General features: G+C 69.1%; 59 protein-coding genes, 1 tRNA gene and 1 pseudogene (1 of these 61 cut by a window edge). 36 read left to right on the top strand and 25 right to left on the bottom strand.

Going from position 1 to position 53,247, the window contains the following annotated elements:
• From A4W93_RS18475 to A4W93_RS18515, 9 genes and pseudogenes are all read left to right on the top strand, one after another.
• Window positions 1-1,029, top strand: partial view of an ABC transporter permease gene (locus A4W93_RS18475; protein WP_085752004.1) — the 3' portion only. It extends 132 nt beyond the left edge of the window; 1,029 of the gene's 1,161 nt are visible here — the last part of the coding sequence; its start codon lies off the left edge, out of view; it ends in the stop codon at window positions 1,027-1,029.
• The gene (locus A4W93_RS18480; RefSeq protein WP_085752005.1) at window positions 1,026-1,292 is read left to right on the top strand and encodes an acyl carrier protein; all 267 of its coding nucleotides are present in this window, start codon (window positions 1,026-1,028) and stop codon (window positions 1,290-1,292) included. Before A4W93_RS18475 ends, A4W93_RS18480 begins: the two co-directional genes overlap by 4 nt.
• Window positions 1,289-2,878 (top strand): beta-ketoacyl synthase N-terminal-like domain-containing protein, encoded by a 1,590-nt coding sequence (locus tag A4W93_RS18485; protein WP_237357572.1) that lies wholly within the window; start codon window positions 1,289-1,291, stop codon window positions 2,876-2,878. The genes A4W93_RS18480 and A4W93_RS18485 overlap by 4 nt, the downstream gene beginning before the upstream one ends.
• 23 nt (window positions 2,879-2,901) lie before the next feature.
• Window positions 2,902-2,977 (top strand) — tRNA-Ala (locus A4W93_RS18495).
• A 132-nt stretch (window positions 2,978-3,109) separates the two neighbouring features.
• Window positions 3,110-4,084, top strand: a complete 975-nt coding sequence (locus A4W93_RS29720) for a DUF6538 domain-containing protein (protein WP_157131688.1) — start codon at window positions 3,110-3,112, stop codon at window positions 4,082-4,084.
• Window positions 4,081-4,275: a hypothetical protein gene (locus tag A4W93_RS18500; protein WP_407081690.1), complete on the top strand. Its 195-nt coding sequence runs from the start codon at window positions 4,081-4,083 to the stop codon at window positions 4,273-4,275. Before A4W93_RS29720 ends, A4W93_RS18500 begins: the two co-directional genes overlap by 4 nt.
• An 85-nt stretch (window positions 4,276-4,360) precedes the next feature.
• Window positions 4,361-4,909, top strand: a complete 549-nt coding sequence (locus A4W93_RS18505) for a hypothetical protein (RefSeq protein WP_085752006.1) — start codon at window positions 4,361-4,363, stop codon at window positions 4,907-4,909.
• A complete protein-coding gene (locus A4W93_RS18510; protein WP_085752007.1) occupies window positions 4,896-5,579 on the top strand; it encodes a hypothetical protein in 684 nt (227 codons plus the stop codon). The genes A4W93_RS18505 and A4W93_RS18510 overlap by 14 nt, the downstream gene beginning before the upstream one ends.
• Window positions 5,576-6,217, top strand: a pseudogene (locus A4W93_RS18515) (type I restriction endonuclease); the annotation flags it as partial. The gene A4W93_RS18510 and the pseudogene A4W93_RS18515, both read left to right, overlap by 4 nt.
• 768 nt (window positions 6,218-6,985) lie before the next feature.
• Here the strand turns inward: A4W93_RS18515 and A4W93_RS18520 are convergent.
• Window positions 6,986-8,386, bottom strand: coding sequence for a GGDEF domain-containing protein (locus tag A4W93_RS18520; protein ID WP_237357574.1), 1,401 nt, complete (start codon window positions 8,384-8,386; stop codon window positions 6,986-6,988).
• Window positions 8,387-8,548: 162 nt separating this feature from the next.
• Window positions 8,549-8,881, bottom strand: coding sequence for a DMT family transporter (locus A4W93_RS18525; RefSeq protein ID WP_085752009.1), 333 nt, complete (start codon window positions 8,879-8,881; stop codon window positions 8,549-8,551).
• Window positions 8,882-9,094: 213 nt separating this feature from the next.
• Between A4W93_RS18525 and A4W93_RS18530 the strand changes: the two genes are divergently transcribed.
• The 4 genes from A4W93_RS18530 to A4W93_RS18545 all read left to right on the top strand — a co-directional run bounded on the left by A4W93_RS18530 (window position 9,095) and on the right by A4W93_RS18545 (window position 11,290).
• Window positions 9,095-9,709: a CHAP domain-containing protein gene (locus A4W93_RS18530; protein WP_085752010.1), complete on the top strand. Its 615-nt coding sequence runs from the start codon at window positions 9,095-9,097 to the stop codon at window positions 9,707-9,709.
• Window positions 9,710-9,826: 117 nt separating this feature from the next.
• Entirely contained in the window at window positions 9,827-10,426 is a 600-nt protein-coding gene (locus A4W93_RS18535) for a hypothetical protein (RefSeq protein ID WP_085752011.1), read from the top strand.
• Window positions 10,427-10,568: 142 nt separating this feature from the next.
• On the top strand, window positions 10,569-10,976 hold the full coding sequence (locus A4W93_RS18540; RefSeq protein ID WP_085752012.1) for an ester cyclase: 408 nt from the start codon (window positions 10,569-10,571) through the stop codon (window positions 10,974-10,976).
• On the top strand, window positions 10,973-11,290 hold the full coding sequence (locus tag A4W93_RS18545) for a hypothetical protein (RefSeq protein ID WP_218919152.1): 318 nt from the start codon (window positions 10,973-10,975) through the stop codon (window positions 11,288-11,290). Before A4W93_RS18540 ends, A4W93_RS18545 begins: the two co-directional genes overlap by 4 nt.
• Before the next feature lie 39 nt (window positions 11,291-11,329).
• On the opposite strand, the gene A4W93_RS18550 is transcribed toward A4W93_RS18545, so the two are convergent.
• Window positions 11,330-12,082: a glucose 1-dehydrogenase gene (locus A4W93_RS18550; protein ID WP_085752014.1), complete on the bottom strand. Its 753-nt coding sequence runs from the start codon at window positions 12,080-12,082 to the stop codon at window positions 11,330-11,332.
• Between the two features lie 110 nt (window positions 12,083-12,192).
• On the opposite strand from A4W93_RS18550, the gene A4W93_RS18555 reads away from it, so the two are divergent.
• Both A4W93_RS18555 and A4W93_RS18560 read left to right on the top strand, forming a co-directional pair.
• Complete coding sequence (locus A4W93_RS18555; RefSeq protein WP_085752015.1) at window positions 12,193-13,104, top strand: LysR family transcriptional regulator; 912 nt, start codon at window positions 12,193-12,195, stop codon at window positions 13,102-13,104.
• Between the two features lie 41 nt (window positions 13,105-13,145).
• Entirely contained in the window at window positions 13,146-14,231 is a 1,086-nt protein-coding gene (locus A4W93_RS18560) for a DUF3616 domain-containing protein (RefSeq protein ID WP_085752016.1), read from the top strand.
• A gap of 48 nt (window positions 14,232-14,279) precedes the next feature.
• Here the strand turns inward: A4W93_RS18560 and A4W93_RS18565 are convergent, their stop codons facing one another.
• Window positions 14,280-15,440 (bottom strand): DUF3466 family protein, encoded by a 1,161-nt coding sequence (locus A4W93_RS18565; RefSeq protein WP_157131690.1) that lies wholly within the window; start codon window positions 15,438-15,440, stop codon window positions 14,280-14,282.
• 391 nt (window positions 15,441-15,831) lie between these two features.
• Between A4W93_RS18565 and wrbA the strand changes: the two genes are divergently transcribed.
• Window positions 15,832-16,434: an NAD(P)H:quinone oxidoreductase gene (wrbA, locus tag A4W93_RS18570; protein WP_085752018.1), complete on the top strand. Its 603-nt coding sequence runs from the start codon at window positions 15,832-15,834 to the stop codon at window positions 16,432-16,434.
• Between the two features lie 33 nt (window positions 16,435-16,467).
• Here wrbA and A4W93_RS18575 read toward each other — a convergent pair whose 3' ends face one another.
• Together A4W93_RS18575 and A4W93_RS18580 are read right to left on the bottom strand one after the other, a co-directional pair.
• Window positions 16,468-16,923 carry a hypothetical protein gene (locus A4W93_RS18575; protein ID WP_085752019.1) on the bottom strand — a complete coding sequence of 152 codons (456 nt, stop codon included), beginning with the start codon at window positions 16,921-16,923 and terminating at the stop codon, window positions 16,468-16,470.
• Between the two features lies 1 nt (window position 16,924).
• The gene (locus A4W93_RS18580) at window positions 16,925-17,443 is read right to left on the bottom strand and encodes an O-acetyl-ADP-ribose deacetylase (protein WP_085752020.1); all 519 of its coding nucleotides are present in this window, start codon (window positions 17,441-17,443) and stop codon (window positions 16,925-16,927) included.
• Between the two features lie 119 nt (window positions 17,444-17,562).
• Between A4W93_RS18580 and A4W93_RS18585 the strand changes: the two genes are divergently transcribed.
• On the top strand, window positions 17,563-18,447 hold the full coding sequence (locus A4W93_RS18585; RefSeq protein ID WP_085752021.1) for a class I SAM-dependent methyltransferase: 885 nt from the start codon (window positions 17,563-17,565) through the stop codon (window positions 18,445-18,447).
• A gap of 39 nt (window positions 18,448-18,486) precedes the next feature.
• Here A4W93_RS18585 and A4W93_RS18590 read toward each other — a convergent pair whose 3' ends face one another.
• The 3 genes from A4W93_RS18590 to A4W93_RS18600 form a co-directional block, all read right to left on the bottom strand.
• On the bottom strand, window positions 18,487-18,984 hold the full coding sequence (locus A4W93_RS18590; RefSeq protein WP_085752022.1) for a hypothetical protein: 498 nt from the start codon (window positions 18,982-18,984) through the stop codon (window positions 18,487-18,489).
• A 99-nt stretch (window positions 18,985-19,083) separates the two neighbouring features.
• Entirely contained in the window at window positions 19,084-19,671 is a 588-nt protein-coding gene (locus tag A4W93_RS18595) for a TetR/AcrR family transcriptional regulator (protein WP_085752023.1), read from the bottom strand.
• Window positions 19,672-19,722: 51 nt separating this feature from the next.
• Complete coding sequence (locus A4W93_RS18600) at window positions 19,723-20,628, bottom strand: LysR family transcriptional regulator (protein WP_085752024.1); 906 nt, start codon at window positions 20,626-20,628, stop codon at window positions 19,723-19,725.
• A 100-nt stretch (window positions 20,629-20,728) separates the two neighbouring features.
• Here A4W93_RS18600 and A4W93_RS18605 point away from each other — a divergent pair, with 100 nt between their 5' ends.
• Window positions 20,729-22,147 (top strand): aldehyde dehydrogenase family protein, encoded by a 1,419-nt coding sequence (locus A4W93_RS18605; protein ID WP_085752025.1) that lies wholly within the window; start codon window positions 20,729-20,731, stop codon window positions 22,145-22,147.
• On the opposite strand, the gene A4W93_RS18610 is transcribed toward A4W93_RS18605, so the two are convergent.
• From A4W93_RS18610 to A4W93_RS18640, 7 genes are read right to left on the bottom strand one after another with little or no spacing between them, the layout of a single operon-like run.
• On the bottom strand, window positions 22,144-22,746 hold the full coding sequence (locus A4W93_RS18610; protein WP_407081725.1) for a DNA-3-methyladenine glycosylase I: 603 nt from the start codon (window positions 22,744-22,746) through the stop codon (window positions 22,144-22,146). The two genes, A4W93_RS18605 and A4W93_RS18610, sit on opposite strands and share 4 nt — an antisense overlap.
• An 8-nt stretch (window positions 22,747-22,754) precedes the next feature.
• Window positions 22,755-23,054, bottom strand: coding sequence for a YciI family protein (locus A4W93_RS18615; protein WP_237357575.1), 300 nt, complete (start codon window positions 23,052-23,054; stop codon window positions 22,755-22,757).
• A 13-nt stretch (window positions 23,055-23,067) separates the two neighbouring features.
• Window positions 23,068-23,679 carry a TetR/AcrR family transcriptional regulator gene (locus A4W93_RS18620; RefSeq protein ID WP_085752027.1) on the bottom strand — a complete coding sequence of 204 codons (612 nt, stop codon included), beginning with the start codon at window positions 23,677-23,679 and terminating at the stop codon, window positions 23,068-23,070.
• Between the two features lie 45 nt (window positions 23,680-23,724).
• On the bottom strand, window positions 23,725-24,213 hold the full coding sequence (locus tag A4W93_RS18625) for a hypothetical protein (RefSeq protein WP_157131691.1): 489 nt from the start codon (window positions 24,211-24,213) through the stop codon (window positions 23,725-23,727).
• A gap of 1 nt (window position 24,214) precedes the next feature.
• Window positions 24,215-25,528 (bottom strand): type II toxin-antitoxin system HipA family toxin, encoded by a 1,314-nt coding sequence (locus tag A4W93_RS18630; protein ID WP_085752029.1) that lies wholly within the window; start codon window positions 25,526-25,528, stop codon window positions 24,215-24,217.
• Window position 25,529: 1 nt separating this feature from the next.
• Window positions 25,530-25,898 carry a DNA-binding protein gene (locus A4W93_RS18635; RefSeq protein WP_085754232.1) on the bottom strand — a complete coding sequence of 123 codons (369 nt, stop codon included), beginning with the start codon at window positions 25,896-25,898 and terminating at the stop codon, window positions 25,530-25,532.
• 50 nt (window positions 25,899-25,948) lie between these two features.
• Entirely contained in the window at window positions 25,949-27,193 is a 1,245-nt protein-coding gene (locus A4W93_RS18640; RefSeq protein ID WP_169726559.1) for a leucine-rich repeat-containing protein kinase family protein, read from the bottom strand.
• Window positions 27,194-27,257: 64 nt separating this feature from the next.
• On the opposite strand from A4W93_RS18640, the gene A4W93_RS29725 reads away from it, so the two are divergent.
• The 4 genes from A4W93_RS29725 (at window position 27,258) to A4W93_RS18660 (ending at window position 30,704) form a co-directional block, all read left to right on the top strand.
• Window positions 27,258-28,196, top strand: a complete 939-nt coding sequence (locus tag A4W93_RS29725; RefSeq protein WP_099959933.1) for a DUF481 domain-containing protein — start codon at window positions 27,258-27,260, stop codon at window positions 28,194-28,196.
• Window positions 28,197-28,291: 95 nt separating this feature from the next.
• A complete protein-coding gene (locus A4W93_RS18650; protein ID WP_085752031.1) occupies window positions 28,292-28,705 on the top strand; it encodes a hypothetical protein in 414 nt (137 codons plus the stop codon).
• 200 nt (window positions 28,706-28,905) lie between these two features.
• The gene (locus tag A4W93_RS18655; protein ID WP_085752032.1) at window positions 28,906-29,811 is read left to right on the top strand and encodes a hypothetical protein; all 906 of its coding nucleotides are present in this window, start codon (window positions 28,906-28,908) and stop codon (window positions 29,809-29,811) included.
• Window positions 29,812-29,819: 8 nt separating this feature from the next.
• The gene (locus A4W93_RS18660) at window positions 29,820-30,704 is read left to right on the top strand and encodes a helix-turn-helix domain-containing protein (RefSeq protein WP_157131692.1); all 885 of its coding nucleotides are present in this window, start codon (window positions 29,820-29,822) and stop codon (window positions 30,702-30,704) included.
• Window positions 30,705-30,710: 6 nt separating this feature from the next.
• Here the strand turns inward: A4W93_RS18660 and A4W93_RS18665 are convergent, their stop codons facing one another.
• From A4W93_RS18665 to A4W93_RS18690, 6 genes are read right to left on the bottom strand one after another with little or no spacing between them, the layout of a single operon-like run.
• A complete protein-coding gene (locus A4W93_RS18665; protein WP_085752034.1) occupies window positions 30,711-31,694 on the bottom strand; it encodes a hypothetical protein in 984 nt (327 codons plus the stop codon).
• Between the two features lie 52 nt (window positions 31,695-31,746).
• Window positions 31,747-33,075, bottom strand: a complete 1,329-nt coding sequence (locus A4W93_RS18670) for a four-carbon acid sugar kinase family protein (protein ID WP_237357576.1) — start codon at window positions 33,073-33,075, stop codon at window positions 31,747-31,749.
• Window positions 33,072-34,355: a ribulose-bisphosphate carboxylase large subunit family protein gene (locus tag A4W93_RS18675; RefSeq protein WP_085752035.1), complete on the bottom strand. Its 1,284-nt coding sequence runs from the start codon at window positions 34,353-34,355 to the stop codon at window positions 33,072-33,074. Before A4W93_RS18675 ends, A4W93_RS18670 begins: the two co-directional genes overlap by 4 nt.
• Window positions 34,356-34,357: 2 nt before the next feature.
• A complete protein-coding gene (locus A4W93_RS18680; protein WP_085752036.1) occupies window positions 34,358-34,909 on the bottom strand; it encodes a VOC family protein in 552 nt (183 codons plus the stop codon).
• Between the two features lie 58 nt (window positions 34,910-34,967).
• Window positions 34,968-36,851, bottom strand: a complete 1,884-nt coding sequence (locus tag A4W93_RS18685; RefSeq protein WP_085752037.1) for a TRAP transporter large permease — start codon at window positions 36,849-36,851, stop codon at window positions 34,968-34,970.
• An 18-nt stretch (window positions 36,852-36,869) separates the two neighbouring features.
• Window positions 36,870-37,898 carry a TRAP transporter substrate-binding protein gene (locus A4W93_RS18690; protein WP_085752038.1) on the bottom strand — a complete coding sequence of 343 codons (1,029 nt, stop codon included), beginning with the start codon at window positions 37,896-37,898 and terminating at the stop codon, window positions 36,870-36,872.
• 112 nt (window positions 37,899-38,010) lie between these two features.
• Here A4W93_RS18690 and A4W93_RS18695 point away from each other — a divergent pair, with 112 nt between their 5' ends.
• The 7 genes from A4W93_RS18695 (at window position 38,011) to A4W93_RS18720 (ending at window position 43,826) form a co-directional block, all read left to right on the top strand.
• Window positions 38,011-39,057, top strand: a complete 1,047-nt coding sequence (locus A4W93_RS18695) for a LacI family DNA-binding transcriptional regulator (RefSeq protein ID WP_085752039.1) — start codon at window positions 38,011-38,013, stop codon at window positions 39,055-39,057.
• A 341-nt stretch (window positions 39,058-39,398) separates the two neighbouring features.
• Entirely contained in the window at window positions 39,399-41,423 is a 2,025-nt protein-coding gene (locus tag A4W93_RS30285; RefSeq protein WP_218919153.1) for a peptidase inhibitor family I36 protein, read from the top strand.
• A 122-nt stretch (window positions 41,424-41,545) separates the two neighbouring features.
• Window positions 41,546-41,875: a hypothetical protein gene (locus tag A4W93_RS18705; protein ID WP_085752040.1), complete on the top strand. Its 330-nt coding sequence runs from the start codon at window positions 41,546-41,548 to the stop codon at window positions 41,873-41,875.
• Window positions 41,876-41,955: 80 nt separating this feature from the next.
• Window positions 41,956-42,081 carry a hypothetical protein gene (locus A4W93_RS30625; RefSeq protein ID WP_257790059.1) on the top strand — a complete coding sequence of 42 codons (126 nt, stop codon included), beginning with the start codon at window positions 41,956-41,958 and terminating at the stop codon, window positions 42,079-42,081.
• A gap of 62 nt (window positions 42,082-42,143) precedes the next feature.
• Window positions 42,144-43,001, top strand: a complete 858-nt coding sequence (locus A4W93_RS29735; protein ID WP_157131693.1) for a hypothetical protein — start codon at window positions 42,144-42,146, stop codon at window positions 42,999-43,001.
• Window positions 43,002-43,406, top strand: a complete 405-nt coding sequence (locus tag A4W93_RS18715; RefSeq protein ID WP_085752042.1) for a hypothetical protein — start codon at window positions 43,002-43,004, stop codon at window positions 43,404-43,406.
• 24 nt (window positions 43,407-43,430) lie between these two features.
• Window positions 43,431-43,826 (top strand): VOC family protein, encoded by a 396-nt coding sequence (locus A4W93_RS18720; RefSeq protein WP_085752043.1) that lies wholly within the window; start codon window positions 43,431-43,433, stop codon window positions 43,824-43,826.
• Between the two features lie 10 nt (window positions 43,827-43,836).
• On the opposite strand, the gene A4W93_RS18725 is transcribed toward A4W93_RS18720, so the two are convergent.
• Window positions 43,837-44,643 carry a GntR family transcriptional regulator gene (locus tag A4W93_RS18725; protein ID WP_169726560.1) on the bottom strand — a complete coding sequence of 269 codons (807 nt, stop codon included), beginning with the start codon at window positions 44,641-44,643 and terminating at the stop codon, window positions 43,837-43,839.
• 189 nt (window positions 44,644-44,832) lie between these two features.
• Between A4W93_RS18725 and A4W93_RS18730 the strand changes: the two genes are divergently transcribed.
• From A4W93_RS18730 to A4W93_RS18755, 6 genes are all read left to right on the top strand, one after another.
• Window positions 44,833-45,648: an enoyl-CoA hydratase gene (locus tag A4W93_RS18730; protein ID WP_085752045.1), complete on the top strand. Its 816-nt coding sequence runs from the start codon at window positions 44,833-44,835 to the stop codon at window positions 45,646-45,648.
• Window positions 45,649-45,670: 22 nt separating this feature from the next.
• Window positions 45,671-46,654 carry a potassium channel beta subunit family protein gene (locus tag A4W93_RS18735; RefSeq protein WP_085752046.1) on the top strand — a complete coding sequence of 328 codons (984 nt, stop codon included), beginning with the start codon at window positions 45,671-45,673 and terminating at the stop codon, window positions 46,652-46,654.
• Between the two features lie 16 nt (window positions 46,655-46,670).
• Window positions 46,671-47,906 carry a CaiB/BaiF CoA transferase family protein gene (locus A4W93_RS18740; RefSeq protein ID WP_085752047.1) on the top strand — a complete coding sequence of 412 codons (1,236 nt, stop codon included), beginning with the start codon at window positions 46,671-46,673 and terminating at the stop codon, window positions 47,904-47,906.
• Window positions 47,907-47,940: 34 nt separating this feature from the next.
• Window positions 47,941-49,071: a porin gene (locus tag A4W93_RS18745; RefSeq protein WP_085752048.1), complete on the top strand. Its 1,131-nt coding sequence runs from the start codon at window positions 47,941-47,943 to the stop codon at window positions 49,069-49,071.
• A gap of 46 nt (window positions 49,072-49,117) precedes the next feature.
• Window positions 49,118-49,771 (top strand): glutathione S-transferase family protein, encoded by a 654-nt coding sequence (locus A4W93_RS18750; protein ID WP_085752049.1) that lies wholly within the window; start codon window positions 49,118-49,120, stop codon window positions 49,769-49,771.
• Between the two features lie 98 nt (window positions 49,772-49,869).
• Window positions 49,870-50,820 carry an IS481 family transposase gene (locus A4W93_RS18755; protein ID WP_085752050.1) on the top strand — a complete coding sequence of 317 codons (951 nt, stop codon included), beginning with the start codon at window positions 49,870-49,872 and terminating at the stop codon, window positions 50,818-50,820.
• Here A4W93_RS18755 and A4W93_RS18760 read toward each other — a convergent pair.
• Together A4W93_RS18760 and A4W93_RS18765 are read right to left on the bottom strand one after the other, a co-directional pair.
• Window positions 50,817-51,092 carry a DUF2277 domain-containing protein gene (locus A4W93_RS18760; RefSeq protein ID WP_085752051.1) on the bottom strand — a complete coding sequence of 92 codons (276 nt, stop codon included), beginning with the start codon at window positions 51,090-51,092 and terminating at the stop codon, window positions 50,817-50,819. The two genes, A4W93_RS18755 and A4W93_RS18760, sit on opposite strands and share 4 nt — an antisense overlap.
• Window positions 51,093-51,113: 21 nt before the next feature.
• Entirely contained in the window at window positions 51,114-51,668 is a 555-nt protein-coding gene (locus tag A4W93_RS18765; RefSeq protein ID WP_085754235.1) for a DUF1697 domain-containing protein, read from the bottom strand.
• Window positions 51,669-51,968: 300 nt separating this feature from the next.
• On the opposite strand from A4W93_RS18765, the gene A4W93_RS18770 reads away from it, so the two are divergent.
• Complete coding sequence (locus A4W93_RS18770) at window positions 51,969-53,075, top strand: acyltransferase family protein (RefSeq protein WP_085752052.1); 1,107 nt, start codon at window positions 51,969-51,971, stop codon at window positions 53,073-53,075.
• Window positions 53,076-53,247 lie beyond the last annotated feature (172 nt).

The following is a 53,247-nucleotide window of genomic DNA, read 5'->3' on the forward strand; positions in this document are numbered from 1 at the left end:
CCACGTCCCGCGTCCCTCACCTACGCCGTCGATGCCCGCGACACCGGCGAGCAGGCCAAGGCCTACGCCACCACATGGGCGCGCTCGCACGGCGAACCCGTGCCGCTGCCAGCCGATTGGCCAGAGCGCCTGCGTGCCGGCTCGCTCAAGTACGTGCTGGTGCTCGACGCGGGACTGTCCGACGAACTGGCGCTGCCGTCGTTCCCCACCTCGGCGCGCGTTCGGCTGCTGACCGAACCGGGGCTCGACGGCAACCTCTTCAACACGCTGAAGGCCGAACTCGCCGGTGCGGCAGGTGAGCTGAAAGCGCGTGCGGCGCTGTCGGAGACCGATGCCACGCCGCCCAAGCCGGGCGCGTCGATGGCCGACCTCGTGATCGCCGAGCGCCACGCGGGCCGCGGCCCGCGGCCCACCGCGGTCCAGCACAACGTGCCGGCCTGGCTCGTGTTCGGCATGTTCTTCGTGATCGCCTCGCTCGCCGGCCTCTTCGTGCAGGAACGCCAGGGCGGCACGCTCGCGCGGCTGCAGAGCCTGGGCGTGCCGCGGTCCACGCTGCTCGCGTCGAAGGCGCTGCCGTACATCGGCGTCAACCTCGTGCAGGCCGCACTGATGCTCGCGGTGGGCGTGTGGGCCATGCCGCTGCTGGGCGGCGACGCGCTGTCGCTGCGCGGCATCCACTGGGGCGCGCTGCTCGTCGCCGTGGGCGCCGTGAGCCTGGCCGCGGTCGGCCTCGCCCTCGTGCTCGCGTGTGCCGTGCGCAGCCACGCGCAGGCCTTCGCCGTGGGCCCCATCCTCAACGTGCTGATGGCCGCCGTGGGCGGCATCATGGTGCCCACCTTCGTGATGCCGGCCGTCATGCAGCAGCTCGCCGCCTGGTCACCCATGAACTGGGCGCTCGAAGCCCTGCTCACCGTGCTGCTGCGCGGCGGCGACGTGGCCGCCACCCTGCCCCACGTGGGCCGGCTCGTCGCGTTCGCGGCGCTGATGTGGCTGCTGGCCGTCGTCCTCTTCCGAAAGACTTCCCGATGACCTCCGACACCCTCGTCGCCGACCTGAAGGCGCTGATCCTCGACGCCGCCGAGAAGGACAACCCGCCCGGCGGCCTCACCGACGACGAAGTGCTGTTCGGCCCCGAAGCCCGCCTCGGCCTCGACTCGCTCGACGCGCTGCAGGTCTCGATGGCCATCCAGGAGCGCTACGGCGTGCGGATGCCCGACAGCAAGGACACGCGCCGGGCGCTGACCAGCATCGCGCACCTCGCCGAGTTCCTTCGGCCGCACCTGGTCAAATGAACGCGGTGTACCTCGCGGGGCGGGGTCTGGTGTCGACACTCGGGCCGGACCTCGCGAGCGCCGTTTCCGCGGTGCGTGCCGGCGGGGTCGCGCCGGTTCGGCGCGAGGTGGCGCCCGGTGTGGCGTGGCCCTTCCAGGCGATCGATGATCCCGACACGGGCTGGTGGGCGCGCACGCAGCGGCTCGTGATGCAGGCCGTCTCCGAAAGCGGCGCACTCGCCACCGACCGGAGCGGCCCACTGTTCGTGGCCTCCTCGTCTGTGGACATCGGTGCACGCGAGCGCGACGGCAACTTCGTGCCGGGCTTCCACCACCTCGCGCAGCGCGTGGCGGCGTGGCTCGCCTGGTCCGGGCACGTCTTCACCGTCTCGACTGCGTGCACGTCGTCGTCGAACGCCGTGCTGTCCGCGTCGGCGGAGATCGCCGCCGGCCGTTGCACCGATGCGCTGGTGATCGGCATCGAACTCGAGAATCGCCTCACCGTCGCTGGATTCGGCGCGATGCAGCTCCTGTCGCCGCACGGCGCGAAGCCGCTGGGCCGGGATCGCGACGGCCTCGTGCTCGGCGAAGCGGTCGCGGTGCTGCACCTGTCGTCGATGCCCTCTCGCTGGCGCGTGGCCGGCGGCGCGAACGTGGTCGACGGCAGCGATCCGGCCGGGGCGGTGCCCTCGTCGGTCGTGGCCATGTGCCACCAGGCCTCGGCCCGCAGCGGCGTGCCGCTGGCCGCGATCGACCTCGTGAAGCTGCAGGCCGCGGGCAGCGTCGGCAACGACGCCACCGAAGCCGCCGCGCTGCGCGATGTGTTTTCCGACGTGCCCGCGCTCGTGTCGCTGAAGGCGATGCTGGGGCACACGCTGGGGGCTTCGGGTGCGGCCGAGATCGCGTTGCTGACGGCGTGCCTGGAGGATGGGGCGTGGCCCGCGCCGACGAGTCAGGTCGACCCCACGCTGGGCGTCGCGCTGGCCGATGCACGGCCCTCCGGCGTGCGCCACGTGCTGGCCACGATCTTGGGGTTCGGTGGCGGACATGCAGCGGTGGTGCTGGAAGACAGGTTTGTGATGCCTGTCATCCCGGCGAAGGCCGGGACCCCGGACCTCCCCGGCTGGCGCTGCACCGCCCACATCCAGCTCACCCCACCCCCACCCGACTGGCGCGACACCCTCGCCCGACGCCTCGGCCAACGCCCCCGCCGCCTCGGCCCCTGGGCCGAACTCGCATTGCACGGCGCCCGCCAATGCCTCGACGCCGCGGGCGAAGACACACTGCCCGCCGACGCGATCCTCCGCGTGGCCAGCTGGCGCGGTGCCGACAGCGCCACCGCCGCGGCCCTCGACCAGTGCCGCACCGGCCAGCCCATGCCCTTCACCTTCCTGCAGAGCCAGCCCAGCCAGATGCTCGCCGCGCTGAGCCAATACCTCCAGTGGCAGGGCGACGCGCGCTTCCTCATCGCGAACGACCCGCAACACCTCCTCGACCTCGCCCGCCACGACACCGGCCCCGCCGGCCTGCTGATCGGATGGGTCGAAGAAGGCGCCGTCGAAGGCACGACGGCACGGTCGGAATGGTGGCGTCTGATCCCGTCCTGAAAATCGGTTAAACTGCTCGGCGCGGGGGGGTAGCTCAGCTGGGAGAGCGTCGCGTTCGCAATGCGAAGGTCGGGAGTTCGATCCTCCTCCTCTCCACCACCGATCCGGGCCTCAGAGGGAAACCTCTGGGGCCTTTGTCTTTTCAGGGCAAATTCCCGTTCGTCTTCCCAGAATCCTTCCCAGAAGGGCTCCTCTCCATGGACCCGATGGGACAATTGGACGGTGACAAAATTGCCCAAGAAGACGCCCTACCTGGTCACCAAAGGTGGCCGCCACTACTTCCGCATCGCGGTCCCGAAGGAGCTGGTCTCCGTCATCGGGAAGAAGGAACACAGCGAGGCCCTCGGCGACCTGACGCAGGCTCAGGCCGCAGTCCAAGCGGCTCGCTTCGGGGCGGAATGGCAGGCCAGGTTCCTGCAGGAGCGGCATGCCCTTGGGTTGGTGAAACAGCCTCCAGTGCCGCAGCCGCGTGCAGCCTCATACGTGTCCCGTGTGGCGACCTTGGAAGAGGTTCAGGCCCTCGCCGCAATGGCCGGCAGGTCCCTCCTGGAGGTTGATGAGGAACTGCGCATCGAGGGCATGCCTCGCGAGGACTACGCTCCGGGCCTCAGCCCAGCTCAGGACTTGGCCGTGGCGCTGCCTGCGGCGGTGTCCGGACGAGACATGGAAGGGCTGTCCATGCAAGCGGCTGATTGGCTCGGCATCCACGGCCTCGATCTGCCGCAGGAACCGGTCGCACGCCGTCGCATGCTTTATGTGTTCGCCAACGCCATGGCGAGGGCTCGGCAAGGAACCAAGCTGCGCGATGAAGGGGAGCCTGTAGACACCCCGCCAGAGGTTGCACTGCCCTCCTCCTTGAAGGCCCCAGCCGCTTCAGACCTGTCCGCTGCCGACAAACCTGCCACGGCCCTGCGCATGCGCGACCTGTTCGAGTTGTGGCGCAACAAAAAGCCGAAGGTGCCTGCAGCCAAGTCGGTTGAGGTCGCCGAACGCGTGGTGCTCCTGTTCGAGGAGACCCTGGGGAATCCACCGTTGGCGGGCCTGACACGCGCGGACGGGATCAAGATGCGGAGCGCGATCCTTGCCACAGGGGTTTCAGCACGCACGGCTGGCAACCTGTTCGGGTGGCCCTGGGCGACGACGTGCAGCAGAAGCCCCTCAAGCTCTGGACGGCCTTCAGGCGCCTCAAGAACTTTGCCTGCGTGATCGTCTTCCCGAACCGCCTGCTGCTGACGCTCAAGCTCGACCCGTACACGATGACGTTCGAGGAAGGTTTCAGTCGTGACGTCAGCCAGGTGGGCCACTGGGGAACGGGCGATGTCGAACTGTGCATCCGCACCCCGGCCGACCTGGAACGCGCCGGACCGTTGCTGGAGCGCTGCTACGCCGAGAACTGATGCACGGTCAGGACCGGGCCTGCCTTGCCACCCAACCGGAATTCGGTGATATTCGCAATTCGCGAATAGCGAATATGGCCGAGCGATGGAACTCAAACCCCAGGATCTGCTGGTACTGCTGAAGGTGGCGGCACACCCGCCACAGCGATGGACCTATGCCGCGCTGGGCACGGCGTTGGCCATGAGCGCGTCCGAAGTGCATGCGAGCGTGAAGCGCGCCGTGGCGTCCGGCCTGGCGGTGGCTCCCGGGCGTGGCGAGTGGTCGCCCGTGCGCCCCAGCCTGCTGGAGTTCGTATTGCACGGCGCCCGCTACATCTGGCCGGCCACGCCCGGACCGGTCAAGCGAGGGGTTCCCACGGCCTTCGGTGCCGAACCGCTGGCGAGCAAGCTGACGGCAGCACCCGGAGAAGCCCCCGTGTGGGCGCACACCGCCGGCAGCGCCAAGGGCCCCACGCTTTCCCCGATCTATCGCACTGCGCCGCAGGCTGCCCTCACGGACCCCGCGCTCCACCGCCTGCTGGCACTGCTGGATGCCCTGCGCACGGGACGTGCACGCGAACGCGCACTGGCCGTCCAGTTGATGGAAGCCGAGTTGATGAAGTTCGATTCGGGAGTCGCCAGTGCGCACCAATGACCCCAACCTGCCCTACCTGCGCCACATCGCAGAAGCGCTGGGTGAACTGCGCGAACAGGTGGTGTTCGTGGGCGGCGCCGTGGCCGGCCTGCTGGTGACGGACCCCCTCGCTGACAGCGTGCGTGCCACCCGCGACGTGGATGCGGTGGTCAATGCCACGCGGGCCACGTTCCACCACATCGAGGAAGCGGTGGCCCAGCGTGGCTTCGCGCGAGACATCAACAGCGACGTGATCTGCCGCTGGGTGCACAAGGCCTCGGGCGTGATCTTCGACCTGATGCCGGTCCAGCCCGAGGTGCTGGGATTTTCCAATCGCTGGTACCCCTATGCGGTCGAGACGGCCGAGCCCATGGATCTGGGCGACGGCGTGACGATCCGGCTGGTCAGCGCGGTTGCGTTCGTGGCGACCAAGCTGGAAGCGTTCGCCAGTCGAGGCGGCGGAGACTTCCTGAGCAGCCATGACCTCGAGGATGTGTTGAACATCGTCGACGGGCGCGAAGAACTGGCCGCGGAGATGTCGAAAGCCCCTGCCGACCTGCGACAGGCCGTTGCCACAGCCTTCGGCCAACTGCTCCAGAACCAGGACTTCGCGAATGTCTTGCCGGGCTTGATCGCGGAGCCCGAACGCGCGGGGCTCATCACGGAACGCCTGAGGAAACTGAGTCAATGAACCTGCACCAGGAACACCACTTCGAACGCGAGATCTGCGCCCACCTGGCCGCCAACGGCTGGCTGCACGCCGAGGGTGATGCGACCCAGTTCGACCGCACCAGCGGCCTGTTCCTGCCCGACCTGCTGGCCTGGGTCGAAACCACGCAGCCCGACGGTTGGCATCGCCTGAACAAGACCCATGGCCCCGCCCTGCCCCAGGTGCTGGCCGAGCGCCTGTGCAAGAACCTGAACGAACGCGGAACGCTGGACGTGCTGCGCCGAGGTGTCGAGATGCTCGGCCTCAAGGAGTCGCTGGAGCTGGCCCAGTTCAAGCCCGCCCTGGCGATCAACCCGGCCATTCAGGCGAAGTACGCAGCCAACCGCCTGCGTGTGGTGCGCCAGGTCTGCCACTCGCCCAACAACCCCAAGGCCGAGCTGGACCTGGTGCTGTTCCTGAACGGTATTCCCGTGGCCACGGCGGAGCTGAAAAGCAACTTCACCCAGAGCGTCCACGATGCCGTGGACCAGTACCGAGAAGACCGGAATCCGAACCCCAAGGGCGGCGTGCAGGAACCACTACTGGGCTTCCCCGGCGGCGCTTTGGTGCATTTCGCAGTGAGCCAGAGCGAGGTGATGATGAGCACCCGGTTGGCGGGCAAGCTCCTCGAGAACGACACCCTGGCCCAGCAAGCAGCGAGCAACAGCAAGGAACAGTTCGCCAACTCTCCAGACCTCAAGGACGCGCTGCTGCACGCCATCATGGATGCACTGGAAGCTCACCAAAGCATGAGCACGCAGGCCCTGGGCTCGCAGCGCATCCGCGATGGGTTGAAAGACGCCCTGCTGGGGCCCGCGCAGTTGTACGAAGCGTTGCGGGCGAGGTCAGGTCCGGGGGCCGCGGCCCGTCCGACCTGAGTGCGGGGTGCAACCGAGACGGAGCGGACGAAACAGGTGCGGGCAGGTCGGCTCTTCGAGCGCACTAGCCGCGCATTCTTGTCGCTCTTCGTAAACAAGTTGAACTGCGAATTCGAGTAGATGCGATGTTCTCTCGGGCAGTTCTGTTCGGAAATGGAATCGCACAGCAATACCGTCAAAGTCATAGGTAAGACTTGTCATCGTCGCCTCAGAGAAGTTGGTGGAAGAGACAGCCTCTCATGGGACTTCGAAAAATCAACCGATCTGCTGATTTTCTCGAAGATGGGCTCGCGCACTCAGGTTCTGTGAGCGCATCGGGATCAGGCCGCGACGCCATGGAGGCGGCAATCGGCAATCCGCCGATGTTCACGTCTTTCCCGCTGGCCTCGACGAACTACGCGATCTCGGCTTCGGCTTCTTCAGGGTCACCCATTGGCCAGCCGCGCCAAGTTGCTCTCTGAAAAACGGACCTGACCCCGCCGGCCTGCCTGAAGGGCCTGCCGCCGGGAATCACCCGCGCCGGTCGTACCCCATCTGCCGGTAGTGCGACCGCTTGGCGGCGTACATGGCAGCATCAGCCTGGTGCTGCGCACGCGAGAGCGCTACCGCATCAAGGGCAGTGCTGGTCCCGATGGCAAACGAGAGTCGGGGCCCCGTGTGGAACTGGTTGTTGAGCCCGGCCATGCGCTCGATGCGATCGATCGCCGCTTGGGCTTCCACCTCGTTGACCCCCCTCAGCAGGACGGCGAACTCGTCGCCGCCGATGCGTGCGATGCAGCGGTCCTCGCCCAGAGCCTTCCTCAGCGTCTCTCCCGCACGGCGCAGCAGGTCGTCGCCGGCCGCATGCCCCAGGCTGTCGTTGACCGCCTTCAGGCCGTTCATGTCCGCGATGATGATGCTGACGGGGAACGGGCCTTCCTGCGCCTGCTTCAGCGCCTCGTCGAAATGGGCGCGGTTGGCCAGCTTGGTCAGCTGGTCGTGGCGTCCGACGTATTGCAGGTAGGCCTCGGCCTGCTTGCGCGCCGTGATGTCGGTGAGCGAGACCAGGACCCGTGCCCAGGTCTCCTCGTGCCCCGGCAGGACCGAGCCCTGGAGGTGCAGGCTCAGTTCCTGCCCCGAGAGGGTGTAGTTGACCGTCTCGCACTGCATGGAGGTGCGCCCCTCCCACAGCTCGACCAGCTGTTCCGCGAAATGGGACAGCATCTTGTCGCGGAAGATGAGCCCGAGGTTGTCGAGCACTTCGCGCTTGTCCCGCGCGCCATGCATCCGCAGCGTGGCCTGGTTGATGTCCACGACCTGGATCGCGCGGGTGCACTCCACCACGAAGGCCGGGTTGGCGACGACGAAGGCGCGGAGGTCGGTCACGCCGGCCGCGCGCTGCGCTTCGAACAGGCGGCGGATGCCGCTGAAGTCCTCGATCCACAGCGACATCGGGGAATGTTCGAAGAGGCTGCGCGCGTAGTGTTCGCTGTGCTTCAGGCGATCTTCGGTGCGCACGCGCGAGCTGATGTCCTCCAGTGCCACGATCACGCGGCGCCAGTCGGACTCATGGCCCGGCACGATGCGGGCATTCACCAGCACGTCGATGCGCTCGCCTTCCAGCGTGTAGTTGGGGCCCTCGCCCGAGAAGGCGGTGTGGCCGGCCCACAGCGCGGCCATGTTGCGCGCGTGGACTTCGCGGATGTCGGGGCGGATCACCTGGTCGAGGTTGGCCGTCAGATGGGAGAGGTCGCGGGCCTTGAACAACTGCAGGGTGCGCCGATTGACCGCGAGGACGCGGATCGCCGCCACGCAGGCCTCCAACGCGTCGGGATGATCGCGAAAGTGCGCTTCGACATCCGACACGCCCGCGGCTCGCCACGCATCGAACAGCGCCTTGATCGCGCTGAGGTCCTCGAGCCACAGCGACACGGGGGCGTGTTCGAAGAACTGGCTGTCGTCGAGGTCGGAAGACACGTGGAACCCGGTGGTGAGAGCGGCTCCAGTCTAGGAGGTGCGTCCCGGGCGTGGCGTGTGGAAAAGCAGGTGTTTTCGGAGCCAGTCCGGCGCATGAGGCTCCGTCGCCCAGCCTGCTCATCGCCCACTCAGATTCAACGCCACCACCCCACCCACGATCATCGCCAGGCCAGCGAGGCGCAACATCCCCGCCGACTCCCCGAACCACACGATGCCGACCAGCGCCGTCAACGCCGTCCCGCAACCCGCCCAGATCGCATAGGTCAACCCGACCTCCAGGTGCCGCACGGCGACGGCCATCCACCAGATGGCGCCGGCATAGCAGGCGGCCGTGAGCAGCGAAGGGAGTGGTCGGGTGAAGCCGTCGGTGTACCGCAGCGCCACGGTGCCGATCACCTCGGCAAGAACGCTCGCGACGAGCAGAAGCCAGGCGAATGCCTGATGGCCCATGGGATGCCCCTCGGACCCGGCGCTTGTACCGAGCGCGGTCCTGAGGTCGGGGGAGCGGTACCCCGGGTGTGAATCGACAGCTTACCTCAATGGCTCGGAGCCGGATCGGTACGGCGCTTTCTCGAAAGTCCAACGCGTCGAAGACAATCCCCGGTGACTCGCCCGACCCGAACCATCACCGGACGCCCACGCTTTCCGCTCACCGTTGCCCCGATGACCCGCACCACCAAGGCCCTGCTCCTGCTCGCCGCATTCGTCGCGGCCGGCTACTTCATCGCCACCCGCTTCAACATCAACCCGGCCCACACGATCGGCGAGCCGCTCGATGAACTGAACGGCGTCGCGGTCTACTACAACGGCGCCATCAACAACACGTCTGGCCGTCGGACCACCGAGGACGGCTACAACCTCGGCCTGAAGTTCCAGTGCGTGGAGTTCGTCAAGCGCTACTACTACGAGCGCTTCAACCACAAGATGCCGAACGCGATGGGCCATGCGAAGGAGTTCTTCTCGCCGGCCGTGGCCGATGGCGAGCTGAACAAGGACCGCATGCTGCTCCAGTACCGCAACGGCGCGGGCTCCCGGCCGCTGGCGGACGACCTGATCGTGTTCGCACCGTGGGCGCTGAACCGCTTCGGGCACGTCGCCATCGTGAGCCAGGTCGGGGACGACTTCATCGAGGTCATCCAGCAGAACCCCGGTCCGTTCGGATCGACGCGCGAGCGCTTCCCGCTCGAACGGCACGAAGGGCAATGGCGCGTGGGACATGATCGGGTGCAGGGCTGGTTGCGGCGCGAGCCGCCGACCTCGCCGTCGGTTTCAACATGACCCATCCCGGGCATCGCTCGGGGGATCTTCGGATGCGTTTCGGCATTGGCGCCGGGCATGATGTGCCACCACAACGACAACCAACAGGGAGAGAGCATCTTGGAACGACGCACACTGATGCTGGGCGCGCTCGGAGCCGTGTTCAACGCGGGCTGTGCGAGCGATCCCCCTGCGCCACCACCATACGGACTCATCTACACCGAGACCATCGAGTCGTTGGCAACCACGGCGAATTGGCGAACGCTGGTCGTCGAAGGGGCCGGGTTCAATTACCTGCTCGATCTCGACCCGCAACTGGCAGCGCTGCTGCGCAGCGACCTCCGAACGCGGCTGGCAGCCGACTTCGGGACGGCGCACCTGACTCCGGAGAACCGCCTCGAATTGCCGGTTCGCCTCAGCGTCCTCGCGACCGACTTGACGGAGGAGGAAAAAGCACGCTTTCCCAATACGACGCCGACCTTGCCGGGACGGCGAGTGTTGTTCGATGAAAAGCTCACCTTGAAGAAGTTCGGCAAGTCCGAACTCGAGATCCGCCCGATTGGCCGCAGCCCCCCCAACACGAAGTACCAGATCGACGTCATGGGCTCCTATGATCAATCACCGAGGTTCATCCGTCGGGCACGCGATCCTTCCCCGGAGATCACCGCGACAGGTGTGATCCAAGCCATTCCTTTCACGATCGTCCTGCTGTTCAACGGAGGCATGCCCTTGAAGTGAGTCACTTCCGCTTCACTTTGCAGCAGCAGCTCAGGAGACACCGAGGGTCGGGATTGCATTCCGTACGATCAGGTCCTGCCCCGGCCCGGGAATGGCCGGCCACGTAACATCGACGGCACGGCCATCCAGCACCGTTCGATCCGTGCCCAGCCACGACCTCGCCGACATCTACCGCGCCTACATCGCCTGCCTGAACCGCCGCGACTGGACCACGCTCGGCGACTGGGTGCACGACGACGCCAGCCACAACGGTCGCGACCTGGGCCTCGCCGGCTACCGCGCGATGCTGGAACGCGACGTGGCGGAGATCCCCGACCTGCGGCTCGACATCCAGTTGCTGGTCATCGACCCACCCCACGTCGCGGCCCGCCTGCAGTTCGACTGCACCCCGGCCGGCACGTTCCTCGGCCTGCCCGTGAACGGGCAGCGCATTCGATTCACCGAGAACGTGTTTTACGATTTCCGCGACGGCAAGGTGTGGCGGGTGTGGTCGGTGGTGGACAAGGCCGCCATCGAAGCGCAGTTGACGAGCGACCGAGCCCCGCCATGAAAACGCCTCCCCGCAGTTCACGATGCAGCGCCCTCCTCGCTGCGCTGGTGATGTTCTCGGCGCCCGCATGGTCCCTGGCCCGGTGCCCGCCGGAGTTCGGTCCGAAGAGCCCCCTGGTCAACGCGGCGGGTTGGGTCGTTGTCGCGCTGGGTGTCGTCCTCGGGTCCCTGCTTTTCGCCGTCGTCGTCCAACGCTCGCGCGGCGTGCGCTGGTTCTTCCGCGCCGCCGCGATCGTCCTGGGCTTTGCCGGGATGGTCGTGGTGTCGGCCGGCGGCCTGGTGCTGGCGGTCGCCTTCTTCTTCATGCGGTGCTGAGGGACCTCGCCCCGCGAGGTCCCTCAGCCACGGTGGCACTCAGACCTGCGTCATCCCCCCATCCGCGAACAGCTCCACGCCATTGACGAAGCTGCTGTCGTCCGACGCCAGGAACACCGCCGCCTTCGCGATCTCGTCGGTCGTGCCCACGCGCCCCAGTGGAATGGTCTGCGCCTGCATCTGGATGAATCCGTCGAGCTGCTCGCCCTTGAGCCCCAGCAGATCGTAGGCCGGCGTGGGCACCACGCCCGGGCTGAGGACGTTGATGCGGATGCCCGCGGGCTTCAGGTCCAGCATCCAGCTGCGCGCCAGGTTGCGCACGGCGGCCTTGCTCGCGCTGTAGATGCTGAAGCCCGGGGTGCCCTTGATCGACGTGGTCGAGGCGTTGAGCACGATGGTGCCGCCCTTGGGCATCAGCGGGAGTGCCTTCTGCACGGTGAACACGAGGCCACGCACGTTGGTGGCGAAGATGCTGTCGAAGTGGGCCTCGGTGATCTCGCCCAGCGGGGCGACCTGGCCGCCGCCCGCGTTGGCGAACAGCACGTCGAGGCGGCCCTTCTCCTCCTGGATCCGGGCGTACAGGCGGTCGAGGTCGTTCAGGTCGGAGACGTCGCTGCGCACGCCGATCACGTGGTGGCCGATCTCCTTCACGGCGGCGTCGAGCTGCTCCTGCCGGCGGCCGGTGATGAAGACGTGGGCGCCTTCGGCGACGAAGCGCTTCGCGGTCGCGAGGCCGATGCCGCTGGTGCCGCCGGTCACGAGGGCGATCTTGTCGGTGAGTTTCGAAGTCATGGGGTCTGCCTGGTTCGGTGTGGAAAGACAGGTCAGTCTGGGATCACGGCGGCGCCGGGCCAAGACGGTGGCGGGCAGATGTCTGTTTCCAGAACGCTAATAATGGGTCGATGGACAAGATCACTGCCATGCGGGTGTTCGCGCGGGTCGTCGAGGCCGGCACGTTCACGCGGGCGGCCGACCAGCTGGAGATGCCCAAGCCCAGCGTGACCAAGCTGGTGCAGCAGCTGGAAGCGCACCTGAAGGTCAAGCTCCTGCAACGCACCACGCGGCGCGTGACGGTCACGCCCGAGGGGGCGGCGTACTACCAGCGCACGGCACGCGTGCTGGCGGAGCTCGACGAGATCGAGTCCGACCTGACGCAGGACCGCACCAACCCCACCGGCTGCGTGCGCGTCAACGTCGGCGCGGTGGTGGCCAACGTGCTGCTGATGCCGCACCTGCCCGCGTTCCACAAGCGCTACCCGAACCTCCAGATCGCACTGGGGGTCACCGACCGCCCGGTGGACCTGATCGGCGAAGCGGTCGATTGCGTGATCCGCGGTGGCACGATGGCGGACCAGTCGCTGGTGGCGCGGCGCATCGGCCGGATGGACTTCGTCACCGTGGCCTCGCCCGACTACCTGAAGCGGCACGGCACGCCGACCCATCCGCAGGAGCTGATGAATGGCCGCCATGCCATGGTCAGCTACTTCTCGGCCGGTACCGGCCGGGTCGCGCCGGCGCCGTACGTGCGGGGCGACGAGCGCTTCGACATCACGGGACAAGGGTTCATCTCCGTGAACGAAAGCACCGCGCACGTGAACGCCGCGCTGACCGGGCTGGGTCTCGTGCAGACGTTCGGCCCGGTGGTGACGCCGCACCTCGAGCGCGGCGCCCTGGTCGAGGTGCTGGGCGACTGGGCTCCGCCGCCCATGCCCTTCTACGTGGCCTATCCCGCCAACCGCAACCCGAGCCTCAAGCTGCGGGTTTTCGTCGATTGGGTGGTCGAGGTGTTCGAGCCGTACAACCACGGGCGTTGACCGGTCGCTATAGTCGCAGCACACCTGCGAGGCCCACCGCCATGCCCGACACGCTGCTCCCCACCTCCGTGCGCCTCGACTTCGCCGCCGAGAGCCTCGCGTCCACCAACCTCTCCGGCGCGGCCTTCACCGGCAACTGGCTCTGGGTGGTCGGCGACGAAGCGGCCGCGGTGGAGTTGCTGCAGCGGCGCAAGCCCGTCGCAGGCGAGACACTGCACTTCGTGCGCACCGACTCCTTCCCGCTGCACACCCTGCTCGACCTCCCCGGCGGCCCCGAGGACGAAGCGGACCTGGAAGGCCTCGCGGTGCACGACGGCTGGCTGTGGCTGGTCGGCTCGCATGGCCTCAAGCGCAAGAACATCAAGTCGACCCGGGACGACGCGACGAATGCCAGGCGCCTGACCCGGGTCGAACTCGACGGCAACCGGCGCCTGCTGGCCCGCATCCCGATCGAGACCGCCGCCGACGGCACGCCGAAGCTTGTGCGTGAGGCACGCGACGGCCGCCGTGCGATGCGCCTGAAGGGCGACATCGTGCGCAACGGGCTCATCGACCTGCTGGAGGACGATCCGCACGTGGCGCCCTTCCTCGCCATCCCCGGCAAGGACAACGGCTTCGACATCGAAGGCCTCGCGACCGACGGTTCGCGCCTGCTGCTCGGACTGCGCGGGCCCGTGCTGCGCGGCTGGACGCTGCTGCTGGAGGTGGCCGTGCAGCCTCAGGGTGCCTGGCTGCGGCTGGTCCCCCTCGACGACCGCGGCACGATGCTGCGAAAGCACTTCCTTCAGCTGGGCGGCCTCGGGGTGCGCGACCTGCACTTCGACGGGGACGACCTGTTCGTGCTGGCCGGCCCGACGATGGTGCTGGACGGCGACATCCGCCTGTTCCGCTGGCCCGGCGCGCGCCAGGCGCTGCGCACGAACGACGAGCCCGTGCGCTTCCAGAGCGACTTCGACGAACCGGTCGACCTGCCCCATGCCCCGGGCCGGGACCGGGCCGAGGCCTTCTGTGAACTGCCGGACGGCCTGCTGCCGGGAAGCAACTGGCTCGTGCTCTACGACGCGCCCGGTCCCGCGCGCCACCCGTCCGCGCACACGGTGTTCGGGGACCTGCTGCGCCGGGGCTGATCCCGGGTGTCGGCTTGCACTGATGTCGGAACCAGGTCATCCGGTGGCTCAACGTCCACGCGGCGAGTGGCCGTGGCCGCGGTCGCGGCCGTCGTGGTGGTCGTGGTGGTCGTGGTCAGGGTCGTGCCCCGCCTTCTTCACTGGCGTCAGCAGGACCACCGTGGTCTGGTTGCTTCCGTCGCGCAACCCATAGGCCAGGATCTGTCCCCGGTCGTTGATCGCGAAGGCGTCCCAGAGACGCCAGCCCACCATGTCGGCCGGTTCCACGAGCTTGGACAATCGGACGATGCCGGTCTCCTCATCGAAGTAGAAGCCCGCCGTGTCACTGCCGGTCCATCCCGAACCCACCACCTGCCCCCGGTTGTTCAGGGCCAAGCCACCGGTGTTGATGAAGCCGTCGTTCGCACCTCCCGCCATCAGGTCAACGATGCCGGTGCCAGGCTTGTACAGAAAGGCCTGGCCCCTCACCCTGTCACGGGACATTCCGCCCGTGACCCACCCGCGGTCGTTGATGTCGTGCGCGTAGACGTACACGGCGCCGGCGCCCTGGATCTCAGTGACCGTGCCGCGGTGGTAGATGTAGCTTGCCTGCTGGGCGTTCGTCAGGAGGGTGCCGAGGATCTGCCCGCGATCGTTGATGCCTTCAGGTTGAACGTCCAGGGCAGTGGGGAGGACTTCCAGCCCGCGGCCCAGTGAGAACGTGATGGTCTCCCACCGACTTCCTCCGACCGACATGCCGAGGACCACGCCGTGGTCGTTGAGACCCACCCCATACGTGGTCGGCAGGTACTGCGTCGGCAGCAACCCGATGTCCGTCATGCCGACACCCGGCGTGTAGAGAAAGCCGCGGACGATGACCGGCGGATCGTTCTCGGTGGTGTTGTAGTAAACCGTTCCGCTCACCTGCCCGTAGTTGTTGATGGCGGCGGGCACCGGCCGCGTCTCGAAACCGGGGGACTGCGACGGCAGCGTGCCGATGTCGATGGGCTCGCCCTGGCCAGGCGTGACGATCACGGCGTGCCCATCACCCCGCGTGCCGACGAGGGCGCCGCGATCGTTGAGGGCCACCGCCTGGAAGGTGTGCCCGGGAATCAGCGTCGCGGTGTCGGTAAGGGCGTAGCGCGGCGCAGCGGTCGCGGGCAGCGCGGCGGTGCACATGGACCACAGCAAAGCCCACCACGAAGTCCTCAGGATTCTTCCGTCAATCATGGTCTTTCCTTGAAGCGCCGCGGCTTGCGACCCATCAAGTTAAGTGGGCCATTGGGCCTAGTCAAAGCGCATGACGAGCGGCACCCGCAAGTCGGGGGGGGTGAGGCGCGAAGCGTCTTTCCTGACCGGGGGTTTTCGGACTCTGCACCATCTCGCGCGTGAGCTGCGACATCGATCGCAGTCGCACGGTGACCCCACGGAGGGCAGGGCGAGTTCAGGGTTCAGTGAAAACCGACACCGGGGAACGGCACACCGGGCGGAGAGGATTGCTCTCTCTCTTCCGGGACATGCGGCCGACACCGGAAGTCCCTAGAGTGCGGCAAGGTCGCGGAGGTCCGCGGCCCTTGCCCGGGGCCAGCATGCCCCCTGTCCCTTCCTCCAGGAGATCCCCATGGCCAAAGTGCTCGTCCTCTACTACTCGTCCTACGGCCACGTCGAGCAGCTGGCCCAGGCCGTCGCCGAAGGCGCGCGTGCCGGCGGCGCGTCGGTCGTCGACCTCAAGCGCGTGCCCGAGACCGCGCCGGCCGAGGTCGCGAAGAACGCCCACTTCAAGCTGGACCAGGCCGCGCCGGTCGCCACGGTGGCCGACCTCGAGCAGTACGACGCCATCGTCGTGGGCGTGCCCACGCGCTACGGCCGCATGGCCTCGCAGATGGCCGCCTTCCTCGACCAGACCGGCGGCCTGTGGGCCCGCGGCGCGCTGAACGGCAAGGTGGGTGCGGCCTTCACGTCGACGGCCACGCAGCACGGCGGCCAGGAACAGACCCTGTTCTCGGTGATCACCAACCTGCTGCACTTCGGCATGGTGATCGTGGGCCTGCCGTACAGCCACGCGGGCCAGATGAACGTCACCGAGATCGTCGGCGGCTCGCCCTACGGCGCCACCACGGTCGCGGCCACCGACGGCTCGCGCCAGCCCACCGCCATCGACCTCGAGGGCGCGCGGCACCAGGGCGAGCTGGTGGCGCGCACGGCGGCCAAGCTGTTCGGCTGATCGCGCCGGCGGGGGCGCAGGCCCCTGCCCCGCTCAGGCCATCGCCCGGATGGTCCGGTACGAGGCCGACAGCGGCCACAGCGCATCGTTCAGCTCGCGCATGTTCCGGCTCGTGCCGATGTGCACGTCCTCGTCCCCGAGCCGGACGACCACGCCGATGGCGCCCTCCTCCAGGCCCCAGTCGCCGCCGAACCAGACGTCGTCGATCTCGCGCGCGCGGTACGTCTTGTACGGGACGATGAAGCACTTCTTCACGATGACCACGTCATCCGCGGTCACCGTGATGGACGCCTTCAGGCCCGCGACCAGCACGGCGCCCACCAGCATCCCGAGGCCCATGCCCGCCCAGGCACCGGCCACGGACAGGAGGCGGCCCGCGAGAAAACCGCCGATGCCGCCGGCCACCAACGCGGGGATCCAGCCGCTGAACCGGGCCAGCGCGTCGCGGCTCTCGAAGGCATACAGCGGCACCCGCTGTGCGCCGGCCATGTCAGGACACCGCCTCGTCGAGCAGGCGCTCGTAGAGCCGCTGGTCCTCCTGCGAGAAGCAGCAGAAGATCACCTCGTCCAGCGAGGACTGCGGTGCCAGGCTCTCCCGGACGGTTCGCACCGCGACCCGCGCCGCCAGGTCGGCCGGGTAGCCGTAGATGCCCGTGCTGACGCACGGGAACGCGAGCGAGGCCACGCCCTTCTCCTCCGCCAGCGCGACGGACCGCCGGTAGCAGTTGGCGAGCAGTTCGGGCTCGCCCTGGTCACCGCCTCGCCACACCGGTCCGACGGTGTGGATCACCCAGGCCGCCGGAAGGCGGTAGCCCCGCGTGACCTTCGCCTCGCCCGTCCTGCAGCCGCCGAGCAGCCGGCACTCGTGGACGAGGTCGGGGCCGGCCGCGCGATGGATCGCCCCGTCCACGCCGCCGCCGCCGAGCAGCGACGAATTCGCCGCGTTGACGATGGCGCCCACATGGAGCGTCGTGATGTCGGCCCGGAGGGTGCGAAGACGGGTTGGCATGCGGAAGGCCTCGAGACGGACATGCTACGCCAGACGCCGCGCCCGGGGGGTCCGCTATAGTCCGCAGCGGCCGCAAGGAAGCGGCCGGTGCCGGGGAATCGCCCCGCTGAAGGACAGACATGCGAATCCGGTTCGTGCAGGACATCTTCGATCGACTCAGGGGCAAGAACACGGTGGGCCGCGGCCTGGCCGTGACGGTGACCGACACGCAGGACACCGGCATCGACCGCCTGTTCGAGACCTTCCCGTCCGCGGGGTTCGAGATCAACGGCCGCACGCGGAAGCACCTGACGAACGTGAACGCCGACCGCGGTGTCACCGAGCAGACGCTGTCGCTGCTGTGCAAGCAGTTCCCGTCGAACCGCACCGGCATCAAGGTGCTGAACGTGGGCTGCGGCAAGAAGAACCAGATGGACTTCCTGGCCGCACTCGGGTTCGAAGCCTACGGCGTCGACTTCGACATCGACGAGGACTCGGAACACATCCGCTTCCACGACCTGAACACGCAGGACGACCTGCCCTTCGGCGACCTGCGCTTCGACGCCGTGATCTGCCAGGAGATCATCGAGCACATCGAGAACCCGTGGCTGCTGTTCCGCAAGGTCAAGAAGGTGCTGAAGACCGGCGGCACGCTGATCGTCACCACGCCCAACATCTCGTCGAACCACAGCAAGCGCGTGTTCAACGGCAACAACGTGGGCTTCTTCGCCTACTTCGACCCGGTGAACCTCTGGCAGCACATCAACCCGATCCCGTACTGGGAGATGATCCACATCGCCACGTTCAACGGGTTCGAGACGCTCGGGCTGTCCGGCAACAACGAGTTCTACGTCACCTACACGCCGAAGAAGGCGGGCGCGCAGCGCGACGCCACGATCCAGAACAACGACGTGCTGCACTACCTGCTGCGGAACACGAACGAGGACATCCGGCTCTACAGCCCGGTGCCCACGCACAACTACGACTGGTCGGCCGGGGCGCGCACCGCGCGGACGGAACCCTGACCCGAACCCTGGTGCAGCCCGTCGCTGCTCACCGGATCCTCAGGCCGCGCGCCTCGACGCGCGGCGCTCCAGCACCTGCAGCGTGTACCCCACGACGAAGAGGGCCAGCCAGACCAGCAGCGACAGCCGCACCAGCGGATCTTCCGGCCCCGTCGCCAGGGGCCGGGCCATCGGCACCCGCGTGAGGGTTTCGTTGATCCCCGGCACGAGCAGCAGGAAGAAGCTGAAGGACAGCCCGAACGTCTGCAGGTGTGCCCCCAGCCGGCCGAGGAACGCGAGCCGCGGCACGAGCAGCGCCCCACCGAAGGCGGCCAGCAGCGCCAGCACGCCGAGGACGTGGCCCGGGTTCACGCCCGCCGTGCTGGACAGGCCGAACGCCGTGAACACCGACAGCGCGAGCCCGGCGAGGTAGAGCTTCCCGGACGGTGCGGCCGGCTCGATGCGATGGAAACGAACGAAGGCGTACAGGCCGGTCACGAGCGGAGCCAGGCTGATCAGGGTGTGCACGACGCCCAGGGGTGAAAGGGGGTGAGGCATGTCGAAGTTCCGAAGGTTGAAGGGATCGCAAATCTACTAGTTGGTAGACAGCGCAGGCAAATGAAAGGCGGCTCGCGCCGCCCTCGGGGAAAGAGAAGGTCAGGCCGCCTGGGTCAGCTTCAGGATGGCCGGCTGGACGATGGTCGCGAAGGCCTTGGGGTCACCCAGCGCACGGGCCATCAGCATCGCTCCGTGCACGACGGCCATGAACGCGCGGGCCGACATGGCGGGACTGTTGAGCAGATGGAACTGGTCGGCCGCGGCACCGCGCTTGAGCACCCCGGCGAGCCACGCGTTCAGGTCGTGGAAATGCGCCTGCACTTCCGCCGCCACGTCCTCGGGCAAGGTAGGCAATTCAGTCGCGAGCATGGCGCAGATGCAGAACGGCGATTCGCCGCTCCGGATGCAGGCCGCCCAGTAGTCCGCGTAGGCGTTGAGTTCCGACAGCGGGTCGTCGAACTGCTGCTCCAGCGACGCCAGCCCGGCCCGGGCTTCGCCGCGGTACAGCGAGACGACGGTCTTCACGAGCACCGCCTTGCTCGGGAAGTGGTGGTGGATGCTGGCCTTGGCGATGTTGACCCGCGCCGCGAGGTCGGCATAGCTGAAGCTGTTGTAGCCGCCCGCGACCAGCAGCGAGCGCGTGTGGGCGACGATCTCGGCGGCCTTGGGAGAAAGTTCTGCGGACATGGGATCGGTGCGATGGATCGGCCGCCAGCCTACCAGTTGGTAGGCAACGTGTCAAAGCCCCGGATCGGACCGGCGTTCGTGGACGAGGTCGATCAGCGCGCGCAAGCCCGCCGGAACGTGGCGATGGCCGGAGTAGTAGAGGCACAGCCCCGGATACGGCGCCATGTCGCCGGCCAGCACCTGCTCCACCCGCCCGTCGGCCAGGTCGGCCGCGACGTACCATTCGGCCAGTTGCGCCAGCCCCAGGTGACCCAGCACGGCCTCGCGCATCAGCAGCGGGGCGTCGAGGATCAGCGCCCCGGGCACGTCGACATGAACCGGCTTGCCCTTGCGGACGAAGTCCCAGGGCGACGGCGCACCGCTGGGCAAACGCGCCCGGATGCACTGGTGCCGGGCCAGGTCGGCGAGCGTCTCCGGCCTGGGAACGCGGGCGAAGTACTGCGGCGAACCCACCACCACCATGGGCACGTCCGGCCCGAGGGGCACGCGGATCATGTCGCGCGGCACGAGCGGGCCCGGGCGCAGGCCGGCGTCGAATCCCTCGGCGACGATGTCCAGCATGCGGCCTTCGGTGACGAGGTCGAGCGTCATGCCCGGGTGGCGCCGCAGGTATTCGGCCATGACGGGCTGGAAGGCCATCAGTGCCGCGCCCAGCGAGCTGTTGATGCGCAGCGTGCCCGTGGGCGTGGCCTGGCGGTCGTTCACCGCGGCCATCGCGTCCCGGATCTGCTTGACCGCCGGTTCGACCTGGCCCGCGAACTGCCGCCCCGCCTGCGTCAGCGACACGCTGCGCGTGGTGCGATGGAACAGCCGCGTGCCGAGCCGGGCCTCCAGGTTCGCGACGGCGCTGCTCACCGCCGACGTGGACATCTCGAGCTCCAGCGCCGCGGCGCGGAAGCTCTGCCGGCGGGCCACCGCCAGCACGACTTCGAGTTCGGTGAGGCCGCTCTTGTGCATTGTCCTGATTTCCCGGATGACTCATCCTGCGCTGGCCATCTTATCAAGACAGTCCCCGGCTCCTAGAGTTCCACCATCGCTTCAACCGGAAGACCCTGACATGCGCCACTTCGACCACGCCTACATCGGCGGCCGCTTCGTTCCCGTGCTGGGAACCGAAACCCTGCAGACCCTCGATCCCACGACGGAACGGGTCATCGGCACCGCCACGCTCGCGAACCGCGAAGACGCGCGGCGGGCCATCGCGGCCGCCCGCGACGCCCAGCGCACGCTCGGCCGCACCACCAAGGCCGAACGCATCTCGATGCTGAAGCGCCTCCAGGCCGCCGTGCTGGCGCGCACGGACGACATCCGCGACGCCACGCTCGACGAGTACGGCGGTCCGCTCTCGCGCGCCCGGTGGGTCAGCCAGTACGCCTCGCAGTCGTTCGCGAACGCGATCGCCGTGCTCGAGGACTACGACTTCGTCCGCCAGGTCGGCCACGCCGAGGTGGTGATGGAACCGGTGGGCGTGTCCGCGCTCATCGTGCCGTGGAACAGCGTGGCCGGCACGATGTGCAGCAAGCTGGCCTCGGCCCTCGCGGCCGGCTGCGCCTCCATCATCAAGCCCAGCGAGTTCAGCCCGCTGCAGACCCGCGTGGTGGCCGAGACCTTCCACGACGCGGACCTGCCGCCCGGGGTCGTCAACGTGCTGCTGGGCCGAGGCGGCGACGTGGGCGACGAACTGAGCACGAACCCCGACGTCGCGAGGATCTCGTTCACGGGCTCCACGCCCACCGGCAAGCTCATCGCACGTGCGGCCGTCGACACGATGAAGCGCGTGAGCCTCGCGCTGACCGGCAAGTCGGCCACCGTGCTGCTGGACGACGCGGACTTCCGGACCACCGTGCCCCTCGCCCTGAACGCGGCCTTCATGAACAACGGCCAGGCCTGTGTCGCGGGCACCCGCCTGCTGGTGCCGCGCGCCCGCCAGGCCGAGGTGCTCGACCTCGTGCGGCAGGCCGTCGCCGCGCTGCGCGTGGGCAATCCCCGCGACCCCGAAACCGCCATCGGCCCGATGGCCAGCCGCGCCCAGTACGACCGCATCCAGCACTACATCCGCCTCGGCCTCGAGGAGGGTGCCACGCTGGTGACCGGCGGCGAAGGCCGACCGCAAGGACTGGACGCCGGCTGGTTCGTGAAGCCGACCGTGTTCGCCGACGTGCACGGCGGCATGGCCATCGCCCGCGACGAGATCTTCGGTCCGGTGCTGTCCATCCTGGCGTACGACGACGAGGACGACGCGGTGCGCATCGCCAACGACTCCGCCTACGGCCTGCAGGCCTACGTGTTCTCGTCACAGCCGGAGCGCGCCCGCCGCGTGGCGATGCGGCTCGACGTGGGGAGCGTGCTGATCAACCGCATCGCCCCGGACGTGCTGGCGCCCCTGGGCGGCACCAAGCAGTCGGGCGTGGGCCGCGAGCTGGGGCGATTCGGCTTCGAATCGTTCCTCGAGCCGAAGGCCCTCGTGACGGACTAAGCCGGCACGTCGAAGGCGTCCCGGGCCCGCGCGACCTGCTTCGCCACCACACAGCCGGTCGCGTGGTCGTTCACGAGGCCCATGGCCTGCATGAACGCGTAGACCGTCGTCGGGCCCACGAACTTCCAGCCGCGCTTCTTCAGGTCCTTGGCCAGCGCCACGGCCTCGGGCGCGGTGGTGACGGTCTGCGGTTCCGCCGCGCTGGCGGGGTCGATCTCGAACCGCCAGAAGTAGGCGGCCAGCGACCCGTGCTCCGCCTGCAGTTCCACGGCCCGCGCGGCGTTGTGGATCACCGCCTCGATCTTCCCGCGGTGGCGCACGATGCCTTCGTCCTGCAGCAGGCGGGCGACGTCCTTCTCGCCGAAGCGGGCCACGCGGCGGAAGTCGAAGCCGTCGAACGCCCGCCGGAAGTTCTCACGCTTGGCGAGGATGGTTCGCCAGCTCAGGCCCGACTGGAACGCCTCCAGGCAGATCTTCTCGAACAGCCGCGTGTCGTCCGCGACCGGGAAGCCCCACTCGCGGTCGTGGTACGCCTCGAACTCCGGCGCCGCCGCGCACCAGCGGCAGCGCGGCTGGCCGTCGGTGCCGGTGACCGTCATCGCCTGGCTCATGCCGCGGCCCGCAGCAGGTCGGCCATCCCCGCCGACAGGCGCGACGGCGACACGGCATGCACCTCGGCCGTCACCACGCCATGGACCACGAACGGGTCCTGCCAGACCCGGGCCTGCACCTCGGCGCTGTCCGCGTTCCCCGCGAGCACGACCCCGCCCTGCGCGTTGTCGAGCGACCCCGCCACCAGGAAGACCCCGTCGTCGAGCCCCTGCTGGATCCACTGGTTGTGCCCGGCCATCCACTGGCCCGCCTGGGACCGGTTGGGGCCGAACCGGAGAAAGATGATGAACAACATGGGACGTGTCCGTTCAGGAGTGGGTGTTCTTCGCGCGCCGCGCGCGTGTGGCGGTCGGCTTCGGGGCCAGCGAGGCCAGCCACGCGTCGATCCGCTCGACCTCGTGCCGGATGAAGGCCTCGTCGTGGAAGGCATTGGCCAGCGCGGCAATGCCCTGGCTGCGCGACAGCAGGTGCATCGCGAGCGCATCGGCGTCGCCGGCGTGGCCGAGCGCCTCGAACTGCTCGCGCAGCCAGTCGCGGAACTGGCCGAAGATCATCGCGGCGTTGCCCGAGGCCGGGTGCGCCGACTTCGCGAGCTCGGCGCACAACGTGCCCACGGGGCAGCCGTGGTGCTGGATCGCCTCGCGGTTGTGGATCAGCATCTCGGCGAAACAGCGCAACCGGTCGAGCGGCGTGGGCGCGAGCGCCGTCCACTCGTCCAGCATCGCCTGGGTGCGTGCCGCACGCAACGCGATCACCGCGTCGAGGATCTCGTCCTTCGTCTTGAAGTGGTAGTAGAAGTTGCCGCGCGACAGCCCGACCGCATCGGCGATGCCGGCGAACGAGGTCTTCTCGAAGCCGCGCTGGTAGAACAGCGCATCGGCCGCTTCGACGATGCGGTCCCGCGTGGTGGCGACGGTCATGGGGAGCGATTAGGGCAACTGTCCTACGATCTTAGGACAATTGCCCTAGCGCATCAACTCCCTCGCCCCCCCGGCTCGTAGTGCACCCCCGCCGACGCCATGAACCCCTTGTGATCGAAGTTCGCCCACGCCGCCCCCCCAGCCGAACTGCACGGACCCGTTCGTCATCGACCGTCCCAGCAACCGCTCCAGCGCCCGTTTCAGGAAGGCGACGTGCCGCAGGCTCGTGCCCTCGGTGGGCCAGCCCTCCTCCTCTTCGTCGTCGGGCAGGGTCACGCCGAGCGTCAGCATCGTCAGCCGCCCCTCGAAGAAGCACAGCGACATCCCGGCCGGGCGATCGGCCAGGCGCACGTGCGAGAGGCTCACCCACTCGTAGCCGTTGCCGATGTCGCGGCCGCCGCTCACCCAGCTGGCGAAGTGCTCGCGGAGCGCGCCGATGGACATGGCGGGGGTGATCGCCGCGGGGTGGTCGCCGAGGCGGACGTGGCCGGTCTCGGGATCGATGGCCAGCGGCGAGGGCTTCGGCAACGCCACGTCAGCCCCGACCAAACGGACTGCCGCGCCGGCGCCTGACCGGCGCCGACGCGAAGGACGCTGCATCGAAAGCACGGCGCTGCCCGTGCAGTTCGTCGCCATCGATGCGTTCGGCCAGGCCCTCGATGTCGCGTGCCGTCACACCCGCCTCGGCGAAGTGCGCCTGCCAGGTGTCCACCACGGCGATGACGTCCGCGACGTCGGCCGCCGCCTCGGCGGGCAGCAGACCGAAGGCATCGCACTGCGACATGGCGTTCGAGAGCGTCGAATCGCGCCCCTCGAGGCCGCACGTGAATTCCTGGTAGCCCTGCCCCGAGTTGCTGGGCAGCACGTCGTACGCCGGCGCCAGCGTCAGGCGGCCGTTGGCGAACGGGTTCACGACCCGCAGGGAATGGTTCTTCTCGTGGTCGTCGGTGTTGTCGACCAGGATGTTGAAGACCATGCGGCGGAAGAGCTCGCGGGCATCGCGCCGATGGCGGTCGTCCTCGGTGACACCGACGCGGCGCAGGATGCGCGCCAGCTCGGGATAGCCCATGTCGGGCTCGGCCCCGGACGCCGTGGCGGCCCGGATGGCCGTGCCCGCGGAGACGCTGTGGATGCGGCGGCCGGGTTCACGGTCGAAGCGGCGCACCGCGATGGCGTTGCCCGTGGCGAGGGGAACCATGCGGGTCTCGGCCACGGTGATGCCCGCGCGGGCCGCAAGGGTCATCGTCGCGTGTTCGACGAGCGGGCTGTCGACGGGTTCGCCGTTGAAGAACTTGATGACCCACTGCTCGCCGTCGATGTCGATGAGCGCCTTGGGCTTCGCCCCGCCCAGGCTGCCGCCGCCCCGCACGATCTTCGCTTCGACCTCGGTGATGGGCTCCGCCGCATCGATCTTGGCCACCACCTCGCTCAGCCGTTGTGCCTGCTCGAGGCGGGGCAGCGGGCTGCCTTCGCGCGGCAGATAGGTGTCCGGCGACGTGGAAACCCCCAGGGCACCGAACCGATCGTCTCCGGCGTAGAAGAGGTACTCCATCAAGGAGAGGCGCCGGGGCTTGTCGACGAAGCGGATGACCTTCTCGCCCCAGCGGTCCGGCCTCGCGTCGTCGACGGCGCCCACCGCGCGCTGCGCATCGGCCGAGAGCCGGCCGGGGGGAAGGTGCTCGATGTCCACGAGCGGCAGGTCTTCGCTGAGCGCGAAACCGGTGTCGAGCCATGCCGTGTCGTAGCGCAGCGAGACGCCCTTGCCGGAAGCAACGAGCTTGAGCGCCCCCACGGGGCGGGGCGCGGCCGGGTCGCCGAGGTACCAGAGGAACAGGTCGTCGTGGCGCATCTCAGTCCTTCTTCGGCGCGGCGCGGGTGCGCGCCTCGGCGGACGCGCGGGCGCGCGCCCGGCCCAGTTCGACGGCCTCGCGCACCCCCATCTCGATGGCCCCCTGATCGTGTTCGGGTGCCGCGAGCCGCCCCAGTTCGCCGTCGCGCTGGATGAGCCAGAGGGCCGTGGCGACGATGCCGATGCCCACCGCGGAATCGCCAGCCTCCAGGCGCTGCAGCGTGGGCACGGAGACCCCCATGCGCGTGGCCCAGGTCTTCAGCGATTCCTTCCGCCGCAGGCGGGCCACCGCCAGGTCGGCACCGAGCTTCTCAATGGCGGCCGCCGTGGCAGGAGGCAGTTGCAGGAGGGCGCGTGCAGTCTTTGGCATGAACATAGAATATCACGCATATGCCACTTTTATGAATATCTATGTTTACTTCATGCCATCGACCGAGGCTCTCGGAGCCCCGACAACTCGTCCAGCAGCACCTGCAGCGCCCGCCGGTCCACCCGTTTCAACGCCTCCGCCCGCTCCGGGTCCTCCCCCGGCAGGAACGACGCCGCCCCGAAGTCGCTGACGAGCCCGCGCCCGCACCCGTCCACCAGCAGGTTGTGCGCGTACAGGTCGCCGTGCGTGAGGCCGCGCGCGTGCAGGTGGTCGAGCGCCGCCGTCGCCGCGCGTGCGAGGGCGTCGGCGTGTGACGCGGGCAGGCGCAGGCCGTCCGCGTAGACGTCCCGCGTGCAGGTCGCCATGCTCGGCGGGCCGGCCAGCGGCTTCCAGTGGGACGCGAGGCGTGGCAGCACGAGGCCGTGCGTGCCCGACGGATGGCCTTCCAGCACGCCGAGCGCGCCCACGAGGTCCGGGTGGCGGCCCGCGGCCAGCGTGGCGGCCATCTCGCACTCGGGCAGGCCGTCGCTGGTGACCGCCCCCTTGAACAGCTTGACCGCCACGTCCTGCGCGGGGGCGCCGGCCGGCACCCAGCGCGCGGCGTGGATGTGTCCCGATGCGCCCTCGCCCAACACGTCCTGCATCTGAAGCTCGGACCAGGGGATCGCCGGGGCCTCGGCCAGCGTGTGCTCGCGGGCCTCGCTGAACGGGTTGCCCGCATGGGCGAGCCAGGCCAGCCGGGGCAGCGAAAGCAGTTCGCCGGGGAGCGCATCGCCCACACGCTCGAAGCGGTTCGCCGACAGCCGCAGCAGTTCCAGCCGCTGCAGCCGGTCCATGCCCTCGGGCAGCCGCGAGAGCCGGTTGCCCGCCAGCATCAGCTTCTGCATCCGCGGGCACGCGGTCAGCGTGGACGGCATCGCGGGGATGCGGTTGTCCGTGAGGATCAGCCAGCGCAACGAAGGCGACAGCGACTCCGCCGGCACCTCGGCGATCCGGTTGGCCTTGAAGCCCAGCGTGTCCAGCACCGGCAGCTGGCCCAGCACCGGCGGCAGCACCGTGAAGCGGTTGTTCGAGGCGAACAGCGTGTGCAGCTTCGTCAGCTGCGCCAGCGCCGGAGGCAAGGACGACAGCTGGTTGCCGGTCAGGTCCAGCACCTCGAGCGTGCCGGCCAGTGTGAGCACCTCGGGCGGCAATTCGGCGAGCGAGCAGCCGCGCAGGTCGAGGCGGGTGCTGCCCAGCAGTTCGCCGGCTCGCAGGCGCAACAGAATTTCAGTGGAAGAGTCGGCGGCAGTCATCGGGTCGCATTCTGGGGCCGCCCCGCGGGCGGCGATACTCCATGCCGAAGTTTTGCCCCGTCTCATGCCCGTTCGCTGCCCCCCGTTCCTCCACTGCCTCCTGGCGCTCGCCGCCGCCACCCTCACCCTCCCCGCCTCCGCCCAGACCCGCGGCTGGCTCCGCTACACCGACGGCAACGCCGTTTCGGGCGAGCTGGTGGAGCCCGGGCGGTTCCGCTCGGACCGGTTCGGCGAACTGAACTTCCTCCCGGCCGAAGCGCGGTTCGAGGCGGATGCCACGCCGCCGGTGGCCACCGCCACCGCCGAAGTACCGCCGTCGCCCGTGCCCATCGCTTCGGGCTGGGCCCCGTCGCTGTGGTCCGTGCGCCTGTCCGGCTACTGGGAGGACGACGACGGGTCGACCACCAGCGACGCCGCGATCGACTTCGAGGCCACGTGGCGCCGGTCCGCGGGTGAGCTCGACCTGGCGATCAACACCGACTTCAAGGTGGTGGACGGCGACGTCGACAACAACGAGCAGACCGCACGCGGCCGCTGGTTCCACGATCTCTCGCCGAGGTGGTTCGCCGTGGGCCTCGCGAAGGCTCGCCGCAGCCGCATGACCATCGACCCGCTGCCCGCGCTCGACACGCTGCTGCTGCAGGGCTCACTGGGCCTGGGCGCGCGCAAGGAATGGTCGCTTCGCTCGCGCAGCCGGGTGGCGCTGGGCCACGACTGGATCACGGTGGACTTCCTGAAGTACGACCTGCGCGTCCGCACGCACGCGACCTCGTTCTTCCTCGAGAACAACCTGCAGCTGAGCCCGCGCGTGCGCTTCAACAACACGTTCTACGGCTACCTGTGGGAAGACGGCTCGTGGGGCACCGACAGCGATGCGGAAATGCTCTACGCGATCAACGAGACCTTGAGCGTGGGCCTGCGCCACGAGTACCGCCACAACACGGTGGACCTCGACCTCGGGTCGTACCACAAGCTCAGCCTGACCACCCGGTTGAGCTTCTGACCCACACGCCGCCGGCTCCGATGCGGCCGCAACGGCGGCCCGACGCGCGAGCGCACTAGCAAGCCCGTCACGGCCGCAGGTAGGATGTGCCCGCCATGTCCTTCCTCGACACCCTCCACCGCGCCGTGCGCCGCATCGCCCGCGACGTGGGCGCCGAAGCCCGCTCGCTGTTCGAGCCCGTGTTCGCCATCCGCATCCTCCAGGACGACGGGCGGGTGCTCGTGCTCGACTGCCGTGGCCGCGAGCTGCGGCTGGACCGGCGCTTCGGAACCGTGAAGTCGGGCTCCCGCGTGCTCGCGCGCTTCAGCGAGATCCGGACCGTCGTCGTGAGCCACTCCCGCCTGGGCGGGGCCCACGTGCGCGAGGAGATGCCGGAACTCTGGACGGTGACGCTGTCGCTCGGCTGGTTCTCGCGGGTGCACGTGGGACGCACGCACGACGACGCCGAGGCGTCGGTGGTCGCCGCCCGCATCGCGTCGCTCACGGGCAAGCCGGTGACGGCACGCTGACCGTTTCCGGCACGCGGCGTTCCGCCGTGACGGATTCCCCGTTCTCTCCGGAAAAACCCAGCAGCGCGCGGGCTTCCCGTAGCGATTCGGTACAAGCGCCCCGCGCCCTGCGGCGCCATGATGGCGGCGTTCCGAACCAGGAACGCGAGCCGCGGAGATGTTCCCCGCGGCCGACACAAGAAACCTTCCGGAGACACCCGATGAACTTCCCCCGCAAGATGGCCCTCAAGGCCGGCCTCACCCTGGCCCTGCTGGCCGCGTCCGGCCTCGCCGCCGCCGCCACCACCGCATTCACCGCCACGTACAAGGGCGGCAGCACCTCCGCCTGCAACAGCAGCTACAACATGTCCGGCCAGGAGCCCTCCACGTCGGGCAAGTACCCGGTGATGGTCTACATCGGCGGCACCGGCGAAAGCTACACCAGCAACTGGGCCAACGCCGCCGTCGCCGCCGCTGCGGCCAAGGGCTTCGTGGCCGCGTCGGTGCAGTACGACAACGCGTCGTTCGGCACCTGCGCCACCATCGGCCAGCGCGGCAAGTGCATCTTCGACCCGAACAACGTCAACAGCGCCATCGCCAAGCTGTGCTCGCGCGCCAAGGCCGACTGCTCGAAGGGCGTGGTGACGATGGGCCTCAGCCAGGGCTCGGTGATCTCCGTGCTGTCGCGTGACAACGACCCGCGCATCCAGGCCTCGCTGGGCCAGGGCGCCGGCACCACCTACACGGCCGCGTACAACCTGAACTCGTGCATGGCCGCCGGCGGCCACGCACAGGCCAACGACCGCGTCCGCATCGTCAACGGCATCCGCGACATGTTCGTGGGCGGCACCGCCACCACCGCCCGCGTGTCCGGTGAAACCGTGACCGGCCTGAAGTGCTCGTCGACCTCGCAGTCGTGCTACCGGGCCAACGGCTCCGGCTGGCACGTGGTGCAGAACCTCGACGTGCTCGACGGCTACGCCGACCACTGCTTCATGGGCTACGGCGGCAACGACTACCTCGCCCAGTGCTCGGGCGCCCTGGTGGACGCGAACTACCAGAACGGCAGCGGCGCCTGGGCCCTGCCCGCCTCGATCACCTGGCTGAAGTCCTTCGTCACGCCGTGACCGATGGCTTGCGGTTCGCACCAACGATGGACGGTGCGGACGCGGCTCCAGCGGCCCCGCCGGCCGGACGCCCTGCGCCCGGCCTGCGGGGCCGCTGCCACGTGCGGCTCTTCCACGACGGCGGCTTCCTCGCGAAGTCCGACGCGGTGTGGAAGACCAAGCGCTTCGCCGCCACGCTGCTGATGGCCGCCTCGGGCCACGACCTCGACCTGGAGGTGGAAGGCAAGCGCTCGCGGCACGGCATGGTGGCCATCCGCCCGTTCGTCACCACGCAGCTGACCGCGCGCGACACGCCCTTCGTGGCCCTCGACCTGAGCCCGGACCACCGCGACTATCGCGCGTTCACGCACATCCCCGGCAACGGCGTGATGGACGTGCCACGCGCCCGCTTCGCGAGCCTCGCGCAGCCGCTGCAGGAGTTCCACGCGGGCGGCATGCGAGGCGACCCCAGCGTGCGACTCTACCGGCGCATCACCAACCTCGCGCTGACGATGCTCCCGCCGGCCGCACCGCTCACGCCGTGTGTCGAGTTCGCGAAGACCACGCTCGCCCGCGACGCCTCGCTGTCGGTCACGGCGCTGTCGACCCTCTGCGACGTGTCGCCGCCACGCCTGTCGAAGCTGTTCGCGCAGGAGCTGGGCCTGTCGCTGCGGCAGTACGTGCAGTGGCTGAAGATCAAGAATGCGCTCGGCATGATGGGCTCGGGCCTCACGCTCACCGAGATCGCCGTGGGCGCGGGCTTCGCCGACTCGGCGCACTTCAGCAAGGTGTGGACGCAGACCTACGGTGCGTCGCCCGCGTACTTCTTCAGCAACGCGGAGGTGGCGGTGTTCCCCAGCCGCCGGAGCCCGCGGTTCCGGCCGCCCATGGCACCGCCCGGCTCGATCGCCTGAAGGGGCTCAAGGCGCCCGCGCCGGCGCCAGGCGAAGCCGCAGGCCCTCCGGCAGCACGGACACCGTCACCGCCCTCGCCTTCTGCCACAAGGCCGACAGCAACAGCAGTCCGGATCCGATGGCGAGCGCGGTGAGCGCGAAGCCGAGGGTCACGAACCCGTGCTGCTGCAGCAGCGACGAAAACGCGAACAGCACGTAGCCGAGCGCGGACACCATCAGCGCGCGCCGGTCGAGCGCCAGCGACACCGCCCCGATGGCGAGGTACAGCAAGGCGGCCACGGCCGCCTGCACGGGGCCCGCGTTCTCCGACATCACCCCCACCACGGCAAACACCGGGTGCACGAGCAACGGCGCAGCCAGCAGGTGCAGCCAGAACGCCACGTCGGCGCGGCGGGTGGTGCGCGCCGGATCGGACGCGTCCCAGCGCACCGCGAGCGCGAACACGGCGACACCGCTCAGGAAAACAATGAGCCCCAGCCACTCGCCGGCAGCGGGAACCCCATCCACCAGCGCGAACGCCAGCCCGAAGAGCAGCACGCCCGCGCCGGCCGCGACAGTGACCGGCACCTGGAAACGCCGCCAGTGCAACCACGCACCGGCCACCCCCACCGCGCTGGCGGCCGCGGCGCCCGCCAGGAGCTCGACCGCGTAGAACGCCGCTCCGACGAAGGTGCAAAGCAGCACGATGGCGGGCAGGGCCATGCGCCGGCGGCGCACGAAGAACTCGGCCAGCACCCACGACGCGGCACACACCGCCACGCCGCCGGCCCACGGTGCGAAGACGCCGGCGATCCAGCCCACGGACACCAGCAGCAACGCGCTGGCGATCACCACGAACACGTCGTTGAAACCGGTCACCAGCCGGAAGTGTTCCTCGTCCGCGCCCGATGAACGGTGCAGCGCCGCCACATGGGCGCGCAGGGCGGCGGCGATGGAGGCGTCCAGCACGCCGGCGGTCACGGCGGAGTCGAGTTCGTCGTCGGAGATCATGGGGTGATTCTGCACTGGACACGCGCGTGCGCGTCACCCCGGCAAGGGGGTGTCAGCCCGGGAGACCCGCGAACCGCTCGAACACGTCCTCCGCCCCCATCTGCCCACCCTTGAGCATCAGCGTCACGCCGTCCAGCGCGGGCTCGTCCGCATGGGTGCGGCTGATGGCCACGCCGGGCCCGAGCGCGCCGACGTACGACAGCCCCCAGAGTCCGAGGCCCTGGGTGACGAGGCTCGACGTGTCGCCCCCCGCCAGCCCGAGGCGGCGCACCGGCCGACCGCGGCCGGCCAGCTCGACGAGCAGCTGCCGCACGAACCGTGCGGTGGCGCCGGCCACCTCGCCGGCGCGGCGGGTGTCGGCATCGCCGGGGCTCTCCGGCGCCGTCGTCACGAGCGTGGCCCGGCCCTCGGCCAACGACGCGGCGACCCGCTGCCGTGCGGCCTCGCTGCGGAGGCCGTCGACCAGGTCGTCGGGCACGAGCGCGATGCGGTGGAAGGCCTCGGCCGCACGCACCTGGCGCGCGGTGACGGGCGACAGGCTGCCGGCCACGACCAGCACCGCGCCCGGATCGCGCTCACGCGTCGTTTCGCTGCGCGGCGCGGTGGAGGCTCCCCATTTCCGCAGCAGCGCCTGCGCGACGCTGCTCGGGCCCACCGCGAGCACCCGGCGCTGCTGCGCCTCGTGCCAGAGCAGCCCCCCCACGGGCCGCAGGTGCGCCGCCTCGGCCACGTCCAGCAGCACCGCCGGCGCCCCCTGTTCGGCGAGCGCGTGGAAGCGGGCGTGCAGCACCGCCTCGTCCTCGTACAGCGGGAAGTGCAGGCCGGCGACGGGCGCCAGGTCCTGCTGCGCGAGGTGCACGCGCAGGTCGGCCTCGCGCATCGGCGTGACCGGGTGCACCCGCATCGTCGGGTGGCGGTCCAGCCGCTCCACCGCCCCGCCCTGCCTCGCCGCGGCGAACAGGTTGCTGAACACGCAGTGGCGACCGAGGCTCGGCTGCCCGCCGACGATCATCGCGACCGGGTGCTCGACGTGGGGCATCAGCGAGCGCACCGCCTGCCCGATGCTGCCGACGTGCGGCGCGCTGTCGAACGTGGAGCACACCTTGTAGTGCAGCACGCGCGGCGCCACCCGCGAGAAGAAGGCACCCACCGGCTCCAGCTCGATCGCCATCGCCTCGGGCGACATGGACCGCGCCGCGCCGGCGATGCCCACGGCATCCAGCGGCCGGCCGAGCACCTTCGCTGCCGCGGCGAGCCGGGCCGTGTCGGGCACGTCCATGAACAGCATCGCGGCGAGGCCCGCCTGAGCGAGCACGGCGAGCGTGTCGCTCGCCCCCGTGAAGTCGTCGCCGTACCAGCCGTAGCGCAGGTCGGGGCTCACGCGGCTTTCCTTCCGAAGAAATCGAGCGCCTGGCGCAGCTCGGGTGAACGTGCCGCACGGTCGTCGAGGGTCTCGCCGCGCTGCACCGCGTCCCAGGCCTGCTGCAGGCTGGCCACGCCGGCGGCCGGGCCGCCCGGATGGGCGAGGATGCCGCCACCGGCCATGAACATCAGATCGGGGGTCTTGACCGCCTCCCACGTCGCGGGCACCGTGCCCGCCCACTGGCCGTTCGAGAACGCCGGCATCACCGCGTCGTCGAGGCCCGGCGCGAGCGGCGACAGCGTGTCGTGCGCGCTCTCGATCACCTCCTCGTCGGTCTGCGAGAACTTGCCCTGCAGGCCGTGCACGTGCATGTGGTCGACGCCGGACAGGCGCCACAGCGTCTGGTACGCCTGGAACGAGAACCCGAGCAGCGGATGGCGCGACAGCGCGCCGTAGCCGTTGCGGTGGCCGTGGATCGCGAGGCCGGTGTGCCGGCGCAGCGTCTGCAGCGCCGAGTAGCCGCACCAGTTCAGGCTCGCCATCACGCAGCTGCCGCCCTCCTGCTCGACGAGGTCCGCGTGGCGGCGCATGGCATCCACCTCGTCGCTGATGTGGAAGGCCACCATCACGTGCTTGCCGGTGCGCTGCTCGTGGTCGCGCACGCGGCGCATCACCGCGCGGATGCGGTCATGCAGCGGGGCGTGGGCCGGGTCGCCGCTGCATTCGTCGTCCTTGATGAAGTCGACGCCGGCCGCGCACAGCTGCCCGACGAGTTCACCGGTCGCCTCGGCGGTCAGTCCCACGTTCGGCTTGATGATGGTGCCGATCAGCGGACGGCCCGACACGCCCGTGAGCTTCCGCGTGCCGCCGATGCCCTGCTTCGGCAGGTCGAACTGCAGCCGGTACGACGCGGGCAGGTCCAGGCGCTCGAGCCGCAGGCCCGTCACCTCGCCCAGGTCGAACAGGTTGCCCGACACGGTGGCCGCGAGCGTGGGCAGGTTCGCACGCACGTTGGCGACGGGGAAGCTCACGCGCAGCCGTGCGCGCTGCCAGCGGCGTCCGGTGTCGAAGATGCCCTTGCGGGACATCCACCCGTTCGGCAGCGACGGGCGGTCGGCCACGTCGAGCAGCTCGATCGACTCGACCTGCGCCCGGGCGCGCTCGCGCAGCTCGTCCGTCTCGCCCGCCACGCGGGTGAAGGTGCCCGAGGACTGCTCGCCCGCCAGCACCTCGGCCACGGCGGCCGGGTCCAGCGGCGTCTCGATCAGGTACGTCGCGGTGAAACGATCGCCGGCCATGGTCACAGCGTCGACAGATCGGGGAACGGGCGCACCGGGTCGCTGCCGTCCCAGTTCACCGCGGCCTCGCGGATCAGGCGGAAGAGCTTGCCTTTCGGGCCCGCCACTTCCGACAGCTCGATCGTGGTGCCCGGGCCATGGCCCGGGTGCGGGCGTTCGTCGAAGTAGACGAAGCGGCCGTTCTCGCCCACCTCGCCGCCCATGCAGACGGTGAAGCCCTCGGCCTCGGCCCGCGCGAGGTCCGCGTCGAAGTTCTCGGTCCAGTACGCCACGTGCTGCACGCCGGTGAGGCCCGCGCGGAGGAAGTCGCGGTACATCGACGGCACGTCGTTGCGGGTCTGCAGCAGCTCGATCTGCAGGCCGCCGGCGTTGGCCAGCGCCACCGAGTTGTGCGGCTCGTGCCGCTCGCCGCGGTACGTGAAGTTCTTGATGGGCACCTTGGGGTTGTAGTACCAGGGTCCGACGCCCAGCACGGTGGACCAGTAGTCCATCGCGGCCTCGATGTCGGGCACCAGGTAGGCCACCTGGCGGATCTCGCCGAAGAATCTGCTCATGTCGATCTTTCGCGGTTGGGGGTTGCGGGCCGGCGTGGCGAAACACCGGCCCCGGGTTTCACTTCAGGAAGCCGATCGAGATCCAGGGGATCGCCGCGACGATCACCAGGCCCACGAACAGCGCGAACATGTAGCCGCCGATGTGCGGCAGGCCTTCGTCGGGGTGCACCTTCGAGATGGCGCACGCCCCGTAGTAGCCGACGCCGAAGGGCGGTGCGAACAGCCCGATGCCCATCGCGAAGATCACGACCATCGCGTAGTGCACCTCGTGGATCCCCACGGCCCGGGCGATCGGGAACAGCAGCGGGCCGAACAGCACGATCGCGGGGATGCCCTCGAGCACGCTGCCGAGCACGATGAACGCCACGATCGAGATCGCCATGAAACCGATCGCACCACCGGGCATCGCCTTCATCGCCTCGGCGAGGTCGTGCGAGAAGCCCGACTGGGTGAGGCCCCAGGCCATCGCCGTGGCGCAGCCCACGATGAAGATGATGGCCCCGGTGAGCGAGGCGGTCTCGATCAGCATCGGCTTGAGGCGCTTCACGTCGAACTGGCGGTGGATGAAGATGCCCACGAGCACCGAGTACACGATGCCGATGGTCGACACCTCGGTGGCGGTGGCGATGCCCTCCACCACCGCGGCGCGGATCACGAACGGCAGTGCGATGGCCGGCAGCGCGACGAGCAGGTAGCGGCCGATCTCGCCGCGGCTCGCGCGGCGCACGCCCGAGAGGTCCTCGTTGCGGTAGCGCCACCACACGACGGCGCACAGGCAGACCCCCACCGCCACGGCCGGCAGCAGCCCGCCGGTGAACAGCGCCGCGATCGACACCCCCGTCACCGACCCGATCGTGATCAGCACGATGGACGGCGGGATGGTCTCGGTCTGCGCGCCGGTGGCCGACAGCAGCGCCACCAGGTCGCCCGGCTTCGCGCCACGCGCCTTCATCTCGGGGAACAGCACCGGCGCGATGGCCGCCATGTCGGCGATCTTCGAGCCCGAGATGCCCGAGACGAGGTACATCGCCCCGATCAGCACGTACGACAGGCCGCCCCGCACGTGGCCCAGCAGGCTCGCGAGGAACTGGATCATCGCGCGGGCCATGCCCGTCATCTCGATCAGCGCGCCGAGGAAGATGAACAGCGGCACCGCGAGCAGGATCAGGTGCGACATGCCTTCGTCGAGCCGGCCCACCATCACGAGCATCGGCGTGCGCGTGGTGAGCCCGAGGTACGCGAACGTGGCCAGCGCGAACGAGAACGCGATGGGCACGCCGCCGAACACGCAGGCCGCGACGATGATGACGAAGAAGATGACGAGGTTGAACTTGCCGAGCGGCGCGAACACCGGTGCGGCGAGCCAGAACAGCACCACGCCGACGACGGTGGCGCCGAGCGCCATGGCGATGTGCCGTGGCTCGTGCAGCCGCACGAGCCGCAACACGGCCATCACGGCCATCAGCGCGAGCCCCACGGGAATGGCGCTGGCCCGCCACGCGTTGCTCATCTCCATCGCCGGACTCACGACCGGCATCTCCTCGTAGGCGTACTCGAAGGCCGGCCACATCACGAGGGCCAGGAATGCGAGCGGCACGGTCAGCGCCAGCGTCTCCAGCAGCGCGCGCGTGCCTGGCGACACGCGGCTGACCATGCCGGTCATGCGCATGTGTTCGCCGCGGCGCAGCGCCACGACCGCCCCCAGCATCGACATCCACAGGAACAGCATCGAGGCCAGTTCATCGGACCAGACCAGCGGCTGGTGGAACACGTAGCGGGCCACGACACCGGCGAAGAGCACGGCGATCTCGACCAGCACCAGCAGCGCGGCGATCCATTCGACGAGCGAGCCGAGGCCGTGGTCGATGCGGCCGGCCCACTGGCCGACCGGGTTCGACGCCGCCACGCGGGCTTGGGAGTCCTGCACGAGGGAAACCGACATGGGAACGGTCCCGGCCCGTCAGGCCAGCTTGCCGACGGACTGCTCCAGCAGCCCCCAGGCCTCGGCGCCGAAACGGCCCTTCCACTCGCTGTAGAAGCCCGCGTCGCGCAGCTTCGCGCGGAATGTGTCGGGCGACGACGTGTTGAACGCGAGGCCCTTGGCCTGCAGGTCGGCCTGCACGGTGTCGTTGAGCTTGCGGATGTCCTCGCGCTGCTGCAGGCCCGCGTCGTTCAGCGCGGTGGAGACGATGGTCTTCAGGTCGGCCGGCAGGCTCTCCCACATGCGGCCGTTGGCGATGAACCAGTAGCCGTCCCAGATGTGGTTCGACAGCGAGCAGTTCTTCTGCACCTCGTACAGCTTGGCCACCTGGATGATGGGCAGCGGGTTCTCCTGCGCGTCGACGATCTTCGTCTGCAGCGCCGAGTACACCTCGCTGAACTGCAGGCTCGCGGGCGCGGCGCCCAGGGCCTTGAACATGCTGACCGACAGCGGGCTCACCGGCACGCGGATCTTCAGGCCGTCCATGTCCTTCGCGCTGGTGACCGGGCCCTTGCTGCTCGTGATCTGGCGGAAGCCGTTGTCCCACATCTTCTCGAACGCGTGCAGGCGCATCTTGCCGATGGCCGCGCGCACGTGGGCGCCGATCTTGCCGTCCATCGCGTTCCACACCTGGTTGCGGTCGGAGAACGCGAAGCCCACGGCGTTGATGGCGGCCACCGGCACCAGCGTCGCGATGACGAGTGCCGACGGCGTGAAGAAGTCGATGCCGCCCGAACGCACCTGGGCCAGCATGTCGGTGTCGCCACCGAGCTGGTTGTTCGGGAAGATCTTGATCTCGACGCGACCCTTGGTTTCCTTCGCGATGCGGTCGGCCGCTTCCTGCGCGCGGATGTTGAGCGGGTGCGTGACCGGCAGGTTGTTGCCGTACTTCAGCGAGAACTCGGCCGCACGCGCGATGCGGGGCAGGCCGGCGACCGAAGCGACCGGGAGGGCACCGAGACCGCGCAGCACGGTGCGGCGGTTCGACAGGAAGGAAGTGGGATTCATGACGCTCGACTCCGTTGAGGGGTTCTGAGGGTTTTCCAGGGGGTCCATTCACCCGCTACCCCGTAAGAGCCTGTAGAGTAAGAGCCAGTCACGCACCCGTCAAACCAGACAGATGAGGGGATCTGAGGTGTTTCCACGCATTGAAGACGTCGCCGAACGCGCCCAGGTCTCCCTCGCCACCGTCGACCGCGTGCTGCACGGCCGCGGCGGCGTGCGCCCGAGCACCGTGCAGCGCGTGATGCAGGCGGCCACGGCGCTCGGGTACGTGTCGCAGGCCCAGCTGGCCGACGCCACCGCGCCGAAGCCGCTGCGCATCGCGTTCCTCATCCCCGCCGGCAGCAACCGGTTCCTGCGCATGCTGGGCGACCTGATCGGCTACGCCCACGAGCAGTGGGCCCCGTTCAACGTGCGCTGCCAGGCCGTCTTCATCGAGGCCTTCAACCCCGAGGCCCTCGCGCAGCACCTGCTGAAGGAAGGCAAGCGGTCCGACGGCGTCGCCTTCATGGCGCTCGAGCACCCGCTCGTGCGCGAAGCCGTCGCCGAACTCGCCGAACGCGGCGTGCCCACCGTCACGCTGATCTCCGACCTGTCGAACTCCCGCCGCGCCGCCTACGTGGGCCTCGACAACCGCGCCGCGGGCCGCACCGCGGCCTACCTGATCGCGCGGTTCATGGGGCCGGCCGCCACACGCGGCGCGAAGGTCGCGATGATCGCGGGCTCGCTCAGCTACCGTGCGCACGAGGAACGCGAGGCCGGCTTCCTGCACCTGTTCGAGGAGCAGTACCCGGAGGTGCGCGTGGTGGGCCTGCGCGAAGGCCGCGACGACGCCGAACGCAACTACGAACAGGCCCGCGCGCTCTTCCAGCAGCACGGCGACCTCGCGGGCATCTACAACATCGGCGGCGGCGCGGAAGGCATCGGCCGGGCCATCCACGAGTTGTCCCCCGCCTGCAAGCCCGTGTTCATCGGCCACGGCCTCACGCCCGACACCCGCGCGCTGCTGATCGCCGGCACGATGGATGCGGTGATCACACAGAACCCGCAAGGCGCGGTGGCGAACTGCGTGCGCATCTTCGCGAACCTGCGGGATCGGCGGGATGTGCTGAGCGGGGTGGAGCATGTGCGGAGTCAGGTGATCTTTCGGGAGAACCTGCCCTGAGCAGTGCGGTCGCGGGAGCGACCGCAGCGCCAGCCACAACGCGACGGTGACGAACGGCCCGCGTCGCGACACGCCATCCGGATGCGAAGAGTGTGTGTCGAGGTGTGCCGTCCCGGATCACCTCCAAAGCCGCGCCTCATCGATGGAACCGATACCACACGCGAGCGCGCATCGGCTGTACACGCGGTCGGGGCGATCCCTGGCGGACCGCATTCACCCCGAGCAATCTCTTACAGAACTGCGGAACCGCGTTACGCGGGGAATCGCCATGCGTGGCCGAAGATGCCGCGGCCGCGATCGCCCCTGACCGCGCGCCCATTCCAACAAGAGAGGACACCCTGGTGAACAACGACCTGCAACGTTCCGCGCGCATCCGCCCCACGCCCCGCACCGCCACGGCCCTGGCCGCCCTGGCGCTGCTCGCCGCCTGCGGCGGTGGCGGAAGCGGCGGCGCTGGCACCGCCACCGAGACCGACGCGAGCGCATCGGATGCGGCGGAGGTCGCGGAAGCCACGGCCGCCGGCGGCCCGGTCTGCTTCTTCGAACACGTCAACTACCAGGGCGCCAGCTACTGCTCCGGGGCCGATTCGGCGTGGGTGGGCTCGGCGTGGAACGACCGCATCTCTTCGGTGAAGGTGCAGGCCGGGTACAAGGTGCAGCTGTTCCAGCACATCAACTACGGCGGCGGGTCGACCACGCTGTCGGCCGACAACGCCAATCTGGTGGCCCTCGGCTTCAACGACGCCGCGTCGTCATTCAAGGTCACGGCGCCCGTCACCCCGCCCACCACGGGCCCGTCCCCGGTGGCCAGCATCCAGATCGCCCAATCCCTGCTGTTCAACAGCAACGACAGCGCCCTGGTGCTCGTGGCCAACAAGGCCGCGCTCATCAAGGTCAACATCACGGGCAGCAACCCGAAGGCCAGCAAGCCCACAGGCGTCCTCCGCGTGAGCAACGTCAATGGCGGCGCCACGCGCGACATCGTGCTGACCCTGCCCACCGGCGACCTGCCCGCGACCACGCCGGCCGTGCCCAGCTTCACCGATTCGTACACCGCCACGGTGCCCGCCGAGTTCGTGAAAGCCGGCCTGCGCCTCACGGTGAACGTGGGCGACACCACGCCCACGACACTCACGCCGCGGGTGGGCGGCGGCGTGCCGATGACGCTGGTTCCGATTTCCGTGCGCATCGGCGGCACCTCGGGCCAGGTGCCCGCCAACCAGGGGCCGCACATCCAGGCGCTGTTCCCCGTGGCCAGCGTGACGGTGCGCAACCACGCCACCTACACGTCGGGCCGGGTGACCACGCTGCCGACGACCGACTCCGGCTGGAGCGATGCTTTCGGCAAGATCCTCGGCGAGCTGGCGGACCTGCACACCCTCGAAGGTGCGCAGGACCACGACCACTACTTCGGCTTCATCCCCAAGCGCACATGGGGCCTCGCCGGCCTGGCCTACCTCCGCGGCAGCGCGGGCGTGGGCTTCGACATGCCGAGCGCGCCCACCTCGGTGCGCGACGTGGTGGCGCACGAGCTGGGCCACAATTTCTCGCTGCCCCACGCCGCGTGCGGCGGCGCCGGCAGCCCCGACCCGAACTACCCGTACCCGGACGCCAACCTCGGCAAGCCGGGCCGCTACGTGTGGCCGTACCTGAGCGACACGAACACCTTCTACGACCCGCGGCCCACCGACCGGCACGACATCATGAGCTACTGCGGCGGCCAGGTGTTCTCCGACTACAACTACCGCCAGATGCAGACCTACCTGACGCCCACCGACCGGCAGGTGCTGGCCGCGGGAAGCGATCGGGACACCACGGCAGCGGTGCAGGAACTGCTGCTGATCAGCGGCGAGATCCGTGCCGACGGCACCGGCGAGCTGAACCCCGTGAAGTCGCTCTCGGGCAAGCCGCGCGTGCCCGCGGCGGGTGACTACACCCTTCGCATCGTCGCGGACACCGGCACGGTGGAGTACCCGTTCGCGCCACGCACGCTGGACCACGACGCGAGCACCGAGCACTTCGGTTTCACCGTTCCGAATCCCGGCGCCGTGCAGAGCGTGACGGTGGTGCGCGACGGCAAGGTGCTGCTGAACACGCAGGCACGGGCGCAGCGGCTTCAAGCCGGCGATGCCGTGGCCACGCAGGTGCAGGAGGCCGCCGGCACGCTGCGGCTGACGTGGGATGCCACGCGCCACGCGTTCCTCACGGTCACGTGGGTGGGCACCGGCGGCGAGCGCCGCACGCTGGCGCAGGACCTTCGCGGTGGCTCGGCCACCCTTCCGACCGCCGACCTGCCCGCGGGCGGCAGCTTCGAGTTGATCCGCTCGGACGGCCTGAACGCGGTGCGCTCCGTGCACGGCCGCTGACGTGGCCCGCCGGACTCCGGGCGGTGCCCGGTGCCCGGCGGGTGGATCCTGGCGTCCGCCCATCCCTCCCCGAGCGACAATCACCGTCACCGGCAGCAGGCCGCCCACTTCAGGAGTCGAACATGCAGAACGCGATCGGGCATCTTCGTCGGCTTCACGACGAACTGAAGGTCGACCTGGAGCACACGCCCCGCACGGACCATCACGCCATTTCCCAGCTCGTCGGCATGATGAACGAGCTGGACCTGGCATGCCAGCAACTGCAGCTGTGCGAGAAGTGGGGCATCGTCCCGCGATCGATCATCCGAGTCATGCCCCCGACACGATGCGAAGACTCCGAGTACCGGGTCATGGACGACTGCGAGAGCGACAACCGGAGCGACTGGGCCGAAGTGGATGTCGATGGACGAGGGGTCCGCTTCGGCCGCGGCACACTGATCATCCAGCCCTGAAAGCGACGCGCCCTCGTCCAGCCGGGACGTCGCAGGCTTCACGATGGCACGTCGCAGCAGCGGAACGTTCCCGACCCCGAATGAAGCATCTTCTGATCGCCGCGCTCATCCAAGGGGTGCTTGTCACCTCGGCCTTCGCCCAGCTCAAGACGTTGCCTGACGTGCTCATGCACGTCTGCGGTCCGGAGCAGAACGCCTCCTCCTGATGCGAGCGCGGAGAATGGTCAACGCTGCAAAATGGCAACCCGCCCCCTTCGCTCGCCGACCGATGCGATTCGACGACCTTCCCCTTCACGATGCGACGCTGTCCTCCGTTCATGCCTGCCACGAAACGGGGCGCTGCGACCTGACGCTTCGCTTGGGCATTTCGGGCACCCATGTGCTGCGGTTCGAGGGATTCAACGTGTTGAGCGTTCCGAGGCAGGAACCCTGGGGCCCGTCTTGTGCTGTCAACGCGACCAGGCAGGTCTCCCCGCGAGCGTACGAACTCGAACTCCAATCGGGCGATGTCATCCACATCGAGGCCCGGTCGTGGACGTTCCAGAAGCGTTGCGACGAACCGCCTCTCGTCTCGGGTCATCCGGCGCAGATGCGTGCAGCCTTCATGGCGGCAGAAGCCGCAAGTGGCGGACCGCATGTCGCGACGTTCGTGCTGGGAAAACCGTCACCGAGCGGATCGCCGGCTCGTGCCGCAGTCGAGGTCTGCAGAGGCGCCGAAACGCGCTGGCGAATCGACCTGTGCGACGGCCTCGGCGAATCCGGTTTCCAGGATGTGCGATGTGTCGGCGACGTCGTGTATGTCGGCTACGGGCAGCAGGTTGCCGTCGTATCGCCCATGACGGGCCGAGTCGCCTCGTACCCGCTTGCGGGCTACTTCGGTCACCTGTTCACGGCCGAAGACCTCGACTCGAAGGCGCTTGGCCGCTCGGTGCTGGTGAGTTCCGCCTCGGAACTCCTGTGCTTCGACGCCGCCGGAGAACGGGTGTGGCGAACCACCGATCTCGCGATCGATGGTGTCATCGTGCACCGGGTCGTCGGCGATGCGGTCGAGGGCAGCGCGGAATGGGATCCGCCCGGCGGATGGCGCCCCTTCCGTTTGAACCTGCAGTCCGGGAAGCCAGCTTAGATGACAACCGACATGTCAACCGACGAGATCAAAGCCTTCCAAGTCGCCGCGACGACTGCCACCCTGCGAGGTTGGCCCTGGCGGCCGCCGTTCATGATCCACCTCGAAGAAGGTCGCTGGGAGGTCTGTGCGGATGCCGATCTCACCGTGCGGGTCGATGTGGCTTCGGGTCGCGCCATCCCGGAACCCACGCCGCACGAAGCGATCCTCGACCCACTGACCGCGCTGATGCGGGCGAGGACGTTCGCAGCAGCGCATGGCTTGTCCTGGAAACCCTCGTTCTCGCTCGAGTGCACCCTCACACATTGGGTCGTCGGAGCGTGCCAGGCGCAGTTCGGAGGGCAGGCATTCATCCACGTGGCACACGACGGCGAGGTGCTGCACAGCGCCGTCAACCCGAAGTAGATCCCCTTCGACCAAGGACACCCCATGAAACTCGGATACACCATCCTCTACGTCCCGAACGTCGAGGCTTCCTTGAAGTTCTTTTCCGCCGCCTTCGGACTCGAAACGAAGTTCCTCCATGAATCCGGCACCTACGGCGAACTCGCCACGGGCGAGACGACCCTGGCCTTCGCCGCGCATGAACTCGGCCATGGCAACTTCGCGGGTGGCCACGTCGCGGCCTCCGAGTCCGAGAAGCCGCTGGGCATGGAGCTGGGTCTGGTCACCGACGACATAGGCGCGGCGCACGCACGGGCACTCCACCATGGCGCGAAGGAACTCACCGCGCCGGTCCGCAAGCCCTGGGGGCAAGTGGTCTCCTACGTCCGCTGCCCCGCCGGCACGCTCATCGAGCTCTGCACGCCCGTGGGCGGCCGGTAGCCGGCCCCGTTCACCTCGCCCGCGGCGCGATCAGCGCCGGCGAACTGTCCTCTACCAGGTCGCGCGGCAGCGTGATGTCCATCTCGAACGACTCGCCGCGGTACCACGACAGCGCGCTGTAGGCCACGCGGCGGTCGGCGCCGTGCAGCTGGCGCAGGATGCGCGCGACGGGTGAACCCACCGCACAGTGCAGGTGCTGGGCCTGCACGAGGTCGGCCGGTTCGACGGTCAGGCGCTGGCGCAACTGGCTGACCGACTCGCCGCCGTGGACGAACATCAGGCGCAGCAGCTTCGACGTCTCGGCGGCCCGCCGCGGGAAGTGGCGGTAGATCTCGGAGGCCACGAACAGCCGCACCATCGCGAACGGTGCGTCGCGCACCGTGTGGAGCTTCGCGATCTCGACGTACGAATCGAAGACCTCGAAGTCGCCACGGAACTCGTCGGGCAGCGCCGTCACGCGCTGCTTGTGCACGAGGCGGATCTGCGCCTCGTCGGTCCACGTGCCTCCCACCCGCGGCGCGGCCAGCGCGGCCGGCGCCGCATGCGGCAGGACCACGGTGCCCCGGCCCCGCTGCGCGCTCAGCAGCCCCTCGTGAACGAGCCGCGCAACGGCCTGCCGCACCGTGATGCGCGCCACGCGGTAGCGCGCGGCCAGCACCTCGAAGTTGTCCAGCCGGTGGCCGGCGGGCCACTGGCCCGACAGCACCTGATAGCGGAACAGTTCGGCCAGCTGCACGTTCAGCGCGATCCCGCTCGACACATCGAGCGGCGTGCCGGAAAGACCGAATCGGCTGGAGGGTTTTTCGTCGTTCGTCATCGCATGGCGGCCGGCAGCCGCGTCCCGGGTTTGAAAAGCAAGGGCGTTCCCACCGATCGGCCTGCAGAACACAAGGTGCCACGTCCTGTCTTCCGGGATTCCTTCCGAACACGGTGTTAACCCCAAAAGCCTATTCATGGACTTATCGAATGATACGTTTCATCGAAGCCGACGGGAACCCGGGACAACATGCACGACAGCCCTTCTTCAGAACGCTATGCGGACGGCCGCATCCTGCTCGACTGCCACGACGGCATCGCCACCATCCGCTTCAACCACCCCGAGAAGCACAACGCGATGTCGGTCGAGATGTGGGAGGGTTTCGGCTTCGCGCTGCAGGCCGCCCGTGACGACGCCACCGTGCGTGTGCTGGTGCTCACGGGTGAAGGTGGCAAGGCGTTCGTGTCGGGCGGCGACATCAGCCAGTTCGAGGAAACCCATCGCACGCCGGAGGCCCGCGCCGAGATGGAACGGCGCGCGGGCGCGTGGCGCAGGCTGCTGTCGGGCTTCCCGCGCCCCACGATCTCGTCGATCCGCGGGTACTGCATCGGCGGCGGCCTGGGGCTCGCGCTGGCCACCGACATCCGCCTCGCCGCCCACGGCAGCCAGTTCGGCATCCCCGCCGCGAAGCTCAACATCGCCTACCCGTTCGACGGCATGCGCCTGCTGATGCAGGCCGTGGGGCCGTCGTGGGCGCGGCTGCTGATGTTCACGGCGATGCGCATCGGCAGCGACGAGGCGGAACGCATCGGCCTGGTGAACCGCGCCGTGCCCGGTGACGAACTCGAGGCGGCCACGCACGACATCGCCCGGCAGATCGCGGCCAACGCGCCGCTGTCGGTGGCGGCCGCGCGCCTCACCATCCGCGAGGCGCTGAAGGACCCGGCCGACCGCGACCTGGGCGCCATCGCCGACATCGCCCGGGCGTGTGCGCTCGCCGAGGACACCGTCGAGGGCCGCCGCGCCTTCATGGAGAAGCGCACGCCGCGCTTCACCGGTCGTTGACCCATCACCAGGGCCCCCACGCATGAACTACCGACACCTCGGCCGCAGTGGCCTTCAAGTGAGCGAACTGTCGCTCGGCTCCTGGGTCACGTACGCCAACCAGGTGGACGTGGCCGCCGCCGTCGAGCTGATGGCCGCCGCGCACGACGGCGGCATCAACTTCTTCGACAACGCCGAGGCCTACGCCGACGGGCGCAGCGAGGAGGTGATGGGCCAGGCGCTGAAGGCGCTGAAGTGGCCGCGCCTGAACTACGTCGTGTCCACCAAGTTCTACCTGGGCCTCGCGCGCAAGGAGAAGGTCGCGCCGAACCGGAAGAACACGCTCAACCGCAAGTACCTGCTCGACGCCATCGACGGCTCGCTGCGACGGCTGCAGCTCGACTTCGTCGACCTCGTCTTCTGCCACCGTCCCGACCCGCACACGCCCATCGAGGAAACCGTGTGGGCCATGAGCGACCTGATCGACCGCGGCAAGGCGCTCTACTGGGGCACGAGCGAATGGAGCTCCGGCGACATCCGCGCGGCCTGGGAGATCGCCGAGCGCCACCACCTGCGCAAGCCGGTGATGGAGCAGCCGCAGTACCACCTGTTCCACCGCCGCCGCGTCGAGGACCAGTACCGCCGACTGTACGGCGACATCGGCCTCGGTCTCACCACGTGGAGCCCGCTCGCGAGCGGCCTGCTCACCGGCAAGTACCGCGACGGCGTGCCCGACGGCAGCCGTGGCGCCCGCGCGGAGATGGCCTTCCTGCGCGACCACCTGACCGACACGCGGCGCAACGAGGCCGTGGCGCAACTGGCCGAGGTGGCGTCCGACCTCGGCTGCAGCATGGCCCAGCTCGCCATCGCCTGGGTGGCCCGCAACGAACACGTCAGCACCGTGATCACAGGCGCCTCCAGCGTCGCGCAGTTGCAGTCGAACCTGAAGTCGCTCGACGTCGTGCCGAAGCTCACGCCCGACGTGCTCGCCCGCATCGACACCATCTCCCTCCCCCACTGCGAGTGAACGGACACCCCGCCCGATGACGACCCGACCCGACTCGACGGCGCGCGAGCGCCTCACCGCCCCCGATGCCGACGACACCCGCACCCTGCCCCTCGCCGGCCTGATCGTGATCGACCTCACCCTCGCCCGCGCCGGCCCCACCTGCGTGCGCCACCTGGCCGACTGGGGTGCGAACGTGATCCGCGTGCAGGCGCCCGACGACGGCAGCGAGGAGGTGATCGGCCGCCGCGACGGCTCCGACTACCAGAACCTGCACCGCAACAAGCGCGTCGTGACACTCGACCTGAAATCGCCCGAAGGCCACGCCGCGTTCCTCGCGCTGGCCCGCGAGGCCGACGTGGTGGTGGAGAACATGCGCGTGAAGGTGAAACATCGCCTGAAGGTGTCGTACGAGGACGTGCGCGCGGTGAACCCGCGCATCGTCTACGGCAGCATCAGCGGCTTCGGCCAGACCGGCCCGTATGCCGACCGCCCCGGCGTCGACCAGATCGCGCAGGGCATGAGCGGCACGATGTCGGTGACGGGCGAACCCGGCACGCCACCGCTGCGCACCGGCATCGCGGTGGCCGACGTGACCGCGGGCAACACGCTGGCCCTCGCGATCATGATGGCGCTCTACGCGCGGGAGCGCACCGGCGAAGGTGCCTGGGTCCACACCTCGCTGCTGGAGAGCCAGATCTTCATGCTCGACTTCCAGGCCACGCGTTTCCTCGTGGACCAGGTGGTGCCCCGCGCGGTGGGCAACGCGCATCCCACCGCGGTGCCCACCGGCGTCTTCGCGACGAGCGACGGCCACGTGGCGCTGGGCGCCTCGTCGTCGGCGCAATGGAAGCACCTGTGCGAAGTCACCGGCCGCACCGACTGGGCGGCCGACCCGCAATGGCAGACCCAGCGCGGCCGCGCGAAAGACCGCGCCCGGCTGCACGCGGCCATCGGTGACGAACTGCTGAAGCGCGATACCGCGCACTGGGTCGAGGCGCTCAACGCCGCGGGCATCCCCATCGGCCCCATCTACGACATCGGCCAGGTCTTCGCCGACCCGCAGGTGCGACACCTCGGCATGGCGCTGCCGGTGCGCCACCCGCGCTTCGGTGACACACACCTGCTCGGCTCGCCCATCAACGTCGAGGGCCATGCAAAGCGCATCCGCTCGACGGCGCCGCTCACGGGCGAACACACCGACAGCGTGCTTTCCGCGCTCGGCTACGCGCCCGAGGACATCGCGGCGATGAGGGCCCAGCGCGTGATCTGAACGTCCCCTGATCCTTCCTGCCGAGGAGGTCCCGATGAAGTGGTCCCTGTGGGGGGCGTGCGCCCTCGCCCTGTCCGTGTGCGCCGTCCCGTTGGCCCGGGCACAGCTCACGCTCTACGGCATCGCCGACGCGAGCATCGTGCGGCTGCAGGCCGGCAGCCGCGGCGGGCAATGGCAGATCCGGGACGGCGGCCTCAACGCGAGCCGCATCGGTTTCCTGGGCAACGAGGACCTGGGCGGCGGCTGGCGCGCGGGATTCAACATCGAGTCGCAGATCAACCTCGGCACGGGCACCGGCACGGCGACGAACCTCACGAACCAGCCGCGCGGGCAGACGGCCACCGGCGGATTCGCGTGGAACCGGCGCTCGACGCTGAGCCTGCACTCGCCGTACGGCGAACTGCGCCTGGGCCGCGACTACGTCACCACGTTCATCCCCGTGTACCTCTTCGACCCGTTCGCGACGGTGGGCGTGGCGAGCGCCACCAACTTCCAGTCTTGGTACACGCCGTCGCTCGCGCCGATGACGCTGAGCCGTGCCAGCAACATCGTGGCGTACCACCTCCCGCCCACCGTGGTGAAGGGCATGTATGCCTATGCGCAGGCTGCGCCGTCCGAAGGGTCGGGCGCGCGGTACGCGGGCCTCGGCGCCGGCTACCGCGAAGGGCCGCTGCAGTTCAGCCTGGCCGTGGCCGAGGCGAAGAACCCGCTCGGCGGGTCGCCGGGGCTCTCGCCCGGCACCACCGCGCCCGACAACCGCCTGGGCGTGTGGGCGATCGGCGGCGGCTGGGAGGCGGTCAAAGGCTTCCGGCTGATGGGCATCGTGCATTCGCAGCACTTCGACCGATTCGGCACCACGGCCGCGAACACCGAGGTCAACCGGCGCGTGGACGACTGGCTGCTCGGCTTCACGTGGGCCTTCGGCGTGCACACGTTCAAGTACTCGCACGTGCACCGCAACGACCGCGGCGCCACCGACTTCGACCCGTCGCAGGACGGCGCCGGCTACGTCCACAACCTCTCGAAGCGCACGGCGATCTACCTCACCTACGTGCACATCCGCAACGGCAACAACGGCACCTACAACTTCTCGTCGTCGAACTTCGCACCGCCGCCCGGCGAGTCGGCGCAGGCATTGCAGCTCGGCATGAACCACACCTTCTGAGCCCCGGCGCGGTACAGTGCACGGTCGTCGACCCCCGGTGCCCGCCATGCCCCCGAAGCTCTACGCCCACCCGTTCTCGTCCTACTGCCAGAAGGTGCTGATCGCCCTCTACGAGAACGGCACCGCCTTCGAGTACCGCACGCTCGAGGATCCGAAGGCGAACGAGGAGCTCGCCGCGCTGTGGCCCATGAAGCGTTTCCCGGTGATGGTGGACGGCGGGCGCACGATCCTCGAGGCGAGCCTGATCATCGAGCACCTCGACCACGCGCACCGCGGCCCGGTGCGCTTCGTGCCCGACACGCCCGAAGCCGCGCTGGACGTGCGCACGATGGACCGCTTCTTCGACAACTACGTGTCCACGCCGCAGCAGAAGGTGGTGTTCAACGCGATCCGGCCCGAGGCCGTGCGCGACCCCTACGGCGTGGACGAGGCGAAGGCGATGCTGGAGACGTCGTACCGCTGGCTCGATCGCGTGATGGCGGACCGCGAGTGGGCCGCAGGCAGCACCTTCAGCCTCGCCGACTGCGCCGCGGCGCCCGCGCTGTTCTATGCCGACTGGACCCACCCGATCCCGGACGACTGCCCGAACGTCAAGGCGTACCGGCAGCGGCTGCTGGCGCGGCCGTCGTTCGCTCGCGCAGTGGATGAAGCGCGGAAGTACCGGCCGTACTTCCCGCTGGGGGCGCCCGACCGCGACTAGGTGTGATGCTTCAATAGGTTGTATCCGGTGTTCATCCGGATTGGGTTTGAGAGACTGGAAGTCGCCAAACACCCAATCCACCCAAGGGGCCCAACCGGATGAACACCCATAAGCATGCCCGACTTACCTACGCGCGCCGAGCGGAGATGGTCAAAGAAATGACCGAGCAGGGCCTGAGCGCCTGTGAAGCGGCCGCCAAGCACGGGGTAACGCCCCCCACGGCCAGGAAGTGGCTGGGGCGGTACCTGGCAGGAGGTGTTGCCGCCCTGGCTGATGCATCGTCTCGGCCGGCTCGCTCGCCCCGGAGTATCGAGCCGGGCAAGGCGTTGCTTATCGTTGAACTGCGCCAGCGCCGGATGCTGCAATCGCGCATCGCCAAGAGCGTCGGCGTGTCGGAGGCGACCGTCAGCCGTGTGCTGGCACGGGCCGGCCTGTCCAAGCTCTCGGACCTGGAGCCGCGCGAGCCCGTACAGCGATACGAGCACAAGCAGCCGGGCGACCTGCTGCACATCGACACAAAGAAGCTTGGACGCATCGAGCGCCCGAGTCATCGCGTAACCGGCAATCGCCGCGACTCGGTCAATGGCGCAGGCTGGGAGTTCCTGTTCGTCGCAGTAGACGACCACGCGCGCGTGGCCTTCACGGCCATGCACCCCGACGAGCGCACAGAGAGCGCGGTGCAGTTCCTGCGCGATGCCGTGGCGTACTACAACCGTTTGGGCGTGACCATCAAGCGGCTGTTGACCGACAACGGTTCAGCCTTCCGTTCCAAGCTATTCAGGGCCGCTTGCGAGCAGCTGGGCATCCAGCAGAAGTTCACTCGCGCCTACCGTCCACAAACCAACGGCAAGGCCGAGCGCTTCATCCAGTCGGCCCTGCGCGAGTGGGCCTACGGCTGGACGTACCGGAACTCCGAGGAGCGACGCGAAGTCCTGCACAGCTGGCAGCATCACTACAACTGGCACCGGCCTCACCACGGCATCGGTCGCGTGCCGCCGGCCTCTCGACTACCCGGGCCGAGATACAACCTCTTGACGCTTCACAACTAGGCCCGCGCGCCGAAGCGCTCCGCCGAACGGGCCTTCGCCTTTTCGGCCTCCACGGCCCGGTCCTTCGGCTCGGCCGTGGTGACCATCGAATCGATCAGCGTGCGCGCCACCGCGGCGATGTCGGCCACGGCCCGGTCGAACGCGGCCTCGTTGGCCTTCGACGGCACGGAAAAGCCGCTCAGCTTGCGCACGAACTGCAGCGAGGCGTCCCGGATCTCCAGCTCGGTGGCCGGCGGCTCGAAGTTGAACAGGGTCTTGATGTTCCGGCACATGGATGAATCACCTCCAACGGGTCATCCTACCCCCGCCTGCCCGAACCGCTTCACGAGCCGGGTGATGGTGTTCCACTCGCGCGTGGACAGCCGCGAACCGAGGTGTTTCTCGAGGAAGGCGTTCGGACTGCCCGGCGCCTTCATCACCTGGCGGCTCACGCTCAGCACCTCGCCGGGCGTGACCCGCACCAGTTCCACGTCGCGGCGTGCGGACGCGAGCGGCAGCACGGGCGGGGTGACCGACGGGTCGAGCAGGAAGGACACGCAGAACGCATACACGCTGCCGCGGTCGATCCCCGCGAACGGGTCCAGCGCCACCAGCGCGGCGAGGTAGTCCACCGTGCGCACGAAGGCCGGCTCGCGCAAGCCGCACACCGACTGCAGTGTGCGGTAGGCGCCCTCGAACACCGCCTGCGCCGTCACGCCGTCGCCCGGCGCGTAGACCAGCGTGCCGTTCGTGAGGAACGACGTGGCCTCGCGGGCGCCGGCGTGCAGGAACGCCGCCTCGAACTGCTCGCGCGTGGGCGCGTTCGGTCGGCCGAGGTTGACATTGCGGAGGAAAACGGCGTAGCGCATCGGGGGCGCCATTGTGCCGCAGCACGAACCGTCCACTGCCTCATCCTTGGGCAATCCAACCCGATCCCAATAGGCATCGGGGCTCTCGCGATCCGTCACCAAGTTGTCAACATGGATGTCCACGGCACCTGGGGAAAGCGGGTTTTCCACTGCCCGATATTCGAGCAATCCAAGGAATCCCCAGTGGTGATCGGGGGTCTCGCGATCCGTCACCAAGTTGTTCACATGGATGTCCACGGACGCTGGGGACAGGAAAACGCCCACCGTGTGAACAACTCCTTCCGGCCATACTCCCCCGCCATGACGACCCCGGCAGCCCCCCTCCGCCACCCCGGCATCGACCGCCTGAAGGCCTGGGTGACCCTGCTGGTGGTGTTCCACCACGCCGCGATCACCTACGGCGGCCCGGGCGGATGGTTCTGGCGGGAGCGGTCGTCGAACGAATCTCCGACCGCGGAGGCCTTCGGCATCTTCTGCGCGGTCAACCAGGCCTGGTTCATGGGGATGTTCTTCCTGATCGCGGGGGCCTACGTGCCCGGCGCGCTGCAACGCAAGGGCAGCGCCGGCTTCCTCCGGGACCGGGTGATCCGCCTGGGCATTCCGCTCGTGGTGTTCGGCTGGCTGCTCGGCCCCGTCACCGTGGCCCTCGCCCAGACGCCCCGGGGCACCGCGTTCACCGACACCCTGCTGTGGGCCTGGCGCAGCGGGCGTTTCTTCCCCGGCCCGCTGTGGTTCGCCACCGCGCTGCTCGCGATGAGCGCCGTGGCGGCGCTGAGGCACACGCTGCGCCCCTCCGCCCTCCAGTCTCGCCCCTTCCCCTCGAACACCGTGCTGCTCGCCGCGGCCCTCGCCTGCGGCACCCTGGCATTCGCCTTGCGCCTCGTGTGGCCGGTGGGAACCTCGGTGTGGGGCCTGCAGTTCGGCTACTTCGCGAGCTACATGATCCTCTTCGCCGCCGGGATGGCCGCCGCCGAGCAGGGCTGGTGGCTCGCCGTGCCGCCCGCCGCGGCGCGCACCTGGCGCCGGGTCGCGTGGTGCGCGCTGCCGTTGCTGCTGCTGGCCTTCGCGCCCTTGCCGATGGGTGACCCGATGGGCGGGGTGTCGCTCGCCGCCGCCGTCTACGCATTCTGGGAACCGTTCGTGGCGTGGGGCATCGTGCTGACCCTGCTGGTGCACGCGCAGGCCCGCACCGCGCCGTCGGGCCGCTTCGGTGCGGCGCTGGCGCGGCGCGCCTTCGCGATCTACGTGATCCACCCGCCGGTGCTGGTGGCCGTGGCCCTGGCCGGGCGCGAACTGGCGTGGCCCGCGCTGCTCAAGTTCGCGCTCACCGGCAGCCTGGCCTGTGCCCTGTGTTTCCTGCTGGCAGGCCTGCTGCTGAGGGTGCCGGGGGTCGGGCGGGTGCTCTGAACTCCCGATTTTCCCGCACCGTCATCAAACTGCCTCAATCTGAGGCGATCCAGTGGAAACCCAGTGCTGGTGCGGCTTCCCGAGGTTCTTCAACGAGTTGTTCACATGGCTGTCCACCGGTCGTGGGGACAGCCTGTTCCGTTCGCCGCACCGGGTGTCCGGCTTTTCCTCT

Source organism: Piscinibacter gummiphilus (assembly GCF_002116905.1).
Lineage (GTDB): Bacteria > Pseudomonadota > Gammaproteobacteria > Burkholderiales > Burkholderiaceae_C > Rhizobacter > Rhizobacter gummiphilus.

What these genes read in the sequence shown, in the direction of transcription:
- A4W93_RS18480 (WP_085752005.1), top strand. Translation starts at nt 1,026, where the DNA reads ATGACCTCCGACACCCTCGTCGCCGACCTGAAGGCGCTGATCCTCGAC.
- A4W93_RS18485 (WP_237357572.1), top strand. Translation starts at nt 1,289, where the DNA reads ATGAACGCGGTGTACCTCGCGGGGCGGGGTCTGGTGTCGACACTCGGG.
- A4W93_RS18505 (WP_085752006.1), top strand. Translation starts at nt 4,361, where the DNA reads ATGGAACTCAAACCCCAGGATCTGCTGGTACTGCTGAAGGTGGCGGCA.
- A4W93_RS18525 (WP_085752009.1), bottom strand. Translation starts at nt 8,881, where the DNA reads ATGGGCCATCAGGCATTCGCCTGGCTTCTGCTCGTCGCGAGCGTTCTT.
- A4W93_RS18530 (WP_085752010.1), top strand. Translation starts at nt 9,095, where the DNA reads ATGACCCGCACCACCAAGGCCCTGCTCCTGCTCGCCGCATTCGTCGCG.
- A4W93_RS18535 (WP_085752011.1), top strand. Translation starts at nt 9,827, where the DNA reads ATGCTGGGCGCGCTCGGAGCCGTGTTCAACGCGGGCTGTGCGAGCGAT.
- A4W93_RS18545 (WP_218919152.1), top strand. Translation starts at nt 10,973, where the DNA reads ATGAAAACGCCTCCCCGCAGTTCACGATGCAGCGCCCTCCTCGCTGCG.
- A4W93_RS18550 (WP_085752014.1), bottom strand. Translation starts at nt 12,082, where the DNA reads ATGACTTCGAAACTCACCGACAAGATCGCCCTCGTGACCGGCGGCACC.
- A4W93_RS18555 (WP_085752015.1), top strand. Translation starts at nt 12,193, where the DNA reads ATGGACAAGATCACTGCCATGCGGGTGTTCGCGCGGGTCGTCGAGGCC.
- A4W93_RS18560 (WP_085752016.1), top strand. Translation starts at nt 13,146, where the DNA reads ATGCCCGACACGCTGCTCCCCACCTCCGTGCGCCTCGACTTCGCCGCC.
- A4W93_RS18565 (WP_157131690.1), bottom strand. Translation starts at nt 15,440, where the DNA reads ATGATTGACGGAAGAATCCTGAGGACTTCGTGGTGGGCTTTGCTGTGG.
- wrbA (WP_085752018.1), top strand. Translation starts at nt 15,832, where the DNA reads ATGGCCAAAGTGCTCGTCCTCTACTACTCGTCCTACGGCCACGTCGAG.
- A4W93_RS18575 (WP_085752019.1), bottom strand. Translation starts at nt 16,923, where the DNA reads ATGGCCGGCGCACAGCGGGTGCCGCTGTATGCCTTCGAGAGCCGCGAC.
- A4W93_RS18580 (WP_085752020.1), bottom strand. Translation starts at nt 17,443, where the DNA reads ATGCCAACCCGTCTTCGCACCCTCCGGGCCGACATCACGACGCTCCAT.
- A4W93_RS18585 (WP_085752021.1), top strand. Translation starts at nt 17,563, where the DNA reads ATGCGAATCCGGTTCGTGCAGGACATCTTCGATCGACTCAGGGGCAAG.
- A4W93_RS18590 (WP_085752022.1), bottom strand. Translation starts at nt 18,984, where the DNA reads ATGCCTCACCCCCTTTCACCCCTGGGCGTCGTGCACACCCTGATCAGC.
- A4W93_RS18595 (WP_085752023.1), bottom strand. Translation starts at nt 19,671, where the DNA reads ATGTCCGCAGAACTTTCTCCCAAGGCCGCCGAGATCGTCGCCCACACG.
- A4W93_RS18600 (WP_085752024.1), bottom strand. Translation starts at nt 20,628, where the DNA reads ATGCACAAGAGCGGCCTCACCGAACTCGAAGTCGTGCTGGCGGTGGCC.
- A4W93_RS18605 (WP_085752025.1), top strand. Translation starts at nt 20,729, where the DNA reads ATGCGCCACTTCGACCACGCCTACATCGGCGGCCGCTTCGTTCCCGTG.
- A4W93_RS18610 (WP_407081725.1), bottom strand. Translation starts at nt 22,746, where the DNA reads ATGACGGTCACCGGCACCGACGGCCAGCCGCGCTGCCGCTGGTGCGCG.
- A4W93_RS18615 (WP_237357575.1), bottom strand. Translation starts at nt 23,054, where the DNA reads ATGTTGTTCATCATCTTTCTCCGGTTCGGCCCCAACCGGTCCCAGGCG.
- A4W93_RS18620 (WP_085752027.1), bottom strand. Translation starts at nt 23,679, where the DNA reads ATGACCGTCGCCACCACGCGGGACCGCATCGTCGAAGCGGCCGATGCG.
- A4W93_RS18630 (WP_085752029.1), bottom strand. Translation starts at nt 25,528, where the DNA reads ATGCGCCACGACGACCTGTTCCTCTGGTACCTCGGCGACCCGGCCGCG.
- A4W93_RS18635 (WP_085754232.1), bottom strand. Translation starts at nt 25,898, where the DNA reads ATGCCAAAGACTGCACGCGCCCTCCTGCAACTGCCTCCTGCCACGGCG.
- A4W93_RS18640 (WP_169726559.1), bottom strand. Translation starts at nt 27,193, where the DNA reads ATGACTGCCGCCGACTCTTCCACTGAAATTCTGTTGCGCCTGCGAGCC.
- A4W93_RS29725 (WP_099959933.1), top strand. Translation starts at nt 27,258, where the DNA reads ATGCCCGTTCGCTGCCCCCCGTTCCTCCACTGCCTCCTGGCGCTCGCC.
- A4W93_RS18650 (WP_085752031.1), top strand. Translation starts at nt 28,292, where the DNA reads ATGTCCTTCCTCGACACCCTCCACCGCGCCGTGCGCCGCATCGCCCGC.
- A4W93_RS18655 (WP_085752032.1), top strand. Translation starts at nt 28,906, where the DNA reads ATGAACTTCCCCCGCAAGATGGCCCTCAAGGCCGGCCTCACCCTGGCC.
- A4W93_RS18665 (WP_085752034.1), bottom strand. Translation starts at nt 31,694, where the DNA reads ATGATCTCCGACGACGAACTCGACTCCGCCGTGACCGCCGGCGTGCTG.
- A4W93_RS18675 (WP_085752035.1), bottom strand. Translation starts at nt 34,355, where the DNA reads ATGGCCGGCGATCGTTTCACCGCGACGTACCTGATCGAGACGCCGCTG.
- A4W93_RS18680 (WP_085752036.1), bottom strand. Translation starts at nt 34,909, where the DNA reads ATGAGCAGATTCTTCGGCGAGATCCGCCAGGTGGCCTACCTGGTGCCC.
- A4W93_RS18685 (WP_085752037.1), bottom strand. Translation starts at nt 36,851, where the DNA reads ATGTCGGTTTCCCTCGTGCAGGACTCCCAAGCCCGCGTGGCGGCGTCG.
- A4W93_RS18690 (WP_085752038.1), bottom strand. Translation starts at nt 37,898, where the DNA reads ATGAATCCCACTTCCTTCCTGTCGAACCGCCGCACCGTGCTGCGCGGT.
- A4W93_RS18695 (WP_085752039.1), top strand. Translation starts at nt 38,011, where the DNA reads ATGAGGGGATCTGAGGTGTTTCCACGCATTGAAGACGTCGCCGAACGC.
- A4W93_RS18705 (WP_085752040.1), top strand. Translation starts at nt 41,546, where the DNA reads ATGCAGAACGCGATCGGGCATCTTCGTCGGCTTCACGACGAACTGAAG.
- A4W93_RS30625 (WP_257790059.1), top strand. Translation starts at nt 41,956, where the DNA reads ATGAAGCATCTTCTGATCGCCGCGCTCATCCAAGGGGTGCTTGTCACC.
- A4W93_RS29735 (WP_157131693.1), top strand. Translation starts at nt 42,144, where the DNA reads ATGCGATTCGACGACCTTCCCCTTCACGATGCGACGCTGTCCTCCGTT.
- A4W93_RS18715 (WP_085752042.1), top strand. Translation starts at nt 43,002, where the DNA reads ATGACAACCGACATGTCAACCGACGAGATCAAAGCCTTCCAAGTCGCC.
- A4W93_RS18720 (WP_085752043.1), top strand. Translation starts at nt 43,431, where the DNA reads ATGAAACTCGGATACACCATCCTCTACGTCCCGAACGTCGAGGCTTCC.
- A4W93_RS18725 (WP_169726560.1), bottom strand. Translation starts at nt 44,643, where the DNA reads ATGACGAACGACGAAAAACCCTCCAGCCGATTCGGTCTTTCCGGCACG.
- A4W93_RS18730 (WP_085752045.1), top strand. Translation starts at nt 44,833, where the DNA reads ATGCACGACAGCCCTTCTTCAGAACGCTATGCGGACGGCCGCATCCTG.
- A4W93_RS18735 (WP_085752046.1), top strand. Translation starts at nt 45,671, where the DNA reads ATGAACTACCGACACCTCGGCCGCAGTGGCCTTCAAGTGAGCGAACTG.
- A4W93_RS18740 (WP_085752047.1), top strand. Translation starts at nt 46,671, where the DNA reads ATGACGACCCGACCCGACTCGACGGCGCGCGAGCGCCTCACCGCCCCC.
- A4W93_RS18745 (WP_085752048.1), top strand. Translation starts at nt 47,941, where the DNA reads ATGAAGTGGTCCCTGTGGGGGGCGTGCGCCCTCGCCCTGTCCGTGTGC.
- A4W93_RS18750 (WP_085752049.1), top strand. Translation starts at nt 49,118, where the DNA reads ATGCCCCCGAAGCTCTACGCCCACCCGTTCTCGTCCTACTGCCAGAAG.
- A4W93_RS18755 (WP_085752050.1), top strand. Translation starts at nt 49,870, where the DNA reads ATGAACACCCATAAGCATGCCCGACTTACCTACGCGCGCCGAGCGGAG.
- A4W93_RS18760 (WP_085752051.1), bottom strand. Translation starts at nt 51,092, where the DNA reads ATGTGCCGGAACATCAAGACCCTGTTCAACTTCGAGCCGCCGGCCACC.
- A4W93_RS18765 (WP_085754235.1), bottom strand. Translation starts at nt 51,668, where the DNA reads ATGCGCTACGCCGTTTTCCTCCGCAATGTCAACCTCGGCCGACCGAAC.
- A4W93_RS18770 (WP_085752052.1), top strand. Translation starts at nt 51,969, where the DNA reads ATGACGACCCCGGCAGCCCCCCTCCGCCACCCCGGCATCGACCGCCTG.